This is a genomic window from Achromobacter sp. 10T422 (assembly GCF_056394065.1).
Genome location: NZ_JBFTHD010000009.1, coordinates 228266 through 285276 on the forward strand (window position 1 = coordinate 228266; position 57011 = coordinate 285276).

Sequence of the window (57011 nt, forward strand, 5' to 3'; positions counted from 1 at the left end):
GCGCTTACGCCGGCCTGCCGTATACGTCGCGCGTGCTGGCTGAAAACCTGGTGCGCCGCTGCGATCCGGCCATGCTGACCGATGCGCTGAAGCAGCTGATCGAACGCCGCCGCGACCTGGACTTTCCGTGGTTTCCGGCGCGCGTGGTCTGTCATGACATCCTGGGCCAGACCGCGCTGGTGGACCTGGCAGGCCTGCGTGACGCCATCGCCGAAAAGGGTGGCGACCCGGCCAAGGTGAATCCGGTGGTGCCGGTGCAGTTGATCGTGGACCATTCGCTGGCCGTGGAATTTGACGGCACCGACCCCGACGCCTTCGCCCGCAACCGCGCGGTGGAAGACCGCCGCAACGAAGACCGCTTCCACTTCATCGACTGGACCAAGCAGGCGTTTCGCAACATCGAAGTCGTGCCGCCGGGCAACGGCATCATGCACCAGATCAACCTGGAGCGGATGTCGCCCGTCATCTACACGCAAGACGGCGTGGCGTTCCCCGATACGCTTGTCGGCACCGACAGCCACACCCCGCACGTGGACGCGCTGGGCGTCATCGCCATCGGCGTGGGCGGCCTGGAAGCAGAAAACGTGATGCTGGGCCGCGCGTCGTGGATGCGCCTGCCGGACATCATCGGCGTTGAACTCACCGGCCGCGCGCAACCCGGCATCACCGCCACCGACGTGGTGCTGACGCTGACCGAATTCCTGCGTAAGGAAAAGGTGGTGGGCGCGTACCTGGAGTTCTACGGCGAAGGCGCCGCCAGCCTGACCTTGGGCGACCGCGCCACCATTTCGAACATGGCGCCCGAGTACGGCGCCACCGCCGCGATGTTCTCGATTGACCAGCAGACCATCGACTACCTGCGCCTGACCGGCCGCGAAGACGACCAGATTGCGCTGGTGGAAACCTATGCCAAGACGGCGGGCCTGTGGTCCGACAGCTTGAAGACCGCCGAGTACGAACGCGTGCTGCGTTTTGATTTGTCGACCGTCGTGCGCACGCTGGCCGGCCCGTCGAACCCGCATCGCCGCCTGCCCGTGTCGGATCTGGCCGCGCGCGGTATTTCCGGCGTGGTGGAAAACGAACCTGGCCTGATGCCGGATGGCGCGGTCATCATCGCCGCCATCACCAGCTGCACCAACACCAGCAACCCGCGCAACGTGATTGCCGCCGGCCTGTTGGCGCGCAACGCCAAGGCCCGCGGTCTGACGCGCAAGCCCTGGGTGAAGAGTTCGCTTGCGCCGGGCTCCAAGGCCGTGCAGCTGTATCTGGAAGAAGCCGGCCTGCTGCCCGACCTGGAAGCGCTGGGCTTTGGCGTGGTCGCGTTTGCCTGTACCACGTGCAACGGCATGTCGGGCGCGCTGGACCCGAAGATCCAGCAAGAGATCATCGACCGCGACCTCTATTCCACCGCCGTGCTGTCTGGCAACCGCAACTTCGACGGCCGCATCCATCCCTACGCCAAGCAGGCCTTCCTGGCGTCGCCCCCGCTGGTGGTGGCCTACGCCATCGCCGGCACCATCCGCTTTGACATCGAACGCGACGTGCTGGGCCTGGACCAGAATGGCCAGGAGATCCGCATGAAAGACATCTGGCCCAGCGACGAAGAGATCGACGCCGTGGTCAAGTCCGCCGTCAAGCCGGAACAATTCCGCAAGGTGTACGCGCCGATGTTCGGCATTCAGGATGACCGTAAAGCCGGCGTCAGCCCGCTGTACGCCTGGCGCCCGCAAAGCACCTACATTCGCCGTCCGCCGTACTGGGAAGGCGCGTTGGCCGGCGAGCGCACGTTGCGCGGCATGCTGCCGCTGGCCGTGCTGGGCGACAACATCACCACCGACCACCTGTCGCCGTCCAACGCCATCCTGCTGGATAGCGCGGCAGGCGAATACCTGGACAAGATGGGCCTGCCCGAAGAAGACTTCAACTCGTACGCGACCCATCGCGGCGACCACCTGACCGCGCAACGCGCCACCTTCGCCAACCCCAAGCTCTTTAACGAGATGGTGACCAACGACGACGGCAGCGTGAAGCAAGGCTCGCTGGCGCGCGTGGAGCCCGAAGGCCAGGTCATGCGCATGTGGGAAGCCATCGAAACCTATATGGACCGCAAGCAGCCCCTGATCATCGTGGCCGGCGCCGACTACGGCCAAGGCTCGTCGCGCGACTGGGCCGCCAAGGGCGTGCGGCTGGCGGGCGTGGAAGCCATCGTGGCCGAAGGCTTTGAGCGCATCCACCGCACCAATCTGATCGGCATGGGCGTGCTGCCGCTGGAATTCAAGCCGGGCGTGAACCGCAAGACGCTGGCGCTGGATGGCACCGAAAGCTATGACGTCATCGGCGAACGCAAGCCGCGCTCAGACCTGACGCTGGTGATCCACCGCCGCAACGGCGAGACCGTGCAAGTGCCCGTCACCTGCCGTCTGGACACGGCGGAAGAAGTGTCGATCTACGACGCGGGCGGCGTGCTGCAACGCTTTGCGCAAGACTTCCTGGAAGCCGAATCCGCCACCGGCGCCAAGCAGGCCGGCTGAGTATGCCTTCGACTGGCGGGCGCCCGCGCTCGCCGGTCTTTCACACCGAATCCGCACATTCGCACCGAGACATCAGGACAACCCATGGCCCATGCTCCCCAGACCAAGATTGCCGCCACCTACATGCGCGGCGGCACCAGCAAAGGCGTGTTCTTCAAGCTGGACGACCTTCCCGAATCCGCCCGCGTACCCGGCGCCGCGCGCGACGCGCTGCTGATGCGCGTGATCGGCAGCCCCGACCCCTACGGCAAGCAGATCGACGGCATGGGTGCGGCAACGTCCAGCACCAGCAAGACCGTCATCGTCGGCAAAAGCACGCAGCCCGATCATGACGTGGACTACCTGTTCGGTCAGGTCTCCATCGACCAGCCGTTCGTGGACTGGAGCGGCAACTGCGGCAACCTGTCGGCCGCCGTCGGCCCGTTTGCCATCACCAACGGCTTGATCGACCCGGCCCGCGTGCCTGCCAACGGCATCGCGGTGGTGCGCATCTGGCAGGCCAACATCAAGAAGACCATCATCGCCCACGTGCCGATGACTGACGGCGCGGTGCAGGAAACCGGCGACTTCGAACTCGACGGCGTGACCTTCCCCGCCGCCGAATTGCAGCTGGAATTCATGGACCCGGCCGAAGACGGCGACGGCGGCTCAATGTTCCCCACCGGCAATCTGGTGGACAACCTGGAAGTGCCGGGCGTGGGCACGTTCAAGGCCACGATGATCAACTCGGGCATTCCAACCATCTTCCTGGACGCGTCCGCGCTGGGTTACACCGGCACGGAATTGCAGGACGACATCAACGGCGACGCTGCGGCGCTGGCCCGCTTCGAAACCATCCGCGCGCACGGAGCGCTGCGCATGGGCTTGATCAAGAACATCGAAGAAGCCGCCGCCCGCCAGCACACGCCCAAGGTGGCGTTCGTGGCGCCGCCCAAGGCGTATGAATCTTCCGCCGGCAAGGCCATTGGCGAAGGCGACGTCGACGTGCTGGTGCGCGCGCTGTCCATGGGCAAGCTGCACCACGCCATGATGGGCACGGCGTCGGTCGCCATCGCCACCGCCGCGGCCGTTCCCGGCACGCTGGTAAACCTGGCGGCAGGCGGCGGCGAACGCGATCAGGTGTGCTTCGGCCACCCCTCCGGCACGCTGCGCGTGGGCGCGCAAGCACAATTGGTGGACGGCGAATGGAAGGTCACGAAAGCCATCATGAGCCGCAGCGCGCGGGTGTTGATGGAAGGTCGGGTACACGTGCCAAACGTCGGATTCTGAGCCGGAATTGATCGTCTCCGGTTGCGAGCAAACACTCGCAACCCCTATTTTTACGGGGTTTTTTAGGCCTGAAGGGTAGACGCCGCCGTCGTCTATCCCTATACTCTTGGCCTGTTGTTACTCATCACCGGACCCTGACGATGCATCGTCATCCCAGGGCAACCGTCACACGGCCGCGCACAGCGGCCCGGCGCCAGCGCCGAAACACCACCACCCAGCCGCCAGGCTTATACCGGCGGCTGCGGAACAAAAACCTGCTTACCCAGCAGGACCATTGCTCACCGCATTGAGCTGCGCCTGCATCTAGGGCTTCGAGCTATGGCGTCGAATCACGCGTTCTAACTACGCGCTCGAACGACGTCTTCGTTTCCAGGATGCGCCGGCCCGATGCCGCAGCAAGACACCATCACGGTGTGTCTTGTGTCTTGTCCACCCCGGGCTGCCATCCCCTGCCCGGGCGGGCAGGCATGTGATCGCGCGCGCGAAACGTGCAACCCCTGCGCCGCGATCAATGGTGTTTCGTGCCTGGCCGTCTACGAGCAAGGACCTACACGATGCAAGAGAGTGTTTTCTTCCAGTTATCGGCCACCACGGCCATTTTGTTGCTGGCCGGCTTCTACGGCGCCACGTTTCTCATGTCGCTATTCATCGGCGAAAAGCACGAGAACGTGGATGGCTTCATGGTGTCGAACAACGCGGTCGGTTTCGGCCTGTCGGCCGCCAGCATGATCGCCACCTGGATCTGGGCGGCGTCCTTCTACGCCAGCGCCACGTCCGGATTCAAATACGGCTTGTCCGGCCCGCTGCATTATGGCTTCTGGGGCGCGTTGATGATTCTGTTCATCTACCCCTTCGGCAAACGCTTCAGACAGCTGGCGCCCAAGGCGCACACGCTGGCCGAAGTGATCCATGCGCGCCACGGCACGTCCAGCCAGATGATCATGGCGGTGTCGAACATTGTGGGCAGCTGCATCAGCCTGATGGTGAACTTCACAGCCGCAGGCGCGCTGGTGTCGATACTGAGCCCGCTGACGTTCATCCAGGGCGTGCTGATCGCCGGGCTTGGAGTGCTGTCTTACACGCTGTGGTCGGGCTTTCGCACATCGGTCATGACCGACTTCGCGCAACTGGCGGCGATGATCATCGCCGCCGTCATCATCATCCCGCTGATCTTCTTCAATGCGGGCGGGCCAGACTTGCTGCAAGCCAACATGTGGCGCTTGAACAGCGACCAGGCCGACTTCTATTCGACCAAAGCCATCCTGGAACAAGGCGCGCCCTACTTCGTGGCGGTGCTGGCCTACGCCATCGGCAACCAGACCATTGCGCAACGGCTATTTGCCGTGCGTGAAGACTTGATCAAGCCCACGTTCCTGACGGCCACCATCGGGTACGGCGCGGTGGTGATCGGGCTGGGCATGCTGGGCCTGTTGGCGTTGTTCGTCGGGCTTGAACCCGCCAACGGCGACATGAACAACATCATTCCGCAGATGGCGTCGACCTACTTGCCGCCGTTTGGCATCGCGCTGTTCTTTCTGCTGGTGGTGGGTTCGCTGTCGTCCACGGCTGACTCCGACCTGGCTGCGCTGTCGGCCATCGTCATGACGGACGTTTACGCCAAGAACCTGGCGCGCGGCCGCCCGGACCCGCGCCGCATGCTGTGGTGGGGCCGCGCCACCATGATCATCGCCACGATGATTGGCGTGATCTTCGCCAGCCTGCGCCTGGACATCCTGGTCATGCTGGTGTTCGTAGGTGCGTTGTGGGGCGCGATCGTCTTTCCCGTGATCGCCAGCTTCTACTGGGACCGCGTCAACAACCGCGCATTCGTGTGCTCGGTGCTGTCCGCCGTGGCGCTGTTCACGATCGTGCGTTTTGAACTGCTGCCTATGACGGGCGTGATCGCCGTGTTCTTTGAAATCTGCGCGGCCGTGGGCGGCGGCGTCGTGTTGGGCTTGATGACGTTCGGCTTCTTCGGCCGCACCGCTGCGATTGCGGTGGGCACGTTGGGCGTCATCGTCATGCTGCCCGTCTTCATCGGCAACCTGCGCGACTACATCGTGCTGCTGGCATCGCTGACCGCTTACGGCGCCAGCGCCATCGTGTGCGTGGCGCTTAGCCTGCGCAACCGCGAACGGTTTGATTTCTCGCTGCTGGCAGACCGCGTGACGTCGTTTCATCACGAGCAAGAGGTCATGATGAAAGCGCCTTCAGGCAAGCTTTCCGCCGACGCCGCGCAATGAAACCCCAGCCATCAACACCAAGGAGATTGATATGTGGTTGACCGCCTATTTTCTGATCTGGCCGGCGATATCCGCGGCCATTCTGGCGATCTTGTGCGTGACGCTGTGGAAAGATATCCGCGCGGCGAAGCAAAGCGGCAAGTCAATGATCTGACGCGGCCGCCAGCACCTTCAACACCGCCGCGCCCGTTGCCACGACATGGCCGGCCACGCTTAATTCGCCGCGCATGAATACCAGGCTGGCGGTGGTGCGCATGACGTGGCCGCGCACTTCCAGGAATTGGCCGGCGCGCGCCGCCGTCAGAAAGTGCGTGTCCAGCTGCACCGTCACGCACGGGCGGCGGTCCAGCGCTTGCCAGGCGATGGCGCTCAAGCCGTGATCCAGCATGGCGGTCAGCAGGCCGCCATGCACCACGCCTGCGGGATTCAAATGGTCTGCTGTCGCCAGCAATCCATACGCCCACGCTTGCGCTTCCTTGCGCACCCACAAGGGGCCGATCAGCCCCGCGAATCCCGGCAAGGTCTTCTGATGCCAGCCATCGGCAGCCAGCGATTCGGCGGTGGGTGGCGCATGCATGGCATCAGCTCCGGGCGGACAACAGTTGCGACAAGGTCTGCGCTTCGGCCTGCAATTCCTTGGCCAGCGCATGGGCGCGTGCGTCGTCCAATTGCTCGGCCAACCCTGCGGCCACCAACGAATGCGTCATGCGCTCGTGCTTGTCCAATACCGGCACCGCAATCACAACAACGCCGTTGATGTAGTGGTTGCGATCCAGGCTATAGCCATCACGGCGCACGGCGTCCACGTCCGCCTTCCACTCGGCGTATGGCGGCGCCTGATCCCAGCGCAAGGCCTTGAAGCGGCGTTCCAGTTCTTTATCCGATAGCTCGGAAAACGCGGCCACCAGGCGGCCCGTTGCGCTGATCAACGCGGGGAAACGGCTACCCACGTCCACATGCAAACGGAACGGCGCGGTCGAACGCGATAGCGCCAACACCACCATGTGTTCGCTGCCCGCCACTTCCACACCGATCGCGGTGACGTTCGCGGCACTGGAAAGCTTGTCCAACACCGGCTGCACCAAGGCCGGAAAGGGACTGCTTTCGATCACGCTGCGCGCCAGCGTCAGCATGCCCACGCCCAGGCTGTAGCGCTTGGTGGCGGCATCCACTTTCACCAGGCCCTCTTCCACCAGCACACGAAGAATGTGCAGGCAGGTGCTGGTGACCATGTCCAGTTCCTGCGAGATCGCCTTCAAGGTCATCGGCGCGCCGCCCCGGCCCAGCAATCGCAGGATGGCGATTGACCGCGTCACGGCCGGCACGGGCCGCACGCGTGGCCCTGCGGCTGCGGGGGATTCCTGGGAACTGGCTTCGCTCATCTGCATCTCCGATTTTTACTGCGGCAAGCATACCTTGCCGGGCCTGCGGCGTCGCCGTTTTAGGATGCCCGTAATTGTCTATATACAATCAATAGACGTCATTGACAATTTAAAAGCCGGCGCGCATAGTCTGCCCAACGGATTGCCGAACCCACACAGGTACGACGACATGACGACGCTGACCCAGACCACTTCTTACGCGGACGCCCAGGCGCTCTGCTCCTCGGACAAGCTCTGGGAGCTGTTCGACGGCAACCGCGAGCAGATGAACATTGCCCACGAGTGCATCGACCGGCATGCGGGCAAGGACGATCCCGCGATCATCCTGGTGCGCGCGGCGGGCGGCGACGAGATCTACTCGTTTCGCCAGATCGCCCAGCTGTCGTCGCAATTTGCGCACGCACTGGTTGAGCAAGGCATCCGCCCCGGCGACCGCGTGGCGGTGATGCTGGAACCGTCGCTGGCGTTCTATGTGGCGATGTTTGGCGCGATGAAAATGGGCGCCATCGCCGTGCCGCTGTTCACCTTGTTCGGCCCCGACGGCATCCGCCTGCGTGTGCAGGACTGCAAGCCGCGCATGCTGGTCACCAACGCTGAAAAAGCGCCCATGGTGGCGGCAGGGGACGACATGCGCGTCGTCATTGCCGACGACACGTTCCTGGGCAAACTGGCCAGCTACCCCACGCACTACGCCTGCAATACGCGGGCCGACGATCTGGCCATCTTTCAGTACACCTCGGGCACCACCCGAGAATTGCCGGACGCCGTCAAGCACACGCACCGCGCACTCGTCACGCTGATGCTGGCCGCGTTGTACGGCACCGGCGTGCGCCCCGGTGACCGCTTCATGTGCCCGTCATCGCCCGCTTGGGGCCATGGCTTGTGGCATGGCACGCTGGCCCCGTTGGCGCTTGGCGTGACCATTGGCGCCTACGCCGGCAAGTTCAACGCCGAACGCTTGCTGCAAGCCTTGCAGGATCACGCGTTCAACAACATCTCGGCCGCCGCCACGCACTACCGGATGATGCGCAATTCCGGCGCGGCAGGCCGCTACCGCTATCAACTGGACAAGGTCTCCTTCACCGGCGAACCCATCGACAGCGAAACGTCCGCGTTCGTGGAAGCCACCTTCGGCCGGCCCGTTTGCAGCATGTACGGCACCACCGAAATCGGTGTGTGCCTGGTGAACTACCCCGGCGCGACGGACTTCACGGTCAAGCCCGGCTCGCTCGGCAAACCCGTGCCTGGCCTGCGCGTTGAAGTGCAGGACGCCAACGGCGCGCCTTGCCCGCCCGGCGTCACCGGCGAATTGAAGCTGTGGCGGCGCGACGATTGGGTGGCCACCAAAGACCTTGGGCGTGTCGATGAAGACGGCTATTTCTGGCATGGCGGCCGCGCCGACGACGTCATCATCTCGGCCGGCTGGACCATGAGCGCCGTCGAGATCGAAGACGCCATCCTCAAACATCGCGACGTGTCCGAAGCCGCCGCCATCGGCGTGCCGGACGCGCTGCGCGGCCAGGTCGTCAAAGCCTTCGTGGTGTCAGCCCGCCCGGGCGACGACGCCTTCGTGGAAGAAATTCAGAACGCCGTGCGCAGCCAGCTGGCGCAGCACGAGTACCCGCGTCAGGTGGTGTTCGTGCCTGAACTGCCCAAGACGCCGGCCGGAAAGATCCATCGCCGAAAACTGCGGGAGCAAGAACTTGCAACCGCTGATGCATCAACCGTAAACGCCGCGCCCGCCGCGCACGTCTGACCATCCCCCCAGGAGACATCATGCTGACCAAGACCAAGATCGAACGTAGCTTCCCGACCATCACCGAGCAAGGCCTGGACGAACTGCGCGCCCGCATCGGCGTGAAGATCGGCGCCACCGCCGAACCGTGGTGCTACGAAGCCACGCGCGACAACATCCGCCACTACGCCCATGGCATTGGCGACGACAACCCCTTGTGGTCTGACCCGGAGTACGCGGCCAAGACCCAGCACGGCGGCATCATTGCGCTGCCCAGCTTCCTGTTTTCCACGAGCCGTATCGTGTCGGGCTACGTCGGCGGGCTGCCGGGCGTGCATGCGATGTGGTCGGGTGCAGATTGGACGTGGCACAAGACCGTCAAGCGCAACGACACCATCTCTACTGAGGCGCACCTGAAGAACCTGATCGAACACCAGACCCGCTTTGCCGGCCGCGCGATCCAGCAGATCTATCACGTGGACTTCTTCAACCAGGATGGCGACAAGGTGGCCGAGGCCGACAGCTGGTGCTTTCGCACCGAACGCGACCACGCCCGCGAGCAAGGCAGCAAGTACAAGGAAGTGCGCGCCCGCGAACCGCGCCGCTACAGCCCCGAAGAAATCAAGGAAGCCTACAAGCTCTACGCGCAGGAAGAAGTGCGCGGCGCCACGCCCCGCTACTGGGAAGACGTGAAGGAAGGCGAAGCGCTTCCCGTGATGTTCAAAGGCCCGATGACGGTGACCGGCTTCATCGCCTATGCGCAGGGCTGGGGCGGCCTGTACATCCGCGCCAACAAATTGGCGTGGCAACTGATCGACGCGCACCCGGGCGTAGGCATCACCAACCGCTTCGGCATTCCCGACGTGCCGGAACGCGTGCACTGGGAAGAAGAATTCGCGCTGGAAGTCGGCGCGCCGGGCGCCTATGACTACGGCCCCGAACGCAATTCCTGGCTGACGCATCACCTGACCAACTGGATGGGCGACGCCGGCTTCCTGCGCAAGTCCACGTGCAAGATCCGCCGCCACAACCCCGAAGGCGACATGCTGTTCTTCAAAGGCCGCGTCACGCGCAAGTACGTTGAAGACGGCCGCCATCTGGTCGAAATCGAACAGGAAGCCCGCAATCAGGACGACGAATTGTCCGTGCTGGGTTCCGGCGTGGTTGAATTGCCCACCCGCGCGTGATGTCAGCGTGATTCAAGCGTGACGTAATCGGGCCGCCCGGCGCACATCGCGCGCGGCGCGGCTTGTTTTCCCGACGGCTGACCAGCCGCCGCTGCTTGCCATGATCGCGCGCGTGCGCTTGCCGCCCGCGCGTCGGACATGACCATAACGAGGTCAATGATGTCTGGTTCATCGGAGCATGCTGCACACGCCCCCGACGCCCCCAACGCCCGCGCGCCGGGCGCGTTGGCAGGCTTACGGGTCATTGATCTTTCCCGCGTGCTGGCGGGGCCGCTGTGCACTCAGATGCTGGCGGACCAGGGCGCAAGCGTGATCAAGGTCGAGCCGCCGGGCGGCGACGAAACACGCATGTTGGGCCCGCCCGTCAATGCCGACGGCGACGCCGCCTACTTCACCGCCGTCAACCGCGGCAAGCGCGCGATCTGCCTGGACCTGTCACGCGCAGAAGGGCGCGACGTGTTGTTGCGCCTGTTGGAAGATGCCGACGTGCTGGTCGAGAACTTCATTCCCGGCACGATGGCCAAGTGGGGGCTGGACTACGAAACGGATTTGAAGGCCCGCTTTCCCCAACTGATCTATTGCGCCATTTCCGGCTTCGGCGAAGACGGCCCGCTGGGCGGCCTGCCGGGCTACGACGCCATCCTGCAAGCGATGTGCGGCTTGATGAGCGTGAACGGCGACGCCGCCAGCGGCCCCACGCGCATCGGCATCCCTATCGTGGACCACCTGACGGGCTACACCGCGCAGGCAGGCATCTTGCTGGCGCTGTACCACCGCGCACGCACCGGACGCGGCCAGCGCGTTGAGGCCACGCTGTACGACACCGCGCTCAGCCTGCTGGTGCCGCACGCCGCCAACTGGATGCACACGCAGCGCACGCCGGGCCTCCTGGGCAGCGCGCACCCCAACATCGCACCGTATGACCGCTATGCCTGCCGCGATGGCGACATCTTCCTGGGCATCGTCAACGACCGCCAGTTCCGCAAGTTCTGCGACTACATCGGCCTGGCGCCCTTGCTGGAAGACGAACGCTTTGCCACCAACCGCCAGCGCCTGGAACACCGCGATGCGCTGCGCACCGCCATCGACGAAGCGCTTACCCATCGCGCGCGCGACACGGTCTGCCACGACCTGATGCAGTTGGGCGTACCCGTCGGCCCCGTCCATACGGTGCCGGAAGCGTTCGAGCACGCGCACACGCGCCACCGCGGCATGCGCATCGACCGCGACGGCTATCACGGCATCGGCGCGGCCACTCGCCTGTCGGATGCGCCCGCACGCCTGCGCCGCCTGCCCCCTGCTTATGCGCAGCACACCGACGAGGTCCTCCGGGAGGCCGGCCTCGACGACACCCACATCGCGGCCCTGCGCGAGCTGGGCGTCTTGCCACGCAGGCCTCCTTCGAAGCCGTAGCAACACGACCGACCGCCCATAAAAAAATCCAGGAGACCACCATGAAGACACTACGCTTGATCGCCGCGCTAGCGGCGTCCTTGCTGTTCACGCAGCCTGCGGCCGCGGCCGACAGCTACCCCTCGAAACCCATACGCATCATCGTTCCCTATCAAGCCGGACAAGGCACCGACGTGGCCGGCCGCTACCTGGGCGAGTACCTGGCCAAGGCACTAGGGCAAGCCGTCATTGTCGAAAACCGGCCCGGCGCGGGCGGCAACATCGGCGCGTCCGAAGCGGCGCGCGCCACGCCCGATGGCTACACGCTGTTGATGGGCACGAACGGCACGCATGTGCTGAACCAGTACATGTACGCGTCCACCAACTTCGATCCCGAAAAAGATTTCGAACCCATCATGCTGGTCAGCTCGTTTCCGATGGTGCTGCTGACCACGCCCGCGTCGTCCTACACGAGCCTTGCCGACTTGCGCGACGCCGCCAAGGCCAAGACCGACAGCGTCAACGTCGGCATGCCCAGCACCACCGCGCGGCTGGTGTTTGAACTGCTCAAGCAGCAAGGCGTGTCCAGCCTGCGCGGCATTCCCTACAAGGGCTCAGCCACCGCCACCACCGACCTGATGGGCGGCCAGGTGCAGATCGGCATCGACACCGTCAGCGCCGCGCGCTCGTTCATCACGGGCGGCAAGCTGCGCGCGCTGGCGGTAACGTCATTGAAGGAATCGGCGCTGCTGCCCGGGGTCAAGCCCGTATCGGCCCAAGGCTTGCCAGACTTTCAGGTGATTGCGTGGAATGGCTTGTACGCCCCCAAAGGCACGCCGCCCGCCGTCGTGCAGAAGTTGAACGCCGAACTGACAAAGATTCTGGCGCGCCCCGAAGTGCAGCAACGTCTGTTGGAGTTAGGCCATGAACCGGGCGGCGGCACGCCGGGCGAACTGGCCGCCTTTGCCCGCAGCGAACGTCTGAAGTGGCAGCCGCTGATTGTTCAGGCGGGGCTGAAAGCGGAATAGCGTCTTTCGCTTGACCCGGCATAGAACGAGCCCAGGCCTTGCGCCTGGGCTTTTTCATGGGGCGGCGCCGGGCTACCGGCTCCTGGCTACTGGCTCCTGGCTACTGGCTACTGGCTCCTCGCTACTCGCTACTGCCTACCGCGTGACCGAGTTACCGGGTTACCGGGTTAACCCCAGCAGAATTAATACCTATAACATCAGAGAATATATTTATTGGAGACACCACCCCACCCATCCCTAATTCCGGGAGAAGACCATGGCAATGCCCACCCTCAAGCATTTCATCAACGGCCAATACGCGGAGTCCTCGGGCTCCGAGTATTTTGATTTGATCAGCCCCGTCACCGGCAAGCCGATCGCCCGCTCTCCCAACGCCAACGATGCCGACGTTGACGCCGCCTACGCCGCCGCCCGCAACGCGTTCAAGACCTGGGGCCGCAGCACGCCCTCCGCGCGCCAGCAGGCGCTGCTGAAACTGGCCGACGCGGTCGCCGAAAACAGCAGCCGCCTGGTCGACGCCCAAAGCCGCAACACCGGCCAGCTCAAACACCTGATCGCCTCTGAAGAAGTCGCCGTGTGCGTCGATCAGATCCGCTTCTTCGCCGGCGCCGCCCGCTTCCTGGAAGGCAAGGCCACGGGCGAATACATGGAAGGCCTGACCTCCAGCATCCGCCGCGAACCCTTGGGCGTGGTCGGGCAAGTCACGCCGTGGAACTACCCGTTGATGATGGCCGTGTGGAAGATCGCGCCGGCGCTTGCGGCGGGCAACACCGTCGTGCTCAAGCCCAGCGACAGCACCCCCGAAAGCACGCTGCTGCTGGCCGAGATTGCCGCGCCCTTCTTCCCCGCCGGCGCCTTTAACGTGGTGCTGGGCAACGCCGCCACCGGCGCCAAGGTGGTGTCGCACAAGACGCCCGCGCTGGTGTCCATCACCGGCTCGGTGCGCGCCGGGCTGCAAGTGGCCGCCTCCGCCGCCGCCAACCTGACCCGCGCCCACCTTGAGCTGGGCGGCAAGGCGCCCGTCGTCATCTTCGAAGACGCCGACCTGGACCGCGCCGCGCAGCACATCGCCATGACCGGCTACTTCAACGCCGGCCAAGATTGCACCGCCGCCACCCGCGTGATCGTGGCCGAATCCGTGCATGACGCCTTCGTCTCGAAACTCGTCGCCGCCGCGCGCGACACCCGCTTTGGCGAGCCGGACGACCAAGACGCGCTCTACGGCCCGCTGAACAACGCCGCCCAACTGGAACGCGTGCAAGGCTTCATCCAGCGCCTGCCCGCCCATGCCCGCGTCGAAACCGGGGGCCGCCAAGCTGCGCGCCCCGGCTACTACTTCGAACCCACCGTCATCACCGGCCTGCAACAACAAGACGAAGCCATCCAGACTGAAGTCTTCGGCCCGGTCATCACCGTGCAGAAGTTCAAAGACGAACAAGACGCCATCAGCAAAGCCAACGACGTGGAATACGGCCTGGCCTCCAGCGTCTGGACGCGCGACCACGGCCGCGCCCAACGCCTGTCGCGCGAGCTCGACTTCGGCACCGTATGGATCAACACCCACATCCCGCTGGTCGCGGAAGCGCCGCATGGCGGGTTCAAACGCAGCGGCTACGGCAAGGACTTGTCCGCCTATGGCTTCGAGGAATACACGCGCGTGAAGCACGTGATGAGCGCTCACGACTAAGGACTGGCCATGACATCCATCCACACGCAAGCCGATCGCACGCGCGAGCTCGTCACTCGCGCGCACCATGAACTTTTCAACCTGCACAACACGGGTGCGCTGGAACGCCTGTTCTCGCCGGCCTTCATCGAACACTCCGCGCTGGTCAAGGACGGCATCGACGGCTTGTTCAAGCTGCTGCACGACCACCCCGCCATTCAGTACGACGCGCATCGCGTCCTGGTGGATGGCGATCTCGTCGCCTTGCACGGCCGCTACACCGGTCTGGATGCCGAGCCCCTGGTGGGCTTCGACATCTACCGCGTGGCCGACGGCTTGATCGTCGAACACTGGGACGGGCTGGTGCCCGAAGCCGCACCCAACGCCAGCGGCCGCACGCAGCTGGACGGCCCGACGGAACCCCGTGCGGGCCAAGACACCGACGCCAACCGCGCCCTGGTCACGGCCTTCTTCAAGCGCGCGCTGATTGAAGGCGACTACACCGCATTCAGCGACTACGGCAACGGCGAAGGCTTCCATCAACACAGCCCGGATATCGCCGATGGCACAACGGCCGTCATCGACTTTCTGAACCAACTGCGCAAAGACGGCCAGGAACTGAAGTACAGCCGCACCCACCGCAGCGTGGCCGAAGGCGATTTCGTGCTGACGCATTCGGAAGGCAGCATCGCCGGCACGCGCCACGCGTACTTCGAACTGTGGCGCGTCCAAGACGGCAAGGTCGCTGAACTCTGGGACGCCATCATGCCGGTGCCGGACGACCGGCAGGCGGCGCACGCTCACGGCATCTTCTGACGGCACCCATGGCATGATGCACGTTTCTCTTTTCCGCCCCGGAGTCCGCCCATGACCGCCCACGCCATCGTCTATGCCCCCATCGGCCAAGGCACGCGCTCGGATCAGGTTGTTGAACGGCTCAGCAACGCCATCGTTGCGGGGCTGCTTCATGCCGACGAGCAACTGCCCAACGAGAACGAGCTGTCGCGCCTGATGGGGGTGTCGCCCGTGACCGTGCGCGAAGCCTTGAACACGCTGCGTGCGCGGCAACTGATCGACACCCGGCGCGGGCGCAACGGCGGCAGCTTTGTCTGCCCCGTGCCGGCGGACATGCTGCGTGACCGCCATCCGCTGCGCCTGGCCACTTCGGGCGATCTGGCTGATCTGGGCGAATTGCATTGCGCCCTGATCAGCCACAGCGCAAGGCTTGCCTCGCAGCGGTCCACACCGGATGAGCACCAGCGGCTGGCGCAGCAGATCGACCTGTTCGAAGCAGCGGCTGACCCGCAAGCGCGCGCGCAGGCCGACATGCGCTGCCTGCTGATGCTGGCCAGCCATGCGCAGTCGGCCCGGCTGGCGAACCAGGAACTGGAAGTGCAGGCGGAATGGGCGCCGCTTGCGGCATCGCTGTATCAAGACGACTCGCTGCATGCCGACGCCGTGGCGGCGTACCGGCGCTTGCAAGAGGCGTTGACCCAAGGCGATGAAGCCGCCAGCGGTGAACGGGCGCAAGACATGATCGGCGCAATGACGGATTGCCTGCTGGAACACAAACTGCGGCTGGATGCGCTGGGGGGTCAACCCACCCCCCAGCCGACAGCAAGCCCGCCACCAACCCGCTGACAACAGTGACTGACAACGCCCGCTGAACAAGACGGCTGGAAAAAGCCGCTGGGTAGGCTGCTGAAACAGGCTGCTGAAAACGGCAGCCCCCCCAGGCAAAGAGGAGACGGCAGATGAACGAAGACGCAAACATCGATCGCGCCAACGGCATTCTGGAATGCGTCTTGAACGATGCGCAGAACACCGCAAGCGCACTGGCGGACGCCACGGCCCAGATTTTTTCGGGCCAAACGCCGGCCCCGGACAGCGGCCTGCGGCTGTCGGCCGAACAGCGGCGCGCGTTGCAGACCCACATCCAGGTGGCGCTGCGCCTGAACCCCTGGTGCAACGGCGCGGGCTTTGCCAGCTATGCCGCGCCCGAAGGCCCCGAAGACGGCTATTGGACGCTGGAGTGGTGGCACCAAGAGGGGCGATCCTTGCAGCAAGCGCAGCTGGAACGCAATCAGGAAACGCGCCGCCGCCTGGACTTCCGTGCCTTCGCCTGGTTCGATGAGCCCGCCCGCCGCCACCGCCCCATCATTGAAGGCCCGTATGTGGACTACATCTGCAACGGCGCCTACACCATCACCGCTGCGCATCCGGTGCTGGTCGGCGATGCGTTCGCCGGTGTGGCGGCCGTAGACGTACTGGTCTCCACCCTGGACCGCATGCTGCTGCCCGCCTTGCGCAACATCGGCACGCCGGCGCTCGTACTGAACGCAGACTCACGCGTCGTGACCTCGACCGCGCGCGGTGTCCGCCCCGGCACCCTGTGGCAAGCCAAAGACGGCGACCGCCTGATTGGCGCTCCCAACGCGCTGCGCCTGGCCGTACTGCCAACGCCGCCGTCCCGCACGCCGCGCGGCCACCCCGCCAGCGCACATCCGCTGCGCCACCCCGGCTGACGCGCCGGGGCCACGCCCCACTCCCATTGACTTCGTACGCTCCGCGCCCTTGCTGGCGCGGCCGGCGCACATCTTTTGCAAACTGGAGAACCCCATGAAGTGGTATCTGCAAGCCCTGAAACACTACGCCGTCTTCAACGGCCGCGCCTCGCGCAAGGAGTACTGGATCTTCGTGCTGATTCAAATCCTGGCCGTGCTGGCGATTTCCGCCGCCGAACGCGCGGCCGCCGTCGCCAACCCCGAGATTCTGTTCGGCTGGTACACCGCGGGCTTTCTGCTGCTGACCTTGCTGCCCGCGCTGGCCGTCACGATCCGCCGCTTGCACGACACCGGCCGCAGCGGCTGGTGGGGCTTGCTGCACGCCGTGCCTGTCGCCGGCACGCTGCTCTTGCAGGCATTCATGCTGCCCGCCAGCGCGCGCGGACGAAACCGCTACGGCCCTGCCCCCGCGCCGGTGATGGCGTAAGCCGAAAGCCCTTGAATCCAGGACCCTAGACATGACACTGAACCGACGCGATTTCATCCTAAAAACCGCGGTTGCGACCACCGCGGCGAGCGCCGTGGGTGCGCTCGGCCTATGGCCCAAGCATTCCGCCGCACTGACCTTGGCGCCCGCGGGCGTTTCGCCCTCGGCCTCGATGCTGCCGCCTTCAGAACTGCTGCAAGACGCACGCAAGGTGCCCACACGGTTGGGCATCGACCCCCGCATCTGGAACTGGCGCAGCGACGCCAGCGCGTCCGATCCCATGCCCGCCAACTACTACGAAGCATCGTTGTCGGACTGGCCCGCCTTCGGTGGCTTGCCGGGCGACCTGCATTGCGAAGTTGTCGTCATCGGTGGCGGCCTGCTTGGCGCATCCACGGCGTTGCACCTGGCCGAAGCGGGTGTGGATGTCGTGCTGATCGAAAAAGACCACATCGGCTCGGGCGCGTCCGGCCGCAACGGTGGCCAGATGACGCCGGGGCTGGCGCGTTGGGAAGCCGGCACCATGCTGGAAAACCTGTCGCCCGATGAAGCCCAGCGGCTGTGGCGCTTTGCCTCGGTCGAAGCCATGGAAACCGTGGACGGTTTGCGCCACCGCCACGGCTTCGATTGCGACCGCCAATACGGCCACATCACGGCCGCGGTGCTCGCCGGCCACATGGGCGCGCTGGTCGACAACGCCGATGCGCGCCGCCGCCTGGGCGATGACAGCGTCAAGATCATTGGCCGCCATCAATTGAACGAGCAGCACGTGAAGTCCGACATCTACTTCGGCGCCGCCATCGACAGCGGCGGCGGCCAGGTGCAGCCGCTGGCCTTGCTGCGCGGCCTGATTCACGCCTTCGTCAAACTGGGCGGCCGGGTGTATGACGGCACGGCCGCGCAAGCCATCGAAGAATCACCGGGCAGCACGCTGGTGAAGACGGCGCAGGGCGCGCTCAAGGCCACCAAGGCCGTGGTCTTGGCCGTGCACAGCGCCACGTTCCAGTTCATGCCGGGCAGCGCCACCACCGTGCCATTCTTCACCTATGTGGCCGTCACGCCGCCGCTGGGCAATACGCTGGACGCGCTGATCCCATCCGGCCTGCCGGTCTACGACACGCAACTGCAAATCGATTACTACCGCCCCGTGCGCGACAACCGCCTGCTGTTTGGCGGGCAAGGCACGGGCAACTCGTGGTCACCGCGTGACGTCAACAACTACCTGCTCGACCGCATCAAGGCCGTGTTCCCGCAACTGGAAAATCCCGAGCTGGAATATTCCTGGAGCGGCATCAGCGACCTGACCTTGAACGGCGCAACCGACAGCCGCAAAAGCGCGGGCGACGTGCCGGTATACATGGTGCACGGCTGGAGCGGGCACGGCGTGGCGCAGACGGTGCGCATTGGCCGCGCCATCAGCGACGACCTGACCGGCCGCAACAATGACTACGCCATGCTGACGCGCTTTGATCACGCCGGCATTCCACTGGGCCGTCATCTGTCGCCCGTTGCGATTCCGCTGATCAAGGGCGCGCTGGGCGTCAGGGGCTTGATCAACCCCGCCGACATGGTGTCGTTCTAAGCCGGCACGCGCGCCCGGCGCTGGCCCATGGCGGCAATGGCCACGGCCAGCACCAGCAACGCCGCCGCCAACGCATAGGTGCCACGCATGCCTGCCGCCAACGCGGCGGGCGGCGCCATCCGCACGTCGCCCGCGCCGGACGCCCACGCGAATACCGCGCCCATCAACGATGCGCCAGTAATAAACCCCAGATTGCGCGACAGGTTCAACAGGCCCGATACCGCACCGCGCTGATCCGCCCCGGCGCTCGCCATGATGGCGCTGCTGTTGGCCGCCTGAAACAGCGCATAGCCGCTGGTGATGACCACCAGCGGCGCCACGTAGCCCGCCGGGCCAAACGTCAACGGCGCCAGCGGCAACAACGTTGCGCCTATCGTCATCGCGACGAGCCCGGCCAGCATCACGCGTTGCGCGCCGTAACGGTCCACACTGCGGCCCGCCGGCACACCGGCCAACGCGGCCACGGCGGGTCCGCAAGACATCACCAGCCCCACTCTCGCCGCGTCCAGGCCCAACGCGCCCGCCAGATAGAACGGGCCAACCACCAACGTCGTCATCATCACGGTTGAAACAAGTGCGTTCGTCGCCACACCGGCGCTCAAGATCGGTTCGCGAAACAGCGCCAGCCGGATCAACGGCGATGCCGACCTTGCCTGCACCCCCACGAACATTGCGGCGGCGATTGCCGCGACCGCCAGTAGCGCCAGGGTGGTTACGCCGAAGCCGCCGCCTGCCGTCATCGCCAACGCATAGGCGGCAACACCCACCGCCAGCAGCACCGAACCCGTGGCGTCAAAGCGCGCCCCAGGTTGAGCGGCATGCGCAGTGTCCCGAGGCAAATGCCGCCACGCCAAGCCAAACAGCGCGACGCCCAAGGGCAGATTGATCAGGAAAATCGACGGCCAGCCGAATCCGCTGATGAGCGCGCCGCCCAGCGTCGGACCGAGCGCGGTGCCGATGGCCGACATTGTGCCCAGCAGCCCCATCACGCTGCCCGTCTTCTCCTTGGGTACGGCCACGCTGGCGAACGCCATCGTCAGCGCCATCATGATGGCGGCCCCCACCCCTTGCACGGCACGCGCGGCGATCAACCCGCCCAGCCACGGCGACACGCCGCACAACAGCGACCCCGCCGTGAATAGGCCGATGCCCAGCAGCATCAGCCGCCGGCGGCCCATCACATCGCCCAAGCGCCCTGCGCTGACGATCACCGTGGTGATGGCCAGCAGATACGCCAGCACCACCCATTGCACCGAGGCGAAGCCCGCATCAAAGGTTTGCGCGAGCGTCGGCAACGCCACGTTCGCGATGCTGGTACCAAGCGCGGGCAACAGCATCGCCAAGGACAGGCTGGCCAACAATGGCCGGGAAGCAGGCATAGCGGGATGAGAAGATTGCACGATCAGGCCTAGAAGAATGGCTTGCCAACATGGCGCGCTGAAACCATCCTAGACTTGTGCGTCATCAGGCGGAAGACGCAGCATTTGCATTGAATACCTGCACGGAACGCCATGTCATGACGCGCACATCTGCGCGCCGCCATGCTACGTTTGCGGCATGGCTTCCCCCGACCTTAATCTGCTGATCACCCTGGACGTGCTGCTGGACGAAGGCAGCGTCGCGCGCGCGGCGCGCCGGCTGCGCTTGAGCCCATCAGCCATGAGCCGCGCACTGGCTCGCTTACGGGAAACCACGGGCGACCCGCTGCTGGTGCGCGCCGGACGTGGCCTCGTTCCTACCCCTCGGGCGCTTGAGCTGCGCGGCCGGGTGCATACGCTGGTGCAAGACGTTGAAGCGGTGTTGCGCCCTGCCGAACAGCTGGATCTGATGCGTCTGGAGCGCACCTTCACGTTGCGAACCAGCGACGGGTTTGTGGAAAATGTCGGGCCGATTCTGCTCAACCGCATCGGCCGGGAAGCCCCGGGCGTGCGGCTGCGCTTCATGCAGAAGGCGGACAAAGACAGCGCGCCGCTGCGCGAGGGCGAAGTCGATTTGGATACGGGCGTGGTCAGTGACGCCGCCAGCCCCGAACTGCGCACCCGCGCACTCTTCCACGATAGATTCATCGGCGTCGTGCGCGCCGGCCATCCGCTAAGCGGCGGCAAGGTAACGCTTGCCCGCTACGCCAACGCACACCACATTCTGATGTCACGGCGCAATCGTGAGACCGGCCCGGTCGACGACGCCTTGGCCGCCACGGGACGCAAGCGTCATATCGCCACCACCGTCGGCGGATTTTCCGCCGCGCTGGCGCTGGCCCGGCACTCGGACCTGATCGCCACGGTGCCCGAGCGGCACACGGGCAATCTGCGCACCGGGATGCACAGCTTCCCGCTGCCCTTCCCGATGCCCGCGTTCACGGTGTCGATGCTGTGGCATCCCCGCATGGACGGGGACGCCGCGCATCGCTGGCTGCGCGGGTGCGTGCTGGAAGCGGTCCAGCAGTTGCCCGCGCGCTGACGCGACGCGGGTTATTTGGCCGCTTATTTTCCTGCTTACTTGGCTGCACTGGCCGCGGTGGCCGCGCTGCCCGCCAGCGCATCAAACTTCTTATCCAGTTCGGCGAGCGACTGGTTGATGTGATCGCGGCGGTCTTTGATCCACTTGCCTTGCGAGGCCAGTTGCTCGCGCGCTTCTTTCAGCATGCGATCCATCTCGGCCGGCTGCGGGCCGCCGCTGGTGGCGCGGTTCTTCACGATGGCGACCGGGTCCAGCGTGGAACGGAACTCGGCTTCGCTCATTGGCAGTTCATTGCCGTACTTGGAATCCTTCATCGCATCGGCGTAGATGCGGCGGGCCTGTTCATACGGGAAGTCCAAGGGCTTGATGTTGTTGGTCTTGGCGTAGGTGACCACTTCGGAGGCGAAGTGATGGCCATCGCGGAACGGCAGCTTGTACTTGCGCATCAGCACGTCGGCCAGTTCCTGCGATGCGGTCCAGTCGCTGTTCAGTTCTTCCAGCGCGCGGTCCGGGCTGATGACCATGGCCTTGAGCACGCGGTCCCAGCGCTTGAGCGCCGAGATACCGCTGTCGACCATGGCGGAATTCTGCTTCACGTCTTTGGGGTCGCTCATGCCCGGCGTGATGTTGTGCGTCTGAATGATGGGGCCCATCGCCAAGGTGATCGCGGTGGACGCGTCGCTGCGGGTGTCATTCAGCAGACCGGGGTTGCGCTTTTGCGGCATGGCGCTGGACACATAAGTATTGCCGCCGCCCTCTTCCAGCAGAATCCACGGGCGCGACTGTGCGTACTGGGTCATGACGTCTTCAACAAAGTTGCCGGTACGCAGCGCGATGCTGGTGACGATCGACGCCACTTCCACCGGCTGGTCCATCGACGAAATCTGCGAGGCATCGTAGGCGTTATCCACCAAGGCTTCAAAGCCCAGGTATTGCGCCATACGCTTGCGGTCCAGCGGCCAGCTGGTGCCGTTCAACACGGTGGTGCCCATGGGCGAACGGTCGATGCGCACATAGGCTTCGCGGATACGCTGCGCGTCACGCGCCAAGCCTGCCGCCTGGCCCAGCAGATAGTGTCCGTAGCTGTTGGGCTGCGCGGCCACGCCATTGGTGTAGTTCGGCACGACGGTGCCGGCGTGCTTGGCGGCCAGTTCCACCAGCGTAGTGGACGTCTTGTTCAACTGGTCGGCCAGTTCCAGCAGCTTGTCGCGCAAGATGGCGCTGCGGTAGGTGGCGTGCATGTCCTGGCTGGAGCGGCCCGCATGCAGCAGGGTCACGTCTTCGCCGGCCGCCTTGATCAGCAAGGGTTCAAAGGTGATGACGCTGGCCGGGCGCTTGGCGCCGGGCTGGTTGCCGTCGTTGATGACCTTGGCCACGCCTGCGGCCAGGCGCGGCGCCATGGACTTGTCCAGCAGCCCTTCATCAGTGTTGATGACGGCGGTGGCCTTGTTGATTTCTCCCAGCCAGAAGAAGGGGTCGCGCGGCACGGCGGTGGCGGCAGGCGCGGCAGCGGCGGGCGCGTTGGCGGGTGCCGTCGCGGGCGCCGCTTGGGCCAGCGCGGCATGCGTGCTCAGCGACAAGACCAGGGCGGCGCCCAGGGTGGGAAGAAACTGTCTCATGGCGTTCTCGTTATGGGAATCGTTTTTGGGATGCTTGTGGCGGTCGACATCGAAGCCGATAGGGGGATCGATAGGGAAGCCGACTCCAGGGCGGTTGGCTAGTTTATGGAAAAGCCCCCGGCCCGAAAACCGGGTATTACACGGATATCCCGCGAATGCGTAACAAGAGCCCTCCAGGCTGAATAGTTCCTGACGCGATGACGCAGCGCAAAAAAATTGCGGGGCGACGCCGCTGACGCTGAGCGGGAACGAGAGTTAGCCAGGCGCCCCGATTCCTGACGCGCCCCAGTTCGTCGTGCATCTCATAGCGGTATGGCGGGATGCCAAAAAGTGGCCGGGTCCGTCAGGCCGCTTTGCTTCTAGAATTCCAGCACGCACTGCGCGCGCCCGCGCGCGGGCGGGATTCATTCAGCAGCACCGGGAGACTCATCTTGACCCAACCGACCAACGCCTTGGCTCACGCGGATTACCCGCCCGCCCAAACGGTCGAAGACTTCACTGCGAACCTTGCCGCCGTGCAACACCGCATCGCCCAAGCCTGCGAACGCGCCGGCCGCGATGCCGGCAGCGTGCGGCTATTGCCCGTCAGCAAGACCGTGGACGCGGCGCGCGTGCGGCTGTCGTACGAAGCAGGCATCCGCTATCTGGGCGAAAACAAGGTGCAGGAAGCGTATTCCAAATGGGAAGCCTTGAGCGACCTGCCCGACCTGCGTTGGTCCGTCATCGGCCATCTGCAAACCAACAAGGCCAAACTGGTTGCGCGCTTCGCGTCGGAATTCCAGGCGCTGGACAGCCTGCGCGTGGCTGAAGAGCTCGACCGCCGGTTGCAGGCCGAAGGGCGTGCGCTGGATGTGTTCGTGCAGATCAATACGTCGGGCGAAGCCAGCAAGTACGGGCTGGCGCCGGAAGACGCCGCCGCCTTCGTGCAGGCCTTGCCCGCATTTCAATCGCTGCGCGTGAAGGGGTTGATGACGCTGGCGCTCTTCGCAAGCGATGCCGCGCGCGTGCGGCCATGCTTCGTGCGCCTGCGCGAGCTGCGCGACACACTACGCCAGACCGCGCCGGCAGGCATCGACCTGGCCGAGTTGTCGATGGGCATGTCGGGTGACTTCGAACTGGCCATTGAAGAAGGCGCAACAGTCGTGCGCGTAGGCCAGGCGATTTACGGATCGCGCGCGCTGCCCGACAGCCACTACTGGCCTGCGACGGGCAAGCCGGAAAACTGAAGGGAAAGCAATGCGCCACTAGGGGGGCAAGAACTGGCCGCAAAAGTGGTCTGATTGATATTCATAAAGTGGCATGAATAAACAGTCCACTTGAATCCTACACTTTGCGTTGAATAAGGCTGCGCGCATTGCAGCCGTTACGCACTGTGGAGTGATTCATGCATTTAACGCCGGCCCGCCTGCAACCCGCCGACTTCTTCGCCCCGACCGTCGCCGCCCTGATTTCTGTTCTGGTGAACTACGGCGGCACCTTTGTCCTGGTCTTCCAGGCTGCCGAACTGGCGCAACTGACGCCCGCCCAGACCACGTCCTGGGTATGGGCCGTGTCCATCGGCGTCGGCGTCACGGGCGCGTTCCTCAGCTTCCGGTACAAGGCTCCCATCATCACCGCCTGGTCCACGCCGGGCGTGGCGTTCCTGGCCACGGTGATGCCCTTCACACCCTATGGCGAAGTCATCGGTGCGTACATGCTGTCGGCACTGGGCTTCATCGTATTGGGGCTGTCCGGTGCGTTCGAAAAGCTGGTCCGCATGATCCCCGCGGGTATCGCCGCCGGCCTCTTGGCGGGCATCCTGCTGCAATTCGGCGTCAACGCATTTGGCGGCGCCAGCGCCGACCCCTTGCTGGTGATCGTGCTGGTGATTTGCTATGCATTGCTCAAGCGGTATACCTCACGCTTTGCCGTGGTTGGCATCTTGGTGATTGGCGTCACGATGCTGCTGGCGCAACAACGTATCGACGTCTCGGCCATCCACCTCAGCCTTGCCACGCCCGTGTTCGAAACGCCGCGCTTCTCGTTGCATGCGCTGTTGGGCGTCGCGTTGCCGCTGTTCATCATCACGCTGACCGGGCAATATATGCCGGGCATGCTGGTGCTGCGCAATGACGGATACAAAACCAGCGCCAGCCCGATTCTGACCGTCACCGGCCTGGGCTCGTTGCTGATGGCGCCCTTTGGCGCGCACGCGTTCAACGTTGCGGCCATCACGGCAGCCATCTGCACCGGCCCCGACGCGCACCCTGACCCGCGCAAGCGCTACATCGCGGGGCTGGCCTGCGGGGTCTTCTACATTCTGGTGGGCACCTTCGGCGTCACCCTGGCGACGCTTTTCATGGTGCTGCCCAAGACCTTCATCACCACGCTTGCCGGGCTGGCATTGCTGGGCGCCATTGGCGGCAGTCTGGCCAATGCCATGGCTGATGCGCGCACGCGCGAAACGGCGCTCATCACGTTCCTGGCGACGGCGGCCAACGTTACGTTGTTGGGCGTGGGTGGCGCATTCTGGGGGCTGGCCGCCGGGCTGACTGCGCACCTGCTGATACACGGCGGCAGCCGCGCGCTGCTTGGCAGCCCGGCCAAGCCCTAACCATGCGAGGGGTGCTATTGGGCTTTTTGGGGCTGCTACTTCTTTCGTAGCGCCTGTGACAAGCGCTTCACGGACGTATCAATCTCATGCGCCGTCAACGAGGAATAGCCCAATATCCACCCTTGCCGCTTTTCCGCGCCGGCATACAGGCGGCTCAAGCCGGGCAGTTGCAGGCCAGCGGCCGCCGCCAGCCGGATGGTCTTGGCCTCTGACCACCCCCGCGCAAGCAGGCAAGGAATCTGCAATCCGCCTTCTGGACGCAAGGCGGTGGCGATGTCTGGCAGATGCGTGTTCAGCGCTTGCAACATGGCGTCGCGGCGCGCCGCATACAGCTTGCGCATGGCGCGCACGTGGGCCGCGTAATGCCCGTCCTCCATGAAGCGCGCCAGCGTCAATTGCAGAATCTGCGGCGTATGCCCGTCCATGATGCTGCGCGCGCGCGTGAAGGCGCCAACCAGCTCGTGCGGCAACGCCATATAGCCCATACGCAGGCCCGGGTAGAGCGTCTTGCTGAAGGTGCCGACGTAGAGCGTGCGCTGATGTTTGTCCACGCCCTGCACGCACGCGGTTGGCAGACCGTCGTAATGGAACTCGCTGTCGTAGTCGTCCTCGATGATCCACTTTCCCAGCTCGGCCGCCCAACGGGTCAGCTCCAGGCGGCGCGCCAACGACAAGGTGGCACCGGTGGGGTACTGATGCGACGGCGTCACGTACACGCAGTTTGCACCGCTGCGATCCGCACGCAGCAGATCCATGCGGATGCCGTCCTCGTCCACATCGATCGGCACGATTTTCGCTTCGGCCGCTTCAAACGCCTTCTTGGCGCCGAAGTATCCCGGGTTCTCAAGCAGGATGGGCTTGCCCGCGTCCACCAGCAATTGCGCGCACAGAAACAGCGCCTGCCGCGTGCTGCTCAACACCAGAATCTGATCCGCAGATACCTTGGCGCCCCGCTCCAGATTCAGATAGGCGGCAATGGCCTTGCGCAGCGGCGCCGCCCCTTGCGGGTCGCCATGCAGCAGCACGTGGTCCCGATAGTCCTTCAGCGCCTGCCGCTGCAAGCGTTCCCAGACATCGGTGGGAAACGTGCGTGTCTCGGGCAGCCCGGTGGCAAACGCCTTGACCGCTTGCTGGTCCGCCACCCCGCCGCTATCGAAAATCATCCGGCCCCGGCGGCTCAACCCGGCTGCCGGCGCCGGCACGCCGCGCTTGTCATCCTGAAGCTTGGCGCGGCGGCCGGCAGCGCCGCGCAGCTGGGCGCCTACCGTGTCAGACACATAGCTGCCTGAACCCCCGCGCCGCACGATATAGCCGTCGCGATGCAGCTGTACGTATGCGTTTTCAACGGTGTCGCGCGCAACACCCAGCGACGTGGCCAGCGTGCGGGTGGCGGGCAATTTGATGCCCGCATCCAGCGCGCCATCCAGGATCAGCGCACGTAGCGCCCGCTGGATGCGCTGATGCAGATCCAACGGCTGAAGATCGGCGTCGTTCAGCCGGATCTTCAGCGTGTCCAGTTCAAAAGCCTTGGCCATGCGGTCTGCCTGATGGATAAGATTGAATCAATCAAAGCAGGCCATTCTATCCGCACCGAAACGCTTAGCCCAGGTACTCCACGTTGCCGCAAACCGAGATGCTTTGTCCGCTGATGACCGCGCCTTCGTCGGAGCACAGAAAGGCCACTTGATTCGCCACGTCTTCGGGGCGAGTCATGCGGCGCAGCGAAACCTTCTCCACCAGCTGTTCACGCATCGCATCGTTGCTGACGCCGCCGGCTTCTGCGCGCGCCGCGATGACGCGCTCAACACGGTCGCCCGACACCACGCCCGGCAGAACCGAGTTGACGCGAATGTTGGACGGGCCCAGTTCCATGGCCCACGTCTGCGTCAGCCCCGCCAAGCCGAACTTGCTGGCGCTGTAAGGGCTGCGCAGCGAAAAGCCCAGCCGGCCCGCCACCGAAGAAATATTGATGATGGCGCCGCCGCCCGCTGCCCGCAGCAAGGGCACGGCGCTGCGCGCGCACAGGAACGTGCCGGTCAGGTTGACGTCCAGCGTGTGCTGCCAGGCGTCCAGTGTGGTGTCTTCCAGCCGGCTGGTGGGGCCGGACACGCCCGCGTTGTTGATCAGCGCATCCAGCTTGCCCCACCTGGCGGCCAAGCCGCTGAACAACTCCGCCACCTGCGCTTCGCTGGACACATCGGTCACGCTGACGCTCAAACGCGGGTTCGCCGTGCGCGCGGCATCGCAGGCGGCGGTGTCGACATCGCACACATGCACTTGCGCGCCAGAGGCCAGGAATTTCTTCGCGATTGCCAAGCCGATGCCTTGCGCGCCCGCAGTGATCAGGACGCGCTTGCCATTCAAAGATTCAATCATGTTGTCTCGTCAAGAAAGTAGCGATCACAGCGCGAACTCGGGGCGGATACCGCTTTTCAACGGCAGGCCCATGATTTCGCGCGCTTCGGCGGGCGTAGCCGGCTCCATGTCCATTTCGCGGATGATGCGCACGATGCGCTCGGTCAGCTGGACATTGGTGGCCAGTTCCCCGTGCCGGTAATACAGGTTGTCTTCCAGGCCCACGCGGGCATGGCCGCCCAACAGCAAGGCGCTGATGTTGGCCTCGAGTTGCGACGGCCCGATGCCGCTGACGCAGAAAATGCTGTGCTTCGGCAGCAGGTCCACCATCATCTGCAAATGCCGGGGCGAGAACGGCATCGCGTTCTGAAAATTGCGATGCACATTCATGACCAGGTTGATGAAGTGCGGCCCTTCATCCAGCCCTTCTTCGATCAGCGTGGTGGCGTCTTGCAGGATATGCGTGGGGCTGAAGACTTCCCACTCGGGCTTGACGCCGCGCGCCTTCATGCCGGCGGCAAGCTCGCGCGCTTTGGTCAGCGGCGTGTTCATCAGGTATTCGCGGTCGCCAAACGCCAGGTTCAGCGTTGTCGCGTCCAGCGTGCACATTTCGGCGCCGGCATCCATTCCTTTCAACCGCTCTTCCCACAGAATTTCCCACGTGCCGGGCGAGGTTTCTTTCACCATGTCGCCATGCACGCCGCCACCGGTGGAGTTATTCAGGATGATGTCGCAGCGCTCGCGGATGCGCTGGTTCATGTCGCGGTAGATCGCCGCGTTGCAGGTCGCCTGGTCGTCGGGCCGGCGCGCATGCAGCGCCACCACGCTGGCGCCCGCGTTGTAGCAACGGTAAACGTCGTCTGCGATTTCAGCCGGTTGCGTGGGCAGATGCGGGTTCTGGGTTTTGAATGCCATGCCCCCGGTCGGGGCGATGGTCACAATGACTTTGCGTTTTGCCATGTTGGTCTCCCATTCACTTCCAGAGCGCGCAGCGGGTTTCGGCTTGCTTGGTAAAGGCCTCGTTGCCGTCAATCGTCTGCAGCACCTTGAAGTAGTCCCACGGTTCTTTCGATTCGTCCGGCGTCTTCACCTGCAACAGGTACATGTCATGCACGACACGGCCATCCGGACGCACGACGCCATCCTTGATGTACATGTCATTCAGCTTGTTTTCGCGCAGATACGCCAGCACGCGGTCGGCATCATCGGTGCCCGTGGCCTTGACCGCGCGCAGGTATTGCAACGCCGCGGAATAATCGGCCGCCTGCAGCGACGACGGCATGGCCTTGCGGCGCTCGTAGAACTTCTGGCTCCAGGCGCGCGTGGGTTCCGATGCGTTCCAGTACCAGCTGTCGGTCAGATACATGCCCTGCGTGGCGGGCAGGCCCATGGCGTGGATGTCGTTGATGAACATGATCATGCCCGCCAGCCGCATCGTCTTGGTCACGCCGAATTCGTTGGCGGCCTTGATGGCGTTCGTGGCGTCGGCGCCGGCATTGGCCAAGGCAAGAATGTCCGCCTTGCTGCTTTGCGCCTGCAACAGGAACGATGAAAAATCGTTCGCCGACAAGGGATGCTTGACGGACCCCACCACCTTGCCGCCGCCCGCTTCAACCACCTTCGTCGTATCCGCTTGCAACGCGTGGCCGAATGCGTAATCGGCCGTCAGGAAGTACCAGCTTTTACCGCCCGCCTTGACCACCGCCGCGCCCGTGCCGCGCGCCAACGCGACCGTGTCGTACGCGTAGTTCAAGGTGTAGGGCGTGCATTGTTCGTTGGTCAACGCCGGGGCGCCCGCGCCCACCACGATGATGGGCTTCTTCTTGTCGGCCGCCACCTTCGACATGGCCAGCGCGGTGCTGGAGTTGGTGCCGCCAATCAGCATGTCCAGGCCGCGCTGGTCGAACCATTCGCGCGCCTTGGCCGACGCGATGTCGGCCTTGTTCTGGTGGTCTGCCGTCAAGAGTTCGATCTTCTTGCCGTTGATCTCGCCACCCATTTCCTCGATGGCCATCTTGATGGCTTCCGCCCCGCCCGGGCCATCGGGGCCCGAGTACACGCCAGACAGGTCCGTGATGAAACCGATTCGAATAACATCGTCCGAAATCTGCGCGTGGGCGGCCGTGGCGTTCAATAGCGTAGCGGCGACGCCGAAGGCGAGCGCGGTGCCGGACTTGATGCGTGGCATTGACAACATACCTGTCTCCTCTTATGTTTTTTGGCTCTTGTGCGTCTTGAATGGGTCTTGACGCTTTGGGCCTCAACTATTCTGGGACTGGCCCCTGGCACGAACAGTCACCATGGTGACAAAGCGCCCTAGGGTTTACCTGAGCGCCGTCACCCCTGCTGAACGGAGAAAACATGCGCGGACCGCCTGACAGCGTAGGCAGCCAGACTCCCGGCGCAAAGCGCAAGCCTGCCCTATGCCCGGTAGACAAAATGTTGAGCGTCGTCCCCTGGTACAACGGCTTGCCGGCGCTTGAGCGCAGCCTGGTCCGCTCCGAACTGCGCACGGTGTCGCTCGCCACGGGCGAATACCTGTTTCGCGCGGGTTCGAAATCGCTGGGCTGGTATGGCGTGGTTGAAGGCCTGGTGAAATGGACGTCGCCGGGCGCGGATGGCAAGTCCCTGTCGCTGGCCGGCTTCAGCATCGGCAGCTGGTTTGGCGAAGCCACCATGCTGCGCCGCGAGCGCTTTGAATACGAGGTGATTGCGCTGCGCCCGAGCCGCATCGTCATCCTGCCGCGCGACACCTGCGAACGGCTGTGGAACCACAACATCGAATTCACGAAGGCATTGACGATGCATCTGGCGCAGCGGGTCAACTGGCTGATGGCCAGCTACACCGGCAACGTGCTGCTGGATGTGGACACCACCGTGGCCCGCGCCGTGGCGGCGCAATTCGATGCCGAACGCCATGCGGATACGCAGGGGCGATTGAAGATATCCCAGGAAGAGATCGCCAGCTTGTGCGGCGTGTCCCGCCAACGCTGCAACGCCGCGCTGACGCGGCTGGCGCGCGCGGGAGTGCTACAGACGCACTACGGCGGAATGACGATTCTGGATAAGGATGCGCTGTACAGGCGCGCGTTGATCAATGGATGAAGGGTTTTGGACAGTGAGCCGCAATATCACCCAGGGGCGCCGGACTTGGCTGCCCCTTGCCTGGTTGTTCCTTGTACTGGCCTGTCTCTTGCTGCCGGCGGCGGGCTGGATGTTTCTGAAGTCGCCCTATGAACCCAAGGGCGCCACGTCGGCAGCGTCGGCGTTTATCCGTGACATCTACGCAGATGACTGGCAACGCGCTTATGACCTGACCTTCAAGAATGGCAACACCGGCCGCACAATCGATGAATTTCGCGCCGTTGCGGCTCGCCAATTCTGCGGACGCGTGTCCGTGCTGAAGTATTGGAGTCCGCTGCAAACCCACGGCAACCGGCTGCGCCGATGGTTAAAAGGCGTGCCGCTGGATCAAGACCAGGTCTGGGTGGAATTTCATGACCCGGCATCGGGATGCATGATGTCGTTCGAAATCCGGCGCACGCAGGACGATCAGTGGAAAGTCTTCAACTTCCAAAGCCATGCGGGGTGATTGGCGGCAAAGAAATATAGAGGGGGCTGGAGCGGGTGAAGGGAATCGAACCCTCGTATGAAGCTTGGGAAGCTGCCGTTCTACCATTGAACTACACCCGCTCGGGTGTCGTGCCACGACGCAGGGCCGGGGCAGAGCCGAGGATTATAGCGCGGGATTTTTGGAATCTTCGGATGATTTTTGCTTCCTCTTTTACTTCCCCTTCCAGTGGTCCCCATCCCCGGAATTAAATACGTCCCCAATTTAGTCCATCCGGCCGACTCCGCCCCGGCGCGGCTGCCACTACAATTCGGGGCTATGAATACGCCTAACTCCGCGAAACACCCCGCGAACTCCTCCGCGGACACACCCGCGACGCCTTCCGTGAACACCTCTGACACCACCGCCGGCTCTTCGGCAGCGGCGCCTGCCGCCGCCCCCGTTTCCCCCGAGACGCAGGCCGCGCTGGCCAGCACCGCCCATGCGCCGAACAGCCCGGGCGCGACGCATATCCGCAGCTTCGTGCATCGCCGCGGCCACATCACCCAGGGCCAGTTGGCCGCGCTGGAACGTCTGATGGGCGAATGGTCCATTCCGTACGCCCCCCGCCGTCTGGACCCCGCCGCCGCGTTTGGCCGGCAGGCGCCCACGGTGCTGGAGATTGGTTTCGGCATGGGCGAGACCACCGAGAAGATCGCGCTGGCCCGTCCGGACGACAACTTCCTGGGTGTGGAAGTGTTCAACGCCGGTGTCGGCTCGCTGCTGCGCCGCATTGAAGATTCCAAGATTCAGAACCTGCGCATCATCCAGCACGATGCGGTCGAAGTCGTGCGCGACATGATCGCGCCGGACTCGCTGGCGGGCGTGCACGTGTACTTTCCGGACCCGTGGCCCAAGAAGCGCCATCACAAGCGCCGTCTGTTGCAGCCCGCGTTCGTGTCGCTCTTGGCCAGCCGCATTGCGCCGGGTGGCTACATCCATTGCGCCACCGACTGGGAAGACTACGCGGTGCAGATGCTGGAAGTGCTTAGCGGCGAACCGCTGCTGGCCAATACGGCGGACGGCTACGCGCMCCGCCCCGATTACCGCCCCCTGACCAAATTCGAGACACGCGGCCTGCGCCTGGGCCACGGCGTCTGGGACCTGATCTTCAAGCGAGTCGCCTGATGCTCTATCCGCCGATCGAACCCTACCGCCACGGCACGCTGGATACCGGCGACGGTCACCAGATCTATTGGGAAATGTCGGGCAATCCGAATGGCAAGCCCGCCGTGTTCCTGCATGGCGGCCCGGGCAGCGGTTGTTCGCCGGTGCATCGCCAGCTGTTTGATCCGCAGCGCTACAACGTGCTGTTGTTCGATCAGCGCGGTTGCGGGCGGTCGACGCCGCACGCCAGCTTGGACAACAACACGACCTGGCATCTGGTGTCGGACATTGAACGCCTGCGCACCGAGATCATGGGTGCGGACAAGTGGCTGGTGTTCGGTGGTTCGTGGGGGTCGACGTTGGCGCTGGCCTATGCCGAAACGCACCCTTCGCACGTCAGCGAGATGGTTGTGCGGGGCATCTTCGGGCTGCGCCGCGCCGAGATCCAATGGTTCTATCAGGAAGGCGCGTCGTGGCTGTTCCCTGACCGCTGGGAAGAATATCTGGCGCCCATTCCGGAAGCGGAACGCGGCGACCTGGTGGCGGCGTATCACAAGCGCCTGACGGGCAATGACGCGGCCGAGCAATTGCGCGCCGCCAAGGCCTGGAGCAAGTGGGAAGACAGCACCATCACGCTGCTGCCCAGCCCGCGCCATCAGCAAAGCCATGCGGCAGATCGCGCTGCGCTGGCGTTTGCGCGCATCGAGAACCACTACTTTGTGAACGCCGGCTTCATGGAAGAAGGCCAGCTGATCCGCGACGCGCACAAGCTGCGCGGCATTCCCGGCACCATCGTCCAAGGCCGCTACGACGTCTGCACACCCGCGCGCACCGCGTGGGACCTGCACCGCGCCTGGCCCGAAGCCGAGTTCCATCTGGTGCCTGACGCGGGCCATGCCTTTGATGAACCCGGCACCTTGGCGCGCCTGATTGCCGCCACCGACGCCTACGCAAAACAGTGAGGAGACCTGATATGCACATTACGTTGAACGGCGACGCGCGCGAATTTCCGTTGGACACCACTGTCATCGAACTGCTGCAAACGCTCGGTTATGCGGGCAAGCGCGTGGCCGTGGAACGCAACGGCGAGATCGTGCCGAAGAGCCAGCACGAGCAGACCACGCTGACCGATGGCGACCAGATCGAGATCGTCGTGGCGGTGGGCGGAGGCTGATTGCCCTGACGGTTGCGCGGCTCTTCTTGGAGCCGCACTTCGCACGGTTTTATTGCGCCGCAAATACGCGCCGCAAACACGAAGGGCCGCTGATTCAGCGGCCCTTTGCTTATGCATTTTCAGCAGGGTTCATGACGCACGGCACCATGTGCACGATGAGGATTGCGGCGCGCGCGTGACGCCACCTGCAAAGTGACGAGCAATGTTGCGTAGTCTGGCAAGCGACTAGCAACCTGTTACACGTTAACCCCTCGTCTCGCGGCGTTTACGCGAGTAATAATCGTTGCTGCTGGCGTCGTACGTTGTCGTGTTGTTGTTCTAGCGTTGCACATCGCCCCACGGGGCAAGGAGGCATCATGAACACCGCGGTCATCATCAATCTTCTCATCCAGCTTGTCGCAGGCGCCGCCGCTGGCAACGGATTGGGAAAAATGCTCCAGCAGTTCAACCTTGGCCCGTTGGGCAACACCATCGCAGGCGCGATTGGTGGCTTGGCGGGCGGTTCATGGCTGGCGCCCATGATCACGGCCGGCGCGGGGGCAGCGGCAACGGCGGGCAATGCAGGATTGGATCTTTCAGCGATTGCGGGGGACGTGGTGGGCGGCGGCATTGGTGGCGCCGTGCTGACCTTGATCGCCGGAATCGTACGCAAGATGTTCGTGGGCCGCGCGCCCTGAAGACAATCGTTTTCTCACCGCTACATCGATAAAGGAAACACTATGGGTCTGCTCAATTTCATCAAGGACGTAGGGGAAAAACTCTTCGGCGCCAGCGAGGCCAAGGCCGCGACCGCAGACGAGTTGAAGAAAGAGCTGGATAAGCACGGCCTGAACGCGGATGGCCTGCAAATTACGGTGGACGGCGACAAGGTCACGGTGGCCGGCGAGGCGCTAAGCACCGAAGCCGCCGAGAAGATTTCCCTGGCGCTGGGCAACACCGTCGGCGTTGCGGCGGTGGATAACCAGTTGAAGGTGAAGCAGGCCACGCCCGAAGCCAAGATGTACACGGTGCAAAAGGGCGACAACCTGTGGAAGATCGCCGAAGCGCAATACGGCAAGGGCCAGGGCGCGAAGAACACGCTGATCTTTGAAGCCAACAAGCCGATGTTGACCAGCCCCGACAAGATCTACCCGGGCCAGGTGCTGCGCATTCCGCCGCTGTCGTAAGCGGCAACTGAACCCAAACAACCCGGAGAACACCCATGCGTTTTCCGGATTGTGTCGCGGCGCGGCGCCCCCTGCCTGCCGCGATTGCTTGGCCAGACGCAATGTCTGGCCATTTTTTTGGCAGGAAGCACAAGCGCTGCGGGGCCTCTTTTCCCGCCGGGCCGCCCCAAGGGAAAAGCGCCCCCTTGGGGGGCAGGAAGCGTACGCAGTGCGCGCGCCGTGGGGGCTCTATTCCCCGCCGGGCCGCCCCAAGGGAAAAGCGCCCCCTTGGGGGGCAGGAAGCGCACGCAGTGCGCGCGCCGTGGGGGCTCTATTTCCCGCCGGGCCGCCCCAAGGGAAAAGCGCCCCCTTGGGGGGCAGGAAGCGCACGCAGTGCGCGCGCCGTGGGGGCCTTATTTCATGCCGAAGCGGCCCAAGCCTTTCATGCCGCCCATGGCGCGCATCATCTTTGCCATGCCGCCCTTCTTCATCTGCTTCATCATGCCTTGCATCTGCTCGAACTGAGCCAGCAGGCGGTTGACCTCTTGCACCGGCACGCCGGAACCCGTTGCGATGCGGCGCTTGCGCGAGGCCTTGATGAGTTCGGGCTTGGCGCGTTCGGCGGCCGTCATGGAGTTCAGGATGCCTTCCGTGCGGCGCAACTGCTTTTCCGCCTGGCCGCCTTGCAGCTGGCCCGCGGCCTGCTGGAACTGAGCCGGCAGCTTTTCAAGCAGCGAACCCATGTCGCCCAGTTTCTTCACCTGGCCGAGCTGGTCGCGGAAATCGTTCAGGTCGAACTTGTTGCCCGACTTGATCTTCGCCGCCAGCTTCTGCGCTTCGGCGATGTCGATATTCTTTTGCGCCTGTTCAACAAGCGAAACGATATCGCCCATGCCCAGCACGCGTTGGGCCATGCGGTCAGGGTAGAAGGGCTCAAGGCCGTCCAGCTTTTCCGACACGCCGACAAACTTCAGCGGCTTGCCGGTGACGTGGCGCACGGACAGGGCCGCGCCGCCGCGGGCGTCGCCGTCCAGCTTGGTCAGCACAACGCCCGTCAGCGGCAGCGCGTCTGCGAAGGCGCGCGCGGTGTTGACCGCATCCTGGCCCTGCATGGCGTCCACGACGAACAGCGTTTCCACCGGCTTGACCAGATCATGCAGCGCGCGAATTTCGCGCATCATGGCCTCGTCGATGCCCAAGCGGCCGGCCGTATCCAGGATCAGCACGTCGTAGTGGTGACGGCGAGCATGGTCCACCGCGCCGCGCGCAATATCTTCGGGCTTCTGGCTGGGGTCTGACGGCAGGAAGTCGACGCCGACCTGTGCGGCCACGCTCTTCAACTGGTCAATAGCGGCCGGACGATACACGTCGGCGGACACCACCAGCACTTTCTTCTTGCCGGTCTTGCGGCCGTGCTGGGTGTGCTGGCCTTCGGACAGCCAGCGGGCGAGCTTACCGGTGGTGGTGGTTTTACCGGCGCCTTGCAGGCCGGCCATCAGGATGACCGCGGGCGGTTGCACCGCCAGCGACAATTCGTTGGAATCGGCGCCCAGGTCGCCGCCCATCAGGGCAGTCAGTTCCTTGTGGACGACGCCGACCAGGGCTTGGCCCGGGCTGAGGCTGGCGGCCACTTCTTCGCCCAGCGCCTTTTCCTTTACGCGGGCGACGAATTCACGCACGACGGGCAGGGCCACGTCGGCTTCCAGCAGAGCCATGCGCACTTCGCGCAGCATCTCCTGGGTGTTGGCCTCGGTCAGGCGGGCTTCACCGCGCAGCGTCTTGACGACGCGCGAAAGGCGTTGAGTTAGGTTATCGAGCATGAGAGGCGTTTCCGCTTAAACTAGTTGATTGAACGGTGGCCGCAGGCGCGGATTCTGCGCTTTCGGGTGACATGCACCCCAAGGCCCCATCCAGACAACGGTTTCTATGTCACTAGGCATTGTATTTCACACAGCGGCTGCCTTGGCGTACGCAGTGCTCGGGGGGTCACTTTGGGCCCGCCTGGCCGGCGCCGGGGAAGTGGAGCAGACGGGCAAAATCGCCCGTCTGTGCCTGCTGGGGGCCCTGGTTCTCCATGGAATCGGGCTGCAACAATCGATGCTGGGCGCCCAGCATCTGTTCATTGGGTGGGCACTGGCCCTGTCTGCGGCCATCTGGCTGGGCATGGTGGTGTTCTGGCTGGAGAGCCTGCTGGTACGCATTGACGGCCTGCAATTGCTGCTGTTGCCTGCCGCCGCCATCGCCAGCGCCCTGGCCGCCGTGTTTCCGCAGGGGCAATTCGTGCCCCACGCCAATGACGCCTGGCTGCGCGTGCACCTGCTGATCGCGCTTGCCGCCTATGGCCTTATCACCATCGCCGCCCTGCACGCCATGATGATGGCGCTGCTTGACCGCCACCTGCACCGGCCACTCGACGCCCCGGCCCAACGCAGCATCATCGGCCGCGTGCTGGACTCTCAGCCGCCGCTGCTGGTGCAAGAGCAACTGCTGTTCCGTATTATCTGGATCGGTTTCATCGTGCTGACATTGGCGGTGGGCTCGGGGTCGATCGCGTCGATGAAGCTGACGGGCAAGATCCTGCCGTTTGACCACAAAACCGTTTTCACCCTGCTGTCGTGGCTGACGTTCGGCGTGCTGCTGGTGGGCCGCCACATCCGGGGATGGCGTGGCCGGGTGGCGCTGCGCTGGACGCTGACGGGTTTTGGTTTTCTGATTCTGGCCTATACCGGCAGCCGGTTCGTGCTGGAAATGATTCTGCATCGAGGCTGACGTGGGCAAGTTGTTGTTCTGGGTGGTTCTGATCATCGCGGTGCTGTTCGTTGCCCGCATCGCCGCCCGCATGGCGGCGGCACGGCAGGCGGGCGAGCAACCCAAGACCCGCCGCAGCGCGCCTGCGCCGGCGGCGCCAGAGTCGATGGTGCGGTGTGCGCATTGCGGCATCCATCTGCCACGCTCCGAAGCCGTGCTGCAGAACGGGCTGACCTGGTGCAGCACCGAGCACGCGGCCTTGGGCAAAAAGTAAGTCCCCACTCCAGATTTGGGAGGCAGCGGGGACCACGGCATAATGCCTGTTGGATTCACCACGCAAGTTCTCTCCCATGGCTCTGCTTCTGGATCGACATGGCTGGCTGGCGCCCGCCCCCGGTGTTACCCGTTTGCCCTCGCCCAACCGCGACGCGCGTCCTGCTGGCGCGCAAGTGTCGCTCTTGGTGCTGCACAACATCAGCCTGCCCCCCGGGCAGTTTGGCGGCCCCGAAGTGGCCGGGCTGTTCCTGAACACGCTGGACTATTCCTCGCACCCCTGGCTGGAACGGCTGCGCGGCTTGCGCGTGTCGGCGCACTTCTTCATCCGCCGCGATGGGCGCATCATTCAGTTCGTATCCACCGACCAGCGCGCCTGGCATGCTGGCGTGTCGCGCTTTGGCGGCCGCGAACGCTGCAATGACTTTTCCATCGGCATCGAACTCGAAGGCACGGATACCCTTGCCTATGCCGACGAACAATACGCGGCGCTGCGCAAGCTGACGCCGGTGCTGCGCGCACGCTATCCCCTGGCTGCGGCCTGGGGGCACGAACACATTGCCCCGGGCCGCAAAACGGACCCCGGGCCTGCTTTCAACTGGACGCGTTTTTCGCGCGACAGTGGCTTTGCGCGGCGGCAATTGCCGCCCGCCTGACACGACTCAAGGACTGGATATGTTGAAGATCTGGGGACGCCTGACTTCCGTCAACGTGCAGAAAGTGATGCTGGCCGTGCGCGAATTGGCCCTGCCGCACACCTTTACGCCCGCCGGCGGGCCGTTCGGCGTGGTGGACACGCCGGAATACGCCAAGCTCAATCCCAACCGCACCGTGCCCGTCATCGACGATGGCGGCTTTGTGCTGTGGGAATCCAACGCCATCGTGCGTTATCTGGCCGCGCGCTACGGCGCGGGTACGCTGTGGCCGGAAGACGCGTGCATGCGCGCCGACGCCGACCGCTGGATGGATTGGCAGGCAACCGAATGGCAAGGCGCCATGGGCCCCGCGTTCCTGGGCCTGATCCGCACGCCGGAAGACAAGCGCGATCACGCCGCAATTGAACATTCGGTGAAGCGTTCGAACGCCCGCGCCCTGATCCTGGACCAGGCGCTGCAAGGCCGCGAGTTCATTGCAGGCCGCCATCTGACGATGGGTGATATTGCGCTGGTCTGTTCCGCCCACCGCTGGCTGGCCCTGCCGATGGAACGCCCCGACACGCCGGCGCTGTCCGCCTGGTATCGCCGCGTGATGATGCGCCCCGCGCCGCAGGGCGTGCTGACCTTGCCGCTGGAATAACTCAGCCGCGGTCGACCTTCCAGCCCATCTCCGCCGAAATGCCCGCCGCCGCGCCCTGCACGACGGCGACCATTTCGCGCATCCGTTCCAGCGACATATAGGGCACGGTGCTGGACACGCTGATCGCCGCCACGATGCCGCTGGACGCGTCGCGCACGGGCGCCGCCACGCAGCGGATCGACGGCTCGTTGTCTTCCAGATCAAACGCATAGCCTTGCGCCGCGTATTCGCGCATACGGTCGCGGAACGCTTCCCAGGTCTGCTGCCCGCCCGGCGCGCGCGACGACACTGGCGCGCCGATGCGATGCAGCGCCTTCCATTGCGGCTCTTCGGTATCCAGCAATAGCGCCTTGCCCACGCCGGTCGCGGCCAGCGGCATGCGGTGGCCCACGCGCGAACGCATCTCCAGGCCCTTCTTGCCGGGGATCTTCTCCAGATACAGCACTTCGTCGTTGTCGCGCACCGCCAGGTGAATGGTGTCGCCCGTCAGTTCAGCCAGGCTGTCCAGATACGGGCGCGCCAAGGTCGCCATCGGAAACGCTTCACGCGCCTGAAAACCCAGCTCAATCAGCTTCGGCCCCAGCACATAGCCCACGCCCGGCAAGGCGCGCAGATAGCGCTCTTGCACCAGGCAGCTGGCCAACCGGTGGGTGGTGCTGCGCGCCACGCCAATGCGCGCGCAGATTTCCTTCAAGTCGCGCGCCCCGTCGGCCACGGCTTGCACCACGGCCAGCCCGCGCATCAACGTTTGCGTGCCAGCGGGCGCGGCGGCATCGGGGTCCAGCGACGGGGGGCTAGCGGAAGTGAGGATGGCGGTCATGAAACAAGGCTACACAGCAAAAACGAAGGACAAGAACGACGGCAAGCATAGCCGGGCGCCGTGATGCGGGGCGCCAGAGGGCAGCTCCCGAGTGGGATAAGCCCGGCTTTTATTCCCTATATGTGGGATTAAATTCTATATTTTGAGATTTTTCAAGCGCTGATCTAGAATTTTTCGCAACGCACGCCCGACGCATTTCTTGCGCCCGGCGCGCCTCAGACAACAAGGCCTGCCATGCCCGCCCACCCACGCCTGCGCTCAGGCGCTCAGGGAAACGGGCATCGCAGCCAGAGACGAGACAGATCAGATGACTACCGGATCGCCTGCCCGCGCGGCGCTTATCGCGCTGGATTGGGGCACCTCATCGTTGCGCGCGTACCGGCTGGACGCCACCGGCCGCACGCTGGACACCCGCCACTTGCCCTGGGGCATCATGCGCCTGCCACAGCCCTTGCAAGACGGCGCCGCCAGCACGGCATTGTCTGGCTTTGACTTGGCCTTCGAACAAGCTTGCGGCGACTGGCTGCGCGCCGAACCCGCCTTGCCCGTGATCGCCTGTGGCATGGTCGGCAGCGCGCAGGGCTGGAAGGAAGCGGCCTACCTGGACGTGCCGGTCGACCTGGAACGCATCGGCACCTTGCTGACCGTGGTCGAACGCACGGGCGCCGGCCCCAACGCCACCCCGCTGCACATCGTGCCCGGCCTGATCCAGCGCCACGGCCTGCCCAACGTGATGCGCGGGGAAGAGACCCAAGTGTTCGGCGTCATGTTCGACCAGCCCGGCGCATCCGACACCCACCCCGCCGACAGCGTGCTGATCGGCCTGCCCGGCACGCATTCCAAGTGGGTCAACGCGCGCCGAGGCCGCGTCACGCACTTCGACACCTTCATGACCGGCGAGGTCTACGCCGCCTTGCGCGGCCACACCATCCTGGGCCGCACGATGAGCGACGCGCCCGCCGCCGACATGGCGGCTTTTGAGCGCGGCGTGAAAGTGGCCGGCGCCCCGGCCGGCCGCGCCGGTGTGCTGTCCACCATCTTCAGCACGCGCGCGCTTGGGCTGACGGGCGAACTGGCCAGCGCATCCCAAGCGGATTATTTGTCGGGCCTGTTGATTGGCCACGAAATCGCGGCGCTTGCCGAGATGCTGCGCCAACAGGGCGAACTGCCCCGCATCGTGCTTTGCGGCGAACCCGCGCTGTGCCAGCGCTACATCCTGGCAATGCAGCACTACGGCCTGGGCACGCCTGAGCAAGCGCAGAACGCCACCGAGCGCGGCCTGTGGCACCTGGCCCTCTGCGCCGGGCTGATCACGGCCGATGCCGCCGCGCCGGCATCGGCCCTCGCATCGGCTGCGACATCGGCTGCGACATCGGCTGCGACATCGGCTGCGACATCGTCTCCCGCTTCGGCCTCGGCTGCGACATCGTCTCCCGCTTCGGCCTCGGCTGCGACATCGTCTCCCGCTTCGGCCTCGGCTTCGGCATCACCTTCCGCTTCGGCTTCACCCTCTTCTTCGGCCCCGCCTAGGAACCCCACATGAACCATCCCGGTCTGCAAACCGCCATGGCCCACTGCGGCCTGATCGCCATCCTGCGCGGCATCCAACCCACGGAAGCCGAAGCCATCGGCCACGAGCTCTACGAAGCAGGCTTTCGCCTGATTGAAGTGCCGCTGAATTCGCCCGACCCCTTGGACAGCATCCGCGCCATGCGCGCCGCGCTGCCCACCGACTGCCTGATCGGCGCCGGCACCGTGCTGAACCCCGACGACTGCGCCCGCATCCAGGACGCGGGCGGTGAACTGATTGTGATGCCGCACAGCGACCCCGCCGTGATCCGCGCCGCCAAAGCGCTGGGCATGGCGTCCTGCCCCGGCGTCGCCACGCCCACCGAAGCCTTCGCCGCGCTGGCTGCCGGCGCCGACGTGCTGAAGATGTTCCCCGCCGAACAACTGGGCCCCGTCGTGCTGAAAGCCTGGCGCGCGGTGATGCGCCCGCCAATTGCGCTGGTGCCCGTGGGCGGCATCACGCCCGACAACATTTCCGTTTACGCCCAGGCGGGCGCCAGCGGCTTCGGCCTGGGCTCCGCTTTGTACAAACCCGGCCTGTCGGCCAAAGACGTCGGCCAGAACGCGCGCGCATTCGTCGCGGCCTGGCAACGCGCCTATTCCGTCCAGGAGACTCAAGCATGAAGATCACCAAGCTCACTACCTACATCGTGCCGCCCCGGTGGTGCTTCCTGAAAATCGAAACGGACGAAGGCATCGTCGGCTGGGGTGAACCCGTCGTTGAAGGCCGCGCGCACTCGGTCGCCGCCGCCGTTGAAGAACTGTCTGACTACCTGATCGGCAAAGACCCGCGCAACATCGAAGACCACTGGACGGTGCTGTACCGCGGCGGTTTCTATCGCGGCGGCGCCATCCACATGAGCGCGCTGGCCGGCATCGACCAGGCGCTGTGGGACATCAAAGGCAAGCATCTGGGCGTGCCGGTGTCGCAGCTGTTGGGCGGCAATGTGCGCGACCGCATCCGCGTGTATTCATGGATTGGCGGCGACCGCCCGGCCGACACCGCAGCCGCCGCCAAGAGCGCCGTCGACCGCGGCTTCACCGCCGTGAAGATGAACGGCACCGAAGAACTTCAGTACATCGATTCCTTCGACAAGGTCGAGAAGTGCCTGGAGAACGTGGCTGCGGTTCGCGACGCCGTCGGCCCGAACGTGGGCATCGGCGTGGACTTCCACGGCCGCGTTCACAAGCCCATGGCCAAGGTGCTGATGAAAGAGCTGGACCCGTTCAAGCTGATGTTCATCGAAGAGCCCGTGCTAAGCGAACACTACGAAGCGTTGAAGGAACTGGCGCCGCTGACGTCGACCCCCATCGCGCTGGGCGAACGCCTGTTCTCGCGCTGGGACTTCAAGCGCGTGCTGTCCGAAGGCTATGTCGACATCATCCAGCCCGACCCGTCACACGCGGGCGGCATCACCGAAACCCGCAAGATCGCAGCGATGGCCGAAGCGTATGACGTGGCGCTGGCGCTGCATTGCCCGCTGGGCCCGATTGCGCTGGCCACCTGCTTGCAGATCGACGCCGGCTGCTACAACGCCTTCATCCAGGAACAAAGCCTGGGCATCCACTACAACGCGGCCAACGACCTGCTGGACTACGTCAGCAACCGCGAAGTCTTCAAGTACGAAGACGGCATGGTCGCCATTCCCCAAGGCCCGGGCCTGGGCATCGAGGTCAACGAGGAATACGTCAAGGAACGCGCCGCCGTGGGCCACCGCTGGCGCAACCCGATCTGGCGTCACGCCGACGGCAGCTTCGCCGAGTGGTAAGCCGATAAAAGAGAGAGGAGACCCCCTTGTCCACCGCCACCCACGCGGGCCTGCAAGCCGCCCAGCGGCCCACGCGCAGCCGCTACATCATCATGGTGATGCTGTTCATCACCGTCGTCATCAACTACCTGGACCGCAGCAACCTGTCCATCGCCGCGCCCGCACTGAAGGACGAGTTCGGCCTGGACACCTGGCATGAAGGTTTGATCCTGTCGGCCTTCGGCTGGACCTACGCCGCGATGCAAATCCCCGGCGGCTGGCTGGTCGACCGCGTGTCGCCCCGCGTGCTGTACGCCGCCGCGCTGATCCTGTGGTCGGCGGCGACGTTCTTCATGGGCTTTGCCAGCAGCTTCATCATTCTGTTCGTGCTGCGCCTAGCCGTCGGCGCGCTGGAAGCGCCCGCCTACCCGATCAACAACCGCGTCGTCACGACCTGGTTCCCGGAAAAGGAACGCGCCACCGCCATCGGCTTCTACACGTCGGGCCAGTTCGTCGGCCTGGCGTTCCTGACGCCGGTGCTGGCCTGGCTGCAACACCACTACGGCTGGCACATGGTGTTTGTCAGCACGGGCCTGCTGGGCATCGTGTGGGGCGTGCTGTGGTACCTGATCTACCGTGAACCGCGCCAGTTCAAAGGCGCGAACGCGGCCGAGATCGAACTGATCCAGCAAGGCGGCGGCGTGGTCGATCTGGACCGCAGCGTCAAAGCTAAAAAAACGCCCTTCAACTGGAATGACCTGGGGCTGGTGATGTCCAAGCGCAAGCTCTGGGGCGTGTACCTGGGCCAGTTCTGCCTGACGTCCACGCTGTGGTTCTTCCTGACCTGGTTCCCGACCTACCTGGTGAAGTACCGCGGCATGGACTTCATCAAGTCCGGCTTTCTGGCGTCGGTGCCGTTCCTGGCCGCGTTTGTCGGCGTGCTGTGCTCAGGCGTGCTGTCTGACTTCCTGATCCGCCGCGGCGCCACCGTCGGCCTGGCGCGCAAGCTGCCCATCATTCTGGGCCTCTTGATCTCGACATCAATGATCGGCGCCAACTTCACCGACTCCACGCCGTGGGTCATCTTCTTCCTGGCCGTCGCGTTCTTCGGCAATGGCCTGGCGTCGATCACGTGGTCGCTGGTGTCAACGCTTGCGCCCGTGCGCCTCTTGGGCCTGACGGGCGGCGTGTTCAACTTCGTCGGCAACCTGTCATCGATCTGCACCCCGATCGTGATCGGCCTGCTGGTGTCGAAAGACAGCTTCGCCCCCGCCATCGTGTACGTATCGTCCCTGGCCTTGCTGGGCGCGCTGTCGTACATCCTGCTGGTAGGCAAGGTGGAGCGGATCGAGGCTTGATGCCGGGGCGGGAGAGACACCCGCCACAAAAAAAGGCCGCGCTACCCAGCGCGGCCTTCTTCTTCCACTACCCCAATCAGCAACCCTGCACGGCCAGCTTCCGGCGGCGCACATTGCTTGCCCGCTGCACCAGCACCAGCGCCAAGCCTGCGACGGCGATCACGGCGCCAGCGATGGGGACGGCGGCGTAGCCCATGCCCGCCGAGATCACCGCGCCACCCGCTGCGGCGCCTACCGCGTTGCCCAGGTTGAATGCGCCCACGTTCACCGACGACGCCAGCCCCGGCGCATCGGTGGCGGCGCGCATCACGCCCATCTGCAAGGGCGGCACCACCGCGAAGGTCGCCACGCCGAAGATCAGCAGCGAGATTGCCGCGCCGACTTGCGTGGAAGCGATCCACGGGAACGCCAGCAGGTCGATGATGACGATCACCAGGAACGTGATCAGCGTGCCGTCCAGCGAGCGGTCGGCCATGCGGCCACCCATGCCGTTACCCAGCGTGAAACCCAGGCCGATCAGCACCAGCATGCCGGTAATGAAGGCGGGGGATGCGCCGGTAATGTCCGCCAACGTGGGCGCAATGTAGGTGTACAGCGTGAACATGGCGCCCGCGCCCAGCACCGTCGTCAGCAACGCCAACAGCACGACGGGGCTCTTCAGCACCGCCAGTTCGTGGCGCACGTTGGGACGGCGGCCGGCTTCACCAGCAGGCAACGCGAACCACAGCGACAGCATCGCAATCAAGCCCAGCACGGCGGTAGCGGCAAACGACATGCGCCAGCCGATCACCTGCCCCAGCCACGTGGCCGCAGGCACGCCGCCCACGTTGGCGATGGTCAGGCCCATGAACATGGTGGCCACCGCACTGGCCTGTTTGTGGCGCGGCACCACGCTGGCCGCCACCAGCGAACCCAGGCCAAAGAACGCGCCGTGGTTCAAGCTTGTGACCAGACGCGCCAGCAGCAGCGTCGTGTAGTTGGGCGACAGCGCGGACAGCACGTTGCCGATGGTGAAAATTGCCATCAGCAGAATCAAGGCCTTGCGCCGCGACCAGCGCGAAAACGCCAGCGTCATCAGCGGCGCGCCCACCATCACGCCGATCGCGTACGCGCTGATCAGCATGCCGGCGCTGGGAATGGACACGCCCACCCCCTCGGCAATGACGGGCAACAGGCCCATGGGAGAAAACTCGGTCACGCCGATGCCAAACGCACCGACGGCGAGCGCCAACAACGGCAGGCCGGCTTTCACCGGTTGAGTATCTTGCGGGTTCATGCAGGTTCCTTGGGTTCGACGGCGCCGGCAGGATGTTCCTGGGGCGTTGCCGGCCAGAATGGCGGGCGCATCGGGGAGACAGGCCTGCAGTATGACGGCAGCACCTTTGCGGAAAAAGCCGTCTGACAGCCAAACACTTTTGACTTGGAGTCACGAATCGGCGGGATGGCGCATCCGTCCCCCGCACCATCCCCGCCGGCACATTCGCGACGACAGCCGATATGGCGTCCCCTATCGCAGGCCCCTACGACAGCCCCAGCAACCGCTCGGTCTCGCGCGCCAACCCCACCAGCCGCGGCCCCAGATCTGCCGCCCGCGCACGATACGGGCCGTCGCCCGACGGCACGCCGCAGTTGAAAACGTACAACAGCGACTGATACGGCCGGCACAACGGCGCCGCGAAACCGTACGCATCCGGACGCCATTGCACGTTATTGCCGCAGTACCCCTTCTGCTCCAGATCGCGGCTGGCCGGCTCCAGGCTGGGGAAGTGCTCCGCGTAGTGGCGCGGATCGGCCACGCGCAGCTGGTTCAAGACGGCCGCCCGCTCGGCCTCTGGCGCCCGGCATAGCCAGGCCTTGCCGGCTGCGCTGGACAACAGCGGCAACGCCGCGCCGATGTCCGGGCGGGTCTGCAAGGCGTCGTTGGACCGGGCGGTTTCCACATAGACCATTTGCAGCCGGTCGCGCACCACCAGCGACACCGCGCCGCACGCGTGATCCGCCAGCTGTTTCATCAGCGGCCGCGCCAGCTGTCGAATCTGCATGCTGGCAAGCAAGGGGTAGCTCAGCGCCAGCACCGAGGCGCCCAGCCGGTAACGCGCCGGCGGCCCCGAACGCAGCAGAAAGCCCAATTCGACAAGCGTATGCGTCAAGCGCGCCACGGCGCTTTTCGACAAGCCCGTCTGCTGCGCAAAATCTTTATTGGCTAGCTCTGGCCGGTCTGCCCGGAAGCAGGCCAGGATATCGATGCCATGCGCGAGCGTGGTGGCGAAATCGCGCTCGCCGGACGGAGCGCGGGGTGGCGGAGATTCAATCGGCATCCTGGCGCTCCAGCATTTTCTCCACGCGGTCCACCAAGGTCAGCAACCGCGGCGCGATGCGCCGGCGCAAGTCACCCGCTCGCAACCGCCGCACCGGCACGCCGCAATTGAACACAAACACCTGCCCGTCCACACGCCGGCGCATCGGCACTGCCACGGCATGCACATCGGCGTGCCACTCGCCTTCGGCCACGCAGAATCCATGCGCGGCATAGTCGCGCCGCGCCGCTTCCCAACCCGCCGCATGACGCTGCCAGGCCTCGGGTTCTTGCCGGCGCAACGACGCAATCAACGCCTCGGCTTCGCCTGCATCGGCCTGCGCCAGCCACGCCCGGCCCATGGCGCTGGCCAGCAGCGGCAACATGGCGCCGATATCGGGCCGAAACGCCACCGCGTCGTGGCCCCGGCACGTTTCCACGTACACCATGTGCGCGCCGTGATGCATGCCCAGCGACGCCGACCCGCCCGCCGCATTCGCCAGCCGCGTCATCAACGGGCGCGCCAGTTGCCGCAGCTTGATGCTGGCCAGCAAGGGGTAACTCAACGACAGCAGCGCCGTGCCCAGCCGGTACCGGCGCAGACTGGCGTCGTAACGCAGCAGGCCGCGCTGAACCAGCGTGTCGGTCAGCCGCGAGATCGTGGCTTTGGACAGGCCCGTGCGGTCAGCAAGTTCGCGATTGCTGAGCGCGGGCTCGCCGTGCCGAAAAGTTTGCAGCACCGACAGGCCGTGCGCCAGCGTCGTGGCGAAAGCGGGATCAGGATGGCGGCTGCCTTGGGGCGTGGTCATGGCGACGATCATAGAGCAACGCCACCCGTCCACAGCATCAACTCGTTCAAGATATCGAAACACTTGTCTCGCATTCGGCGCCGCTTTGCTAGCCTGGATTCTCAGTCGGCCCGGTACGGATTTGCCTTCCCAGGCGGCTACGACATCTAGAAAAAATGGAGACACCTCATGATCCGGGACCCCGACGGCTTCCCCGCCTTTCTCGATTCGCTGCGCCGCTTCGTCCGCGAACAGCTGGTACCGCGCGAAGCCGAAGTGGCCCGTCTGGATGCGGTGCCGGATGACCTGGTGCGCGCCATGGCCGAGCAAGGCATGTTCGGCTATTCCATCCCCGAGGCCTACGGTGGCGCGGGCATGACCACGGAAGAATTGATCCGGGCGGCTATCGAACTATCGCAATGCTCGGTAGCGTTCCGCGCCCGGGTGGGCACCAACACCGGCATCGGTTCCGAAGCGCTGGTCGCTGACGGCACCGAGCGGCAAAAGGAACACTATCTGCCCCGGCTGGCCTCGGGCGAACTCACCGGCTGCTTTGCCTTGACCGAACCGCAAGCGGGTTCGGATGCCACCGCCTTGCGCACGACGGCGGTGCGCGACGGCGACAGCTATGTCTTGAATGGCGAAAAGTGCTTCATCACCAACGCCCCGCTTGCGGGTCTGTTCACCGTCATGGCCCGCACGGACCCCGACGCGCCCGGCGCCAAGGGCATCTCGGCCTTCATTGTTGAACGGGGCACGCCGGGCCTGTCCACGGGCAAGCCCTACGACAAGATGGGCCAGGCCGGCTCACCCGTGTCGTCCGTGCATTTTGACAACTGCCGCGTGCCCGCCGCCAACCTCATCGGCGGCCAGGAAGGCATGGGCTTCAAGACGGCCATGAAAGTGCTGAACAAGCAGCGCATCCACCTGGCGGCGTTGTGCATCGGCCCCGCCATTCGCATGCTGGACGACACCATGCGCTTCGTCGCCGAGCGTGAACAGTTCGGCAAACCGTTGATGGACTTCCAACTGATCCAGGCGATGCTGGCCGACTGCCAGACAGAAATTCAAGCCGCGTTGGCGCTGGTCTTGCAAACGGCGCGCGAACGCGATGCCGGCCAGGACGTGACGTTAAACGCGTCGATCTGCAAATACTTCGCCTCGGAAATGTGCGGCCGCGTGGCAGACCGCTGCGTGCAGATGCATGGCGGCTATGGCTACATCGCCGAGCAAGGCATTGAACGCTTCTACCGCGACGTGCGCCTGTTCCGCCTGTACGAAGGCACCAGCCAGATTCATCAATTGACCATCGCCCGCCACACGCTGGCCCAAGCTGGCTACACGCCCAGCCGTTAGGCCTGGACGACACCCCGGGGACCGCAGCCACAAGAAGCCGGCGGCCCTGCAAACCAAAGGAGACTGACATGCTGCACAAGCACTTGCCGAAGTGGATCGGCGCCATGGCTGCCGCGTTCGCCTGCGCGGCGCTGCCGCCCCAGGCCGCGGCCGCCTACCCCGACAAGCCGATCCGGCTGATCATTCCGTTTGCCCCTGGCGGGTCTACCGACATCCTGGGCCGCTTGCTGGCCGAGGCCTTGCACCCCATCCTGGGGCAGCCCGTCATCGTGGAAAACAAGCCGGGCGCAGGCGGCAACATTGGCGGCGACTTCGTTGCGCGCGCCGCGCCCGACGGCTACACGCTGCTGCTGGCGGCAGCCGGGCCAACGGTCATCAACCCCAGCCTGTACGCCAACATGCCGTTCAACCCCGCCAAGGACTTGACCGCCATCACCTGCATCGAACGCGAACACAACCTGATGGTCGTGACGAAATCGATGCCCGTGAAAACGCTACAGGAATTTCTGGTCTACGCACGCAATCACCCGGGCAAGCTGTCGTTCGGTTCGCCCGGCAATGGCTCGCCCGCGCAATTGGCCGGCGAACTGCTCAAGCAAAAGGCCGGCCTGCAAGCCGAGCACGTGCCGTACAAAGGCACCGGCCCCGCCATCACCGACCTGGTCGCCGGCCATATTGATTTCATGATCGACAACATGCCGGCGCTGCTGCCGCAAGTCAAAGCAGGCAGCCTGCGCGCGCTGGCGGTGCCCAGCGATGCGCGCGCAACGGCCTCGCCCGACATCCCCACGTTCAGCGAAGCGGGTATGCCCGGCTTCGAGGTCATGGCCTGGAAAGGGCTGATGTCGCCCGCCAACACGCCGCCTGCGGTGGTTGACCGTCTGCATGCCGCCGTGGTCAAGGCGCTGCAAGACCCGCAGCTGCGCGCACGTTTCCAGGAACTGGGCGCCGAACCCTTGGGCAGCACGCCTGCGGAGTTCGCCAAGCAGATCGCGGATGAAACCGTGTGGTGGGGCAAGCTGGTGCAGTCCACCGGCACCCGCATTCAGTAATGCCTACACCGTCAGCCGAGGCTCACATGACCGCTCATCACCCCGACGACGCCGCCATTGCGGAACTGTGCGAACGCGTGCGCCGCTTCGTCGATGACGTTGCTATTCCCGCCGAGTCCCCCGCCATCGCTCGCGACGTCAGCGCGCTGGACGCCTGCGTGGCGCGCTTGCGCATACAAGCCCGCGAAGCCGGCCTGTATGCGCCGCAGTTGCCGAAGGAATGGGGCGGGCTGGGGTTGGGCTGGCGCGCGTTGGCTCAGGTGCTGGAAGCCGCCGGGCGCGGCTTTCTGGGGCCGGCCGCACTGAACTGCGCCGCGCCCGATCAGCCCAACATGCTGACCTTGTTGCGCTTAGGCACGGCCGCCCAGCAAGAAAGATATCTGCGGCCGCTGGTGCGTGCCGAGCAACGCGCCTGCTTCGCCATGACTGAACCCGCACCCGGCGCCGGTTCCGACCCGTCCATGCTGCGCACCCGCGCCACGCAACACGGCCAGCGTTGGGTGCTGAACGGTCACAAGCAATTCATCAGCGGCGGCGTGGGCGCGGACTTTGCGCTGGTGCTGGCGCAAACGGACGTCGGTGCGACGCTGTTCTTGGTGCCTGCTGGCACACCCGGCTACCGCGTCGTGCGCGACATCGGCATGGTCACCGGTTATCAGATCGGCGGCCACGCCGAGATTGAACTGGATGGCTGCGAAGTCGGCCCTGACGCCGTGCTGGGCGAACCCGGGCGCGGCCTGGAATACGCGCAACTGCGGCTCGAACCCGCGCGCCTGTCGCACTGCATGCGCTACATCGGACGCGCCCGCCGCGCATTGGAAACCGCACAAGCCTATGTGGCCCAGCGCGAATCCTTCGGCGCGCGGCTGGCCGACCTGCAACAGATTCAGGCGATGGTGGCCGATTCGCACATCGATCTGCACGCAAGCCGGCTGATGACGCTGGATTGCGCAAGCCGCATGGATGCCGGGTTGCCGGTCAAGCAGCACAGCGCCATGACCAAGGTGTTCGTGTCCGAAGCCGTGAACCGCGTGGCCGATCGTGCGGTGCAGATGATGGGCGCGTTGGGGCTATCGGACGACACGCCCGTCGCCATGATCTGGCAGGAAATGCGCCCGTTCCGCATCTACGACGGCGCCAACGAATTGCATCGCGCCACGCTCGCGCGGCGGTTGTTGAAGCACGCCTGACCTCTGGAGCTGTGATGTCTGATCTTCAATTCAAAGCCTATCGCTTGCATGGCGGCGCCAATGGCGCACCCCCGCAAGGCCGTTTCGACACCTTGTCCGTCGACGAACTATCCGCCGGCGACACGGTGATCAAGGTCGCGTACGCCGGCCTGAACTACAAAGACGCGCTGGCCCAAGCGGGGCGCGGCAACATCGTCCGTGCGTACCCCCGCATCGGCGGCATCGACTTGAGCGGCACCGTCGTGCGCTCCGCCGACCCCGCGCTTACGCCCGGGCAGAACGTGGTGGTGCACGGCTTTGGCATCGGCGTGGATTGCGATGGCGGCTATGCGGAGCTTGCGCGCGTGCCGCATGAATGGGTGCTGCCCTTGCCTGCCGGCATCAGCCTGCGCGACGCCGCCGTGCTGGGCGCCGCGGGCTACACGGCCGCGCTGTCCTTGCATTGGATGGAGCATTGCGGGCTGACCCCCGATCAGGGCGACGTGCTGGTCACGGGTGCAACGGGCGGCGTGGCGGGCATCGCCATCGACATCCTTAGCCAACGCGGCTACCGCGTATGCGCCATGTCCGGCAAACCCGGCGCCGAAGATTATCTGCGGTCGTTGGGCGCGGCCGAGGTCATCGCCCCGCCCGACCTGTCCGCCCCGATCAAGCCGCTGATGAGCGCGCGCTGGGCCGGTGTCATCGACTCCGTAGGCGGCAGCCTGCTGGCCCATGCGCTGGCCAGCCTGCGCCCGGATGGCGTGGCCGCCGCGTTCGGCAATGCGGGCGGCGCGGAACTGCCCACCACGGTCATTCCCTTCATTCTGCGTGGCGTGAAGCTGCTGGGCATCAACGCCAACAGCCCGATGCCGCTGCGCCGCGCGCTATGGCAAAAACTCGCGAGTGAATACCGCCCGTCGCGGCTGGACCTTATCGCCCGTGTCATCGAACCCCAGGATTTGCCGCAAGCGCTGGCCGCCTTGCTTGAACGCGGCAGCACCGGCCGCAGCCTCGTGCGCTTCTCTTGATTGGTTTCTCCTGATTCGTTTCTCCTGATTCGTTTCTCCTGATTCGTTTCTCCTGATTCGTTTCTCCTGATTCGCTTGTCTTGATTCGCTTCTCTTGATTCGCTTCTCTTGATTCGCTTCTATCGATCCGCTTCTGCGGACTCTTTCCCGCCCAGACCATGACCACGCCTTCCGACGCTTCCCTGTCCCGCCTGTTCAATCCCGGCAGCATCGCCGTCGTGGGCGCTTCCGCCACGGCGGGCAAGATCGGCGCGATGCCGGTCAGTCTGCTGCGCCAGCACGGCTATGACGGCCGCATCCTGCCCATCAACCCACGCGCCGATGTCATTCAGGGCTTGCCCGCCGCGCCCGACCTGTCCGCGCTGGACGGCGGCGTTGATCTGGTCATCCTGGCCGTGCCGGCGGCGCACGCGGCCCAGGCGCTGGAACGCGCGCGGCCCGGACAAGTGGGCGGCGCCGTCGTCTTCACGTCAGGCTTCTCGGAAACGGGCGCGTCAGGCGTGCACATGCAGGAACAGTTGTGCGCCATCGCGCGCGAACGCGGCATCCGCTTGCTGGGCCCCAACTGCCTGGGCTTCATGAATGTGCGGCGCAACGTCTACGCCACGTTTTCCCCCGCCCCCGCCAACGGCGCCGTGGCAGCGGGCGGCATCGGCATGGTGTCGCAAAGCGGCGCGTTCGGCGCCTACGCCTATTGCATGGCGCGCGACCGTGGCTTGGGGCTGTCGCACTGGATCAGCACCGGCAACGAGGCCGACATCGACGTGGCCGATTGCATCGAATGGCTGGCCCGCGACGCCGATACGCGCGTCATCATGGCGTACATGGAAGGCTGCCGCGACGGCGCCAAGCTGCGCCGCGCACTAGCCGCCGCGCGCGACGCCGGCAAGCCCGTCGTCGTGACGAAGATCGGCCGCACGCAGGCCGGCGCGCAAGCCGCTGCCTCGCACACCGCGGCACTTGCTGGCGACGACGCTGTCTACGATGCACTCTTTCGCCAATACGGCGCGCTGCGCGCCCGAACCATCGAAGAATTTTTCAACCTGGGATACGCGCTGGATACCTGGAAGCAGCGTCCACAGGGCAAGCGCCTGGGCATCTTCACGATCTCGGGCGGCGTCGGCGCACTGATGGCGGACGACGCCGAAGACGCCGGCTTGTCGCTGCCCGAACCCGACGCCTTGGCGCAAGCCCGGCTGCTGGAACGCGTGCCGTTCGCCGGGCCGCGGAACCCCATCGATGTCACCGGCCAGGTGGTATCCGAACCCGGCCTGCTGCTGGCCACCGCCGACGACATGCTGGCCGATGGCCGCTACGACGCACTGGCCGTGTTCCTGGCGGCCGCGGGGTCATCAGACACCTTGTGGCCCACGTTCGAAACCTTCGCCCGCGAAATGCGCAGCCGCCATCCCAACGTGCCGCTCGCCATCTGCGCTCTGTTCCCGCCCGACCGCCGCCGCGAACTCGAACGCCTGGGCACGCTGGTGTTCGTCGACCCGAGCGCGGCAATCCGGACCATCGGCGCAGTGGCGAATCTGGCCGACAAGAACGTCGCTGGGCAGACGGCCGCAGACCCTTCGGACGCCGCCCCTGCCGCCACATCCACCACGAAAATCTTCGACACCTACAACGAAGTGCAAGCGATGGAAGTTCTGCGCCTAGCGGGCATTCCCGTGCCAGACTGCACGCTTGCCACCGACGCCGACACCGCCGTCGCTGCCGCAGCGCGCGCATCAGGCCCCGTGGTTTTGAAAGTGGTCTCCCCAGACATCCTGCATAAAAGCGATGTCGGCGGCGTGAAGCTGAACCTGCACGGTGAAKACGCCGTGCGTCGCGGTTACGCAGCCATCCTGGACAGCGTGCGATCCCACTGCCCCGATGCCCGCATCGACGGCGTGCTGGTCGCCCCCATGGCGCCCAAGGGCGTGGAGTGCATCGTGGGCGTGCACGGCGACCCGGTCTTCGGCCCCGTCGTCATGTTCGGTTTGGGCGGCGTGTTCGTCGAAGTATTGAAAGACGTCAGCTTCCGCCTTGCCCCCTTTGACCGCACCCAAGCAATGGCGATGATCCGTGAAATCAAAGGCTATGCGCTGCTGCAAGGCGCACGCGGCACGCCTCCCTGCGACATCGGGGCGCTTGCCGATGCCTTGGCCGCGCTATCGCAATTCGCGCATGCGCATCGGGACGATTTCAGTTCAATCGAGATCAACCCGCTGCTGGCGCTACCCGACGGCCAGGGCGCGCTGGCGTTAGACGCCGTGCTTATTCCCAACGCTGCGCGTGCTTGCGGGCGTTCGTCCTGATCCAGTTGCCCAGCCGTTCGATCAGCGTTCGTTCGGTGCCGACGGCGGCCTGCGCCAGCAGCGCCGCCTGCACTTGATCCAATGCGGCGGGCAACGCCGTCATCAATGCTCGCGCGACCGTCAATACATAACGGGGATTAAAGCCTAGCTCCATCGCCATCGCCTCGATCTGGCCGCGCGCGATGCGGCCCGGCATCATCTCGCCGCCAATCGACAGCGCAAATTTACGCGACAGCCCGGGATACATCGCCGTGCACATCAAGTCATAGAACGGCGCCAGCCGATACCGTCCGTCGGGCGACTGCAGCACTGATAGATTCTTCGCGTGACTATCGTTGTTGCCCACGCACAGATTGAAAATCACCCACTGCAAAAAGCGCTTCAGGTCCGCTGCGCTAACGCTCGCCTGTTTAAGCAAGCGAAGGCAGTCAACCAACGATGGGCCACCATCCGCTTCGTACTTCACATCGGATGGCTTGCCAGCCAATTGGCACAAGTCCAGTTGATGCAAGCGCTGCAAACCGCCTTGGCCGTCTGGCACGCGGTCATAGCGCTTAATCAGACACGCCTGGGTATCAGACTGATAGTGTGCCTCTGCCACGCCTAAGCCGAGTTGGGCCGCCAATTGCATCACCAGGGTTTCATTCAACGCCGACGCCCATACTCCCTTCAATCCGCCAATATCCGGCTTCAGGATGTGGGATGACGGTGCTGTACCAGCGGGTATTGCGGGCAATCCGTCTGCCAGAACCGTCAACAGCAACTTGTCTTGCGCGCCTGCCAAAGAGATCCGCGCGCCTTCTGCATTCTCGGCGACCAGCGCTGGGGTGGATGCATCCTTCAGCCGTGCGGCAACGGCTTGCCACGTGGTGGCGCGGTAATGCGGTGGCGCGGGCCGTTCGCCCTGCGGCAGAATCGTCAGGCCACTGGCGGTGTCGCCCCCAACCTTGCGCAACAGCCCGAACACCGTCGTTGCATGTCGGCTGATTTGCAGGAACTTGCGAATATGCCCTTCTGGCAACAGGTTTTCGAAGAAGGCATGAACGGCGTCGCTTGCGTGATCACCGCTTGCGAGTTGGATCGCAGGCGAAATCGCACGTGCGTCTGGCAGGCTCAACCAGGATTCGTCGTACACGAATCGAAGCGGCCGCTCGTCAAACAAGCGGCCCACTTTACGATCTGCTTGATACAGATCCAAGGCGCCAATGGTCATGACAACCTCGGGCGTTTCGGCACCACCTGAACTTCCAGGCCGAGCAGGTCCAACATGTCCAGCACCTTCTGCAATTGCAGCGTCGGCTTACCGCGTTCGAGTTCGCCGACAAAGCGGTTGCCCGTGCCTGACAAGCCGGCCAGATCGGCTTGCAATAGCCCCTGAGCGCGCCGCACTCCCTTCACCAGCTCGCCGAGCTCGGCGGCCGTGTGTATTGAGACGGGGGACGAAAGGGTCGCCGGGTCAGTAGACATCGTCGCGCTCCAAAATTACCGTTCGGGAATTTTATGGTGTTTAGTTGGTGAAATCCATCAAATATTACCGAGCGGTACTTTCACTCAAAAATGGAGTGAATTGCGGAGAAAACTTACCGATCGGGAATATTTCCACATTCCATCCCCCCACCCAAAAAAAAGGGCGCCCTCAGGCGCCCTTCTCTTCAACCCCTGCCGCTTACTTCAGCAACAACGCATTCAAGCGCTTCACGAATGCGGCCGGGTCAGCGATTTGCGCGCCTTCGGCCAGCAGGGCTTGGTCCAGCAGCAGACGTGCCCACTGGTCGAACTCGCTGTCATCTGCCGCGCGGATGCGGGCCAGCAGCGGGTGTTCCGGGTTGATTTCAAGCACCGGCTTCACGTTGGGCGCTTCCTGGCCGGCGGCCTTAAGCATGCGCAGCAGGTGCGGGCTGAGTTCGTTCTGGCCCACCACCACGCACGCCGGCGAATCCACCAGACGCAGCGTGACGCGCACTTCCTTGACCTGCTCTTCCAGCGTCTTTTGCAGGCGCTCGACCAGCGGCTTGAAGTCTTCAGCCACTTCGGCCTGATGCTTCTTTTCTTCGTCGTCAGCCAGTTCGGCCAAGTCCAGACCGCCCTTGGCCACCGACACCAGCGACTTGCCGTCGAACTCACGCAGGTAGGAC

52 protein-coding genes, 1 tRNA gene and 1 pseudogene (2 of these 54 running past the window's edge) are annotated in these 57011 nt (G+C 64.8%); 37 read left to right on the forward strand and 17 right to left on the reverse strand.

Annotated features, from left to right (window positions below):
- From acnD to AC1DB0_RS24715, 4 genes are all read left to right on the forward strand, one after another.
- Nucleotides 1-2531, forward strand: the 3' portion of a protein-coding gene (gene acnD / locus AC1DB0_RS24700; protein WP_476758186.1) for a Fe/S-dependent 2-methylisocitrate dehydratase AcnD. Its footprint begins 85 nt before the window's first position; only the last 2531 of its 2616 coding nucleotides appear in the window; its start codon lies off the left edge, out of view; its stop codon occupies nucleotides 2529-2531.
- 84 nt (nucleotides 2532-2615) lie between these two features.
- On the forward strand, nucleotides 2616-3800 hold the full coding sequence (prpF, locus tag AC1DB0_RS24705; RefSeq protein ID WP_441371655.1) for a 2-methylaconitate cis-trans isomerase PrpF: 1185 nt from the start codon (nucleotides 2616-2618) through the stop codon (nucleotides 3798-3800).
- Nucleotides 3801-4354: 554 nt separating this feature from the next.
- The gene (locus tag AC1DB0_RS24710) at nucleotides 4355-6043 is read left to right on the forward strand and encodes a sodium:solute symporter family protein (protein WP_476758154.1); all 1689 of its coding nucleotides are present in this window, start codon (nucleotides 4355-4357) and stop codon (nucleotides 6041-6043) included.
- Between the two features lie 31 nt (nucleotides 6044-6074).
- On the forward strand, nucleotides 6075-6197 hold the full coding sequence (locus AC1DB0_RS24715; protein ID WP_217483381.1) for a putative transporter small subunit: 123 nt from the start codon (nucleotides 6075-6077) through the stop codon (nucleotides 6195-6197).
- On the opposite strand, the gene AC1DB0_RS24720 is transcribed toward AC1DB0_RS24715, so the two are convergent.
- Together AC1DB0_RS24720 and AC1DB0_RS24725 are read right to left on the reverse strand one after the other, a co-directional pair.
- The gene (locus tag AC1DB0_RS24720) at nucleotides 6186-6620 is read right to left on the reverse strand and encodes a PaaI family thioesterase (RefSeq protein WP_054427572.1); all 435 of its coding nucleotides are present in this window, start codon (nucleotides 6618-6620) and stop codon (nucleotides 6186-6188) included. The two genes, AC1DB0_RS24715 and AC1DB0_RS24720, sit on opposite strands and share 12 nt — an antisense overlap.
- A 4-nt stretch (nucleotides 6621-6624) precedes the next feature.
- A complete protein-coding gene (locus AC1DB0_RS24725) occupies nucleotides 6625-7425 on the reverse strand; it encodes an IclR family transcriptional regulator (protein WP_342066767.1) in 801 nt (266 codons plus the stop codon).
- A gap of 169 nt (nucleotides 7426-7594) precedes the next feature.
- On the opposite strand from AC1DB0_RS24725, the gene AC1DB0_RS24730 reads away from it, so the two are divergent.
- The 10 genes from AC1DB0_RS24730 to AC1DB0_RS24775 all read left to right on the forward strand — a co-directional run bounded on the left by AC1DB0_RS24730 (nucleotide 7595) and on the right by AC1DB0_RS24775 (nucleotide 19006).
- On the forward strand, nucleotides 7595-9181 hold the full coding sequence (locus AC1DB0_RS24730; protein ID WP_342066768.1) for an acetate--CoA ligase: 1587 nt from the start codon (nucleotides 7595-7597) through the stop codon (nucleotides 9179-9181).
- 20 nt (nucleotides 9182-9201) lie between these two features.
- Complete coding sequence (locus AC1DB0_RS24735; protein WP_054427569.1) at nucleotides 9202-10347, forward strand: FAS1-like dehydratase domain-containing protein; 1146 nt, start codon at nucleotides 9202-9204, stop codon at nucleotides 10345-10347.
- Nucleotides 10348-10503: 156 nt separating this feature from the next.
- Nucleotides 10504-11760, forward strand: a complete 1257-nt coding sequence (locus AC1DB0_RS24740; protein ID WP_476758155.1) for a CaiB/BaiF CoA transferase family protein — start codon at nucleotides 10504-10506, stop codon at nucleotides 11758-11760.
- A gap of 41 nt (nucleotides 11761-11801) precedes the next feature.
- Nucleotides 11802-12767, forward strand: coding sequence for a Bug family tripartite tricarboxylate transporter substrate binding protein (locus AC1DB0_RS24745; RefSeq protein WP_175170990.1), 966 nt, complete (start codon nucleotides 11802-11804; stop codon nucleotides 12765-12767).
- Between the two features lie 256 nt (nucleotides 12768-13023).
- Entirely contained in the window at nucleotides 13024-14454 is a 1431-nt protein-coding gene (locus AC1DB0_RS24750; RefSeq protein WP_054427566.1) for a gamma-aminobutyraldehyde dehydrogenase, read from the forward strand.
- A gap of 9 nt (nucleotides 14455-14463) precedes the next feature.
- A complete protein-coding gene (locus AC1DB0_RS24755; protein WP_054427565.1) occupies nucleotides 14464-15249 on the forward strand; it encodes a nuclear transport factor 2 family protein in 786 nt (261 codons plus the stop codon).
- Between the two features lie 51 nt (nucleotides 15250-15300).
- Complete coding sequence (locus AC1DB0_RS24760) at nucleotides 15301-16074, forward strand: FadR/GntR family transcriptional regulator (RefSeq protein WP_175170993.1); 774 nt, start codon at nucleotides 15301-15303, stop codon at nucleotides 16072-16074.
- Between the two features lie 113 nt (nucleotides 16075-16187).
- On the forward strand, nucleotides 16188-16958 hold the full coding sequence (locus AC1DB0_RS24765) for a cache domain-containing protein (RefSeq protein ID WP_054427563.1): 771 nt from the start codon (nucleotides 16188-16190) through the stop codon (nucleotides 16956-16958).
- Nucleotides 16959-17052: 94 nt separating this feature from the next.
- Nucleotides 17053-17424 (forward strand): DUF805 domain-containing protein, encoded by a 372-nt coding sequence (locus AC1DB0_RS24770; protein WP_175170994.1) that lies wholly within the window; start codon nucleotides 17053-17055, stop codon nucleotides 17422-17424.
- 172 nt (nucleotides 17425-17596) lie between these two features.
- Nucleotides 17597-19006, forward strand: coding sequence for an NAD(P)/FAD-dependent oxidoreductase (locus AC1DB0_RS24775; protein ID WP_476758187.1), 1410 nt, complete (start codon nucleotides 17597-17599; stop codon nucleotides 19004-19006).
- Here AC1DB0_RS24775 and AC1DB0_RS24780 read toward each other — a convergent pair.
- On the reverse strand, nucleotides 19003-20406 hold the full coding sequence (locus AC1DB0_RS24780) for an MFS transporter (RefSeq protein WP_476758156.1): 1404 nt from the start codon (nucleotides 20404-20406) through the stop codon (nucleotides 19003-19005). The two genes, AC1DB0_RS24775 and AC1DB0_RS24780, sit on opposite strands and share 4 nt — an antisense overlap.
- Nucleotides 20407-20563: 157 nt before the next feature.
- Here AC1DB0_RS24780 and AC1DB0_RS24785 point away from each other — a divergent pair, with 157 nt between their 5' ends.
- Complete coding sequence (locus AC1DB0_RS24785) at nucleotides 20564-21466, forward strand: LysR family transcriptional regulator (protein ID WP_476758157.1); 903 nt, start codon at nucleotides 20564-20566, stop codon at nucleotides 21464-21466.
- A 35-nt stretch (nucleotides 21467-21501) separates the two neighbouring features.
- Here the strand turns inward: AC1DB0_RS24785 and AC1DB0_RS24790 are convergent, their stop codons facing one another.
- Nucleotides 21502-23085, reverse strand: coding sequence for an argininosuccinate lyase (locus AC1DB0_RS24790; protein WP_476758158.1), 1584 nt, complete (start codon nucleotides 23083-23085; stop codon nucleotides 21502-21504).
- Nucleotides 23086-23516: 431 nt separating this feature from the next.
- On the opposite strand from AC1DB0_RS24790, the gene AC1DB0_RS24795 reads away from it, so the two are divergent.
- Nucleotides 23517-24311, forward strand: coding sequence for a YggS family pyridoxal phosphate-dependent enzyme (locus tag AC1DB0_RS24795; protein WP_054427557.1), 795 nt, complete (start codon nucleotides 23517-23519; stop codon nucleotides 24309-24311).
- A 158-nt stretch (nucleotides 24312-24469) separates the two neighbouring features.
- Complete coding sequence (locus AC1DB0_RS24800) at nucleotides 24470-25678, forward strand: benzoate/H(+) symporter BenE family transporter (protein ID WP_476758159.1); 1209 nt, start codon at nucleotides 24470-24472, stop codon at nucleotides 25676-25678.
- 35 nt (nucleotides 25679-25713) lie between these two features.
- Here AC1DB0_RS24800 and pdxR read toward each other — a convergent pair whose 3' ends face one another.
- The 4 genes from pdxR to AC1DB0_RS24820 form a co-directional block, all read right to left on the reverse strand.
- Nucleotides 25714-27213 carry a MocR-like pyridoxine biosynthesis transcription factor PdxR gene (gene pdxR / locus AC1DB0_RS24805; RefSeq protein ID WP_476758160.1) on the reverse strand — a complete coding sequence of 500 codons (1500 nt, stop codon included), beginning with the start codon at nucleotides 27211-27213 and terminating at the stop codon, nucleotides 25714-25716.
- Between the two features lie 64 nt (nucleotides 27214-27277).
- On the reverse strand, nucleotides 27278-28054 hold the full coding sequence (locus tag AC1DB0_RS24810) for an SDR family oxidoreductase (protein WP_054427554.1): 777 nt from the start codon (nucleotides 28052-28054) through the stop codon (nucleotides 27278-27280).
- 24 nt (nucleotides 28055-28078) lie between these two features.
- Complete coding sequence (locus AC1DB0_RS24815) at nucleotides 28079-28993, reverse strand: beta-keto acid cleavage family enzyme (protein ID WP_476758161.1); 915 nt, start codon at nucleotides 28991-28993, stop codon at nucleotides 28079-28081.
- 13 nt (nucleotides 28994-29006) lie between these two features.
- Nucleotides 29007-30221: an ABC transporter substrate-binding protein gene (locus AC1DB0_RS24820; RefSeq protein ID WP_342066826.1), complete on the reverse strand. Its 1215-nt coding sequence runs from the start codon at nucleotides 30219-30221 to the stop codon at nucleotides 29007-29009.
- Nucleotides 30222-30472: 251 nt separating this feature from the next.
- Between AC1DB0_RS24820 and AC1DB0_RS24825 the strand changes: the two genes are divergently transcribed.
- A complete protein-coding gene (locus tag AC1DB0_RS24825; RefSeq protein ID WP_476758162.1) occupies nucleotides 30473-31138 on the forward strand; it encodes a Crp/Fnr family transcriptional regulator in 666 nt (221 codons plus the stop codon).
- Between the two features lie 109 nt (nucleotides 31139-31247).
- A complete protein-coding gene (locus tag AC1DB0_RS24830; RefSeq protein WP_476758163.1) occupies nucleotides 31248-31625 on the forward strand; it encodes a hypothetical protein in 378 nt (125 codons plus the stop codon).
- A 27-nt stretch (nucleotides 31626-31652) separates the two neighbouring features.
- On the opposite strand, the gene AC1DB0_RS24835 is transcribed toward AC1DB0_RS24830, so the two are convergent.
- Nucleotides 31653-31726 (reverse strand) — tRNA-Gly (locus AC1DB0_RS24835).
- Nucleotides 31727-31922: 196 nt separating this feature from the next.
- Between AC1DB0_RS24835 and trmB the strand changes: the two genes are divergently transcribed.
- The 5 genes from trmB to lysM all read left to right on the forward strand — a co-directional run bounded on the left by trmB (nucleotide 31923) and on the right by lysM (nucleotide 35090).
- On the forward strand, nucleotides 31923-32771 hold the full coding sequence (trmB, locus tag AC1DB0_RS24840; RefSeq protein WP_476758762.1) for a tRNA (guanosine(46)-N7)-methyltransferase TrmB: 849 nt from the start codon (nucleotides 31923-31925) through the stop codon (nucleotides 32769-32771).
- Nucleotides 32771-33712 (forward strand): prolyl aminopeptidase, encoded by a 942-nt coding sequence (pip, locus tag AC1DB0_RS24845; protein WP_054427547.1) that lies wholly within the window; start codon nucleotides 32771-32773, stop codon nucleotides 33710-33712. Before trmB ends, pip begins: the two co-directional genes overlap by 1 nt.
- An 11-nt stretch (nucleotides 33713-33723) precedes the next feature.
- On the forward strand, nucleotides 33724-33924 hold the full coding sequence (gene thiS / locus AC1DB0_RS24850; protein WP_006222389.1) for a sulfur carrier protein ThiS: 201 nt from the start codon (nucleotides 33724-33726) through the stop codon (nucleotides 33922-33924).
- 356 nt (nucleotides 33925-34280) lie between these two features.
- A complete protein-coding gene (locus tag AC1DB0_RS24855; protein ID WP_054427546.1) occupies nucleotides 34281-34601 on the forward strand; it encodes a hypothetical protein in 321 nt (106 codons plus the stop codon).
- A 42-nt stretch (nucleotides 34602-34643) separates the two neighbouring features.
- Nucleotides 34644-35090: a peptidoglycan-binding protein LysM gene (gene lysM, locus AC1DB0_RS24860; protein WP_054427545.1), complete on the forward strand. Its 447-nt coding sequence runs from the start codon at nucleotides 34644-34646 to the stop codon at nucleotides 35088-35090.
- A gap of 392 nt (nucleotides 35091-35482) precedes the next feature.
- Here the strand turns inward: lysM and ffh are convergent, their stop codons facing one another.
- Nucleotides 35483-36889, reverse strand: a complete 1407-nt coding sequence (gene ffh, locus AC1DB0_RS24865; RefSeq protein WP_054427544.1) for a signal recognition particle protein — start codon at nucleotides 36887-36889, stop codon at nucleotides 35483-35485.
- A 106-nt stretch (nucleotides 36890-36995) separates the two neighbouring features.
- Between ffh and AC1DB0_RS24870 the strand changes: the two genes are divergently transcribed.
- From AC1DB0_RS24870 to AC1DB0_RS24885, 4 genes are all read left to right on the forward strand, one after another.
- Entirely contained in the window at nucleotides 36996-37838 is an 843-nt protein-coding gene (locus tag AC1DB0_RS24870; RefSeq protein ID WP_054427543.1) for a cytochrome C assembly family protein, read from the forward strand.
- A gap of 1 nt (nucleotide 37839) precedes the next feature.
- On the forward strand, nucleotides 37840-38091 hold the full coding sequence (locus AC1DB0_RS24875; protein WP_427945081.1) for a PP0621 family protein: 252 nt from the start codon (nucleotides 37840-37842) through the stop codon (nucleotides 38089-38091).
- Nucleotides 38092-38167: 76 nt separating this feature from the next.
- A complete protein-coding gene (gene ampD, locus AC1DB0_RS24880; protein WP_175171003.1) occupies nucleotides 38168-38746 on the forward strand; it encodes a 1,6-anhydro-N-acetylmuramyl-L-alanine amidase AmpD in 579 nt (192 codons plus the stop codon).
- A gap of 19 nt (nucleotides 38747-38765) precedes the next feature.
- Nucleotides 38766-39386: a glutathione S-transferase family protein gene (locus AC1DB0_RS24885; protein WP_054427540.1), complete on the forward strand. Its 621-nt coding sequence runs from the start codon at nucleotides 38766-38768 to the stop codon at nucleotides 39384-39386.
- 1 nt (nucleotide 39387) lies between these two features.
- On the opposite strand, the gene AC1DB0_RS24890 is transcribed toward AC1DB0_RS24885, so the two are convergent.
- Complete coding sequence (locus AC1DB0_RS24890; protein WP_054427539.1) at nucleotides 39388-40206, reverse strand: IclR family transcriptional regulator; 819 nt, start codon at nucleotides 40204-40206, stop codon at nucleotides 39388-39390.
- A gap of 307 nt (nucleotides 40207-40513) precedes the next feature.
- Here AC1DB0_RS24890 and AC1DB0_RS24895 point away from each other — a divergent pair.
- The 4 genes and pseudogenes from AC1DB0_RS24895 to AC1DB0_RS24910 all read left to right on the forward strand — a co-directional run.
- Nucleotides 40514-41542, forward strand: a pseudogene (locus AC1DB0_RS24895) (2-dehydro-3-deoxygalactonokinase); the annotation flags it as partial.
- Between the two features lie 203 nt (nucleotides 41543-41745).
- Nucleotides 41746-42399 (forward strand): 2-dehydro-3-deoxy-6-phosphogalactonate aldolase, encoded by a 654-nt coding sequence (locus AC1DB0_RS24900; RefSeq protein ID WP_054427538.1) that lies wholly within the window; start codon nucleotides 41746-41748, stop codon nucleotides 42397-42399.
- The gene (gene dgoD / locus AC1DB0_RS24905; protein ID WP_054427537.1) at nucleotides 42396-43544 is read left to right on the forward strand and encodes a galactonate dehydratase; all 1149 of its coding nucleotides are present in this window, start codon (nucleotides 42396-42398) and stop codon (nucleotides 43542-43544) included. The genes AC1DB0_RS24900 and dgoD overlap by 4 nt, the downstream gene beginning before the upstream one ends.
- Nucleotides 43545-43570: 26 nt before the next feature.
- Nucleotides 43571-44881, forward strand: a complete 1311-nt coding sequence (locus AC1DB0_RS24910) for an MFS transporter (RefSeq protein ID WP_175171005.1) — start codon at nucleotides 43571-43573, stop codon at nucleotides 44879-44881.
- Nucleotides 44882-44957: 76 nt separating this feature from the next.
- Here AC1DB0_RS24910 and AC1DB0_RS24915 read toward each other — a convergent pair whose 3' ends face one another.
- The 3 genes from AC1DB0_RS24915 to AC1DB0_RS24925 form a co-directional block, all read right to left on the reverse strand.
- Entirely contained in the window at nucleotides 44958-46157 is a 1200-nt protein-coding gene (locus AC1DB0_RS24915) for an MFS transporter (protein WP_054427535.1), read from the reverse strand.
- Between the two features lie 244 nt (nucleotides 46158-46401).
- Nucleotides 46402-47199, reverse strand: coding sequence for an IclR family transcriptional regulator (locus tag AC1DB0_RS24920; RefSeq protein WP_054427534.1), 798 nt, complete (start codon nucleotides 47197-47199; stop codon nucleotides 46402-46404).
- Entirely contained in the window at nucleotides 47189-47986 is a 798-nt protein-coding gene (locus AC1DB0_RS24925) for an IclR family transcriptional regulator (protein ID WP_441371669.1), read from the reverse strand. The genes AC1DB0_RS24920 and AC1DB0_RS24925 overlap by 11 nt, the downstream gene beginning before the upstream one ends.
- A 168-nt stretch (nucleotides 47987-48154) precedes the next feature.
- On the opposite strand from AC1DB0_RS24925, the gene AC1DB0_RS24930 reads away from it, so the two are divergent.
- The 5 genes from AC1DB0_RS24930 (at nucleotide 48155) to AC1DB0_RS24950 (ending at nucleotide 54876) form a co-directional block, all read left to right on the forward strand.
- The gene (locus AC1DB0_RS24930) at nucleotides 48155-49321 is read left to right on the forward strand and encodes an acyl-CoA dehydrogenase family protein (RefSeq protein ID WP_342066783.1); all 1167 of its coding nucleotides are present in this window, start codon (nucleotides 48155-48157) and stop codon (nucleotides 49319-49321) included.
- A gap of 68 nt (nucleotides 49322-49389) precedes the next feature.
- Nucleotides 49390-50373, forward strand: coding sequence for a Bug family tripartite tricarboxylate transporter substrate binding protein (locus tag AC1DB0_RS24935; protein ID WP_054427532.1), 984 nt, complete (start codon nucleotides 49390-49392; stop codon nucleotides 50371-50373).
- A 26-nt stretch (nucleotides 50374-50399) separates the two neighbouring features.
- Entirely contained in the window at nucleotides 50400-51563 is a 1164-nt protein-coding gene (locus AC1DB0_RS24940; RefSeq protein ID WP_476758165.1) for an acyl-CoA dehydrogenase family protein, read from the forward strand.
- Nucleotides 51564-51577: 14 nt separating this feature from the next.
- Nucleotides 51578-52573: an acrylyl-CoA reductase family protein gene (locus AC1DB0_RS24945; protein WP_476758166.1), complete on the forward strand. Its 996-nt coding sequence runs from the start codon at nucleotides 51578-51580 to the stop codon at nucleotides 52571-52573.
- Between the two features lie 158 nt (nucleotides 52574-52731).
- Complete coding sequence (locus AC1DB0_RS24950; protein WP_476758763.1) at nucleotides 52732-54876, forward strand: acetate--CoA ligase family protein; 2145 nt, start codon at nucleotides 52732-52734, stop codon at nucleotides 54874-54876.
- On the opposite strand, the gene AC1DB0_RS24955 is transcribed toward AC1DB0_RS24950, so the two are convergent.
- From AC1DB0_RS24955 to htpG, 3 genes are all read right to left on the reverse strand, one after another.
- A complete protein-coding gene (locus AC1DB0_RS24955; protein ID WP_476758168.1) occupies nucleotides 54836-56089 on the reverse strand; it encodes a HipA domain-containing protein in 1254 nt (417 codons plus the stop codon). The genes AC1DB0_RS24950 and AC1DB0_RS24955 overlap by 41 nt on opposite strands.
- Nucleotides 56086-56343, reverse strand: a complete 258-nt coding sequence (locus tag AC1DB0_RS24960; protein WP_054427527.1) for a helix-turn-helix domain-containing protein — start codon at nucleotides 56341-56343, stop codon at nucleotides 56086-56088. Before AC1DB0_RS24960 ends, AC1DB0_RS24955 begins: the two co-directional genes overlap by 4 nt.
- Before the next feature lie 199 nt (nucleotides 56344-56542).
- On the reverse strand, nucleotides 56543-57011 hold the 3' portion of the coding sequence (htpG, locus tag AC1DB0_RS24965; protein ID WP_054427526.1) for a molecular chaperone HtpG. 1430 nt of this gene lie beyond the right edge of the window; 469 of the gene's 1899 nt are visible here — the last part of the coding sequence; its start codon lies off the right edge, out of view — the gene reads right to left on this strand; its stop codon occupies nucleotides 56543-56545.

Coding starts and splice junctions, on each gene's coding strand:
- prpF (WP_441371655.1), top strand. CDS start 2,616: ATGGCCCATGCTCCCCAGACCAAGATTGCCGCCACCTACATGCGCGGC.
- AC1DB0_RS24710 (WP_476758154.1), top strand. CDS start 4,355: ATGCAAGAGAGTGTTTTCTTCCAGTTATCGGCCACCACGGCCATTTTG.
- AC1DB0_RS24715 (WP_217483381.1), top strand. CDS start 6,075: ATGTGGTTGACCGCCTATTTTCTGATCTGGCCGGCGATATCCGCGGCC.
- AC1DB0_RS24720 (WP_054427572.1), bottom strand. CDS start 6,620: ATGCATGCGCCACCCACCGCCGAATCGCTGGCTGCCGATGGCTGGCAT.
- AC1DB0_RS24725 (WP_342066767.1), bottom strand. CDS start 7,425: ATGAGCGAAGCCAGTTCCCAGGAATCCCCCGCAGCCGCAGGGCCACGC.
- AC1DB0_RS24730 (WP_342066768.1), top strand. CDS start 7,595: ATGACGACGCTGACCCAGACCACTTCTTACGCGGACGCCCAGGCGCTC.
- AC1DB0_RS24735 (WP_054427569.1), top strand. CDS start 9,202: ATGCTGACCAAGACCAAGATCGAACGTAGCTTCCCGACCATCACCGAG.
- AC1DB0_RS24740 (WP_476758155.1), top strand. CDS start 10,504: ATGATGTCTGGTTCATCGGAGCATGCTGCACACGCCCCCGACGCCCCC.
- AC1DB0_RS24745 (WP_175170990.1), top strand. CDS start 11,802: ATGAAGACACTACGCTTGATCGCCGCGCTAGCGGCGTCCTTGCTGTTC.
- AC1DB0_RS24750 (WP_054427566.1), top strand. CDS start 13,024: ATGGCAATGCCCACCCTCAAGCATTTCATCAACGGCCAATACGCGGAG.
- AC1DB0_RS24755 (WP_054427565.1), top strand. CDS start 14,464: ATGACATCCATCCACACGCAAGCCGATCGCACGCGCGAGCTCGTCACT.
- AC1DB0_RS24760 (WP_175170993.1), top strand. CDS start 15,301: ATGACCGCCCACGCCATCGTCTATGCCCCCATCGGCCAAGGCACGCGC.
- AC1DB0_RS24765 (WP_054427563.1), top strand. CDS start 16,188: ATGAACGAAGACGCAAACATCGATCGCGCCAACGGCATTCTGGAATGC.
- AC1DB0_RS24770 (WP_175170994.1), top strand. CDS start 17,053: ATGAAGTGGTATCTGCAAGCCCTGAAACACTACGCCGTCTTCAACGGC.
- AC1DB0_RS24775 (WP_476758187.1), top strand. CDS start 17,597: ATGCTGCCGCCTTCAGAACTGCTGCAAGACGCACGCAAGGTGCCCACA.
- AC1DB0_RS24785 (WP_476758157.1), top strand. CDS start 20,564: ATGGCTTCCCCCGACCTTAATCTGCTGATCACCCTGGACGTGCTGCTG.
- AC1DB0_RS24790 (WP_476758158.1), bottom strand. CDS start 23,085: ATGAGACAGTTTCTTCCCACCCTGGGCGCCGCCCTGGTCTTGTCGCTG.
- AC1DB0_RS24800 (WP_476758159.1), top strand. CDS start 24,470: ATGCATTTAACGCCGGCCCGCCTGCAACCCGCCGACTTCTTCGCCCCG.
- pdxR (WP_476758160.1), bottom strand. CDS start 27,213: ATGGCCAAGGCTTTTGAACTGGACACGCTGAAGATCCGGCTGAACGAC.
- AC1DB0_RS24810 (WP_054427554.1), bottom strand. CDS start 28,054: ATGATTGAATCTTTGAATGGCAAGCGCGTCCTGATCACTGCGGGCGCG.
- AC1DB0_RS24815 (WP_476758161.1), bottom strand. CDS start 28,993: ATGGCAAAACGCAAAGTCATTGTGACCATCGCCCCGACCGGGGGCATG.
- AC1DB0_RS24820 (WP_342066826.1), bottom strand. CDS start 30,221: ATGCCACGCATCAAGTCCGGCACCGCGCTCGCCTTCGGCGTCGCCGCT.
- AC1DB0_RS24825 (WP_476758162.1), top strand. CDS start 30,473: ATGTTGAGCGTCGTCCCCTGGTACAACGGCTTGCCGGCGCTTGAGCGC.
- AC1DB0_RS24830 (WP_476758163.1), top strand. CDS start 31,248: ATGTTTCTGAAGTCGCCCTATGAACCCAAGGGCGCCACGTCGGCAGCG.
- pip (WP_054427547.1), top strand. CDS start 32,771: ATGCTCTATCCGCCGATCGAACCCTACCGCCACGGCACGCTGGATACC.
- thiS (WP_006222389.1), top strand. CDS start 33,724: ATGCACATTACGTTGAACGGCGACGCGCGCGAATTTCCGTTGGACACC.
- AC1DB0_RS24855 (WP_054427546.1), top strand. CDS start 34,281: ATGAACACCGCGGTCATCATCAATCTTCTCATCCAGCTTGTCGCAGGC.
- lysM (WP_054427545.1), top strand. CDS start 34,644: ATGGGTCTGCTCAATTTCATCAAGGACGTAGGGGAAAAACTCTTCGGC.
- ffh (WP_054427544.1), bottom strand. CDS start 36,889: ATGCTCGATAACCTAACTCAACGCCTTTCGCGCGTCGTCAAGACGCTG.
- AC1DB0_RS24870 (WP_054427543.1), top strand. CDS start 36,996: ATGTCACTAGGCATTGTATTTCACACAGCGGCTGCCTTGGCGTACGCA.
- ampD (WP_175171003.1), top strand. CDS start 38,168: ATGGCTCTGCTTCTGGATCGACATGGCTGGCTGGCGCCCGCCCCCGGT.
- AC1DB0_RS24885 (WP_054427540.1), top strand. CDS start 38,766: ATGTTGAAGATCTGGGGACGCCTGACTTCCGTCAACGTGCAGAAAGTG.
- AC1DB0_RS24890 (WP_054427539.1), bottom strand. CDS start 40,206: ATGACCGCCATCCTCACTTCCGCTAGCCCCCCGTCGCTGGACCCCGAT.
- AC1DB0_RS24900 (WP_054427538.1), top strand. CDS start 41,746: ATGAACCATCCCGGTCTGCAAACCGCCATGGCCCACTGCGGCCTGATC.
- dgoD (WP_054427537.1), top strand. CDS start 42,396: ATGAAGATCACCAAGCTCACTACCTACATCGTGCCGCCCCGGTGGTGC.
- AC1DB0_RS24915 (WP_054427535.1), bottom strand. CDS start 46,157: ATGAACCCGCAAGATACTCAACCGGTGAAAGCCGGCCTGCCGTTGTTG.
- AC1DB0_RS24920 (WP_054427534.1), bottom strand. CDS start 47,199: ATGCCGATTGAATCTCCGCCACCCCGCGCTCCGTCCGGCGAGCGCGAT.
- AC1DB0_RS24925 (WP_441371669.1), bottom strand. CDS start 47,986: ATGACCACGCCCCAAGGCAGCCGCCATCCTGATCCCGCTTTCGCCACG.
- AC1DB0_RS24930 (WP_342066783.1), top strand. CDS start 48,155: ATGATCCGGGACCCCGACGGCTTCCCCGCCTTTCTCGATTCGCTGCGC.
- AC1DB0_RS24935 (WP_054427532.1), top strand. CDS start 49,390: ATGCTGCACAAGCACTTGCCGAAGTGGATCGGCGCCATGGCTGCCGCG.
- AC1DB0_RS24940 (WP_476758165.1), top strand. CDS start 50,400: ATGACCGCTCATCACCCCGACGACGCCGCCATTGCGGAACTGTGCGAA.
- AC1DB0_RS24945 (WP_476758166.1), top strand. CDS start 51,578: ATGTCTGATCTTCAATTCAAAGCCTATCGCTTGCATGGCGGCGCCAAT.
- AC1DB0_RS24955 (WP_476758168.1), bottom strand. CDS start 56,089: ATGACCATTGGCGCCTTGGATCTGTATCAAGCAGATCGTAAAGTGGGC.
- AC1DB0_RS24960 (WP_054427527.1), bottom strand. CDS start 56,343: ATGTCTACTGACCCGGCGACCCTTTCGTCCCCCGTCTCAATACACACG.